General features: G+C 45.5%; 46 protein-coding genes (2 of these 46 only partly in view). 35 read left to right on the top strand and 11 right to left on the bottom strand.

Translation table 11 applies throughout. From position 1 onward, the window contains the following. Together G9U52_RS03855 and G9U52_RS03850 are read left to right on the top strand one after the other, a co-directional pair. Positions 1-314, top strand: partial view of a Gfo/Idh/MocA family protein gene (locus G9U52_RS03855; protein WP_166146348.1) — the end only. The gene continues 718 nt to the left of window position 1, outside the view; only the last 314 of its 1,032 coding nucleotides appear in the window; its start codon lies beyond the left edge, outside the window; its stop codon occupies positions 312-314. A gap of 27 nt (positions 315-341) precedes the next feature. Then, positions 342-1,376, top strand: coding sequence for a Gfo/Idh/MocA family protein (locus tag G9U52_RS03850; protein WP_166146346.1), 1,035 nt, complete (start codon positions 342-344; stop codon positions 1,374-1,376). Between the two features lie 98 nt (positions 1,377-1,474). On the opposite strand, the gene G9U52_RS03845 is transcribed toward G9U52_RS03850, so the two are convergent. Beyond that, complete coding sequence (locus G9U52_RS03845; RefSeq protein ID WP_166146344.1) at positions 1,475-2,608, bottom strand: hypothetical protein; 1,134 nt, start codon at positions 2,606-2,608, stop codon at positions 1,475-1,477. 197 nt (positions 2,609-2,805) lie between these two features. Here G9U52_RS03845 and G9U52_RS03840 point away from each other — a divergent pair, with 197 nt between their 5' ends. Further along, entirely contained in the window at positions 2,806-3,723 is a 918-nt protein-coding gene (locus G9U52_RS03840; protein ID WP_166146342.1) for a D-2-hydroxyacid dehydrogenase, read from the top strand. Between the two features lie 249 nt (positions 3,724-3,972). On the opposite strand, the gene G9U52_RS40770 is transcribed toward G9U52_RS03840, so the two are convergent. The 3 genes from G9U52_RS40770 to G9U52_RS03830 are packed head-to-tail and all read right to left on the bottom strand — an operon-like array spanning position 3,973 to position 7,496. Next, complete coding sequence (locus G9U52_RS40770) at positions 3,973-4,107, bottom strand: hypothetical protein (RefSeq protein ID WP_279538539.1); 135 nt, start codon at positions 4,105-4,107, stop codon at positions 3,973-3,975. A gap of 16 nt (positions 4,108-4,123) precedes the next feature. Then, positions 4,124-5,773, bottom strand: a complete 1,650-nt coding sequence (locus G9U52_RS03835; RefSeq protein ID WP_166146340.1) for a response regulator — start codon at positions 5,771-5,773, stop codon at positions 4,124-4,126. Next, positions 5,766-7,496, bottom strand: coding sequence for a sensor histidine kinase (locus G9U52_RS03830; protein WP_207952763.1), 1,731 nt, complete (start codon positions 7,494-7,496; stop codon positions 5,766-5,768). Before G9U52_RS03830 ends, G9U52_RS03835 begins: the two co-directional genes overlap by 8 nt. A gap of 269 nt (positions 7,497-7,765) precedes the next feature. Here G9U52_RS03830 and G9U52_RS03825 point away from each other — a divergent pair, with 269 nt between their 5' ends. The 14 genes from G9U52_RS03825 to G9U52_RS03760 all read left to right on the top strand — a co-directional run bounded on the left by G9U52_RS03825 (position 7,766) and on the right by G9U52_RS03760 (position 25,472). Next, positions 7,766-8,509 carry a helix-turn-helix transcriptional regulator gene (locus G9U52_RS03825; protein ID WP_166146336.1) on the top strand — a complete coding sequence of 248 codons (744 nt, stop codon included), beginning with the start codon at positions 7,766-7,768 and terminating at the stop codon, positions 8,507-8,509. A gap of 121 nt (positions 8,510-8,630) precedes the next feature. Beyond that, positions 8,631-9,515, top strand: coding sequence for an ABC transporter permease (locus G9U52_RS03820; protein WP_375790227.1), 885 nt, complete (start codon positions 8,631-8,633; stop codon positions 9,513-9,515). Positions 9,516-9,580: 65 nt separating this feature from the next. Beyond that, entirely contained in the window at positions 9,581-10,408 is an 828-nt protein-coding gene (locus G9U52_RS03815) for a carbohydrate ABC transporter permease (protein ID WP_166146714.1), read from the top strand. 119 nt (positions 10,409-10,527) lie between these two features. Further along, positions 10,528-12,234, top strand: a complete 1,707-nt coding sequence (locus G9U52_RS03810; protein WP_166146334.1) for an extracellular solute-binding protein — start codon at positions 10,528-10,530, stop codon at positions 12,232-12,234. A gap of 99 nt (positions 12,235-12,333) precedes the next feature. Continuing rightward, positions 12,334-13,665, top strand: coding sequence for an ABC transporter substrate-binding protein (locus G9U52_RS03805; protein ID WP_166146332.1), 1,332 nt, complete (start codon positions 12,334-12,336; stop codon positions 13,663-13,665). 16 nt (positions 13,666-13,681) lie between these two features. Next, positions 13,682-14,551, top strand: coding sequence for a carbohydrate ABC transporter permease (locus G9U52_RS03800; protein WP_166146329.1), 870 nt, complete (start codon positions 13,682-13,684; stop codon positions 14,549-14,551). A 65-nt stretch (positions 14,552-14,616) separates the two neighbouring features. Beyond that, positions 14,617-15,489 (top strand): carbohydrate ABC transporter permease, encoded by an 873-nt coding sequence (locus G9U52_RS03795; protein WP_166146326.1) that lies wholly within the window; start codon positions 14,617-14,619, stop codon positions 15,487-15,489. Between the two features lie 74 nt (positions 15,490-15,563). After that, complete coding sequence (locus G9U52_RS03790; protein WP_166146323.1) at positions 15,564-16,598, top strand: amidohydrolase family protein; 1,035 nt, start codon at positions 15,564-15,566, stop codon at positions 16,596-16,598. Next, complete coding sequence (locus tag G9U52_RS03785; RefSeq protein ID WP_166146320.1) at positions 16,580-17,449, top strand: aldo/keto reductase; 870 nt, start codon at positions 16,580-16,582, stop codon at positions 17,447-17,449. The genes G9U52_RS03790 and G9U52_RS03785 overlap by 19 nt, the downstream gene beginning before the upstream one ends. Positions 17,450-17,515: 66 nt before the next feature. After that, the gene (locus G9U52_RS03780; RefSeq protein ID WP_166146317.1) at positions 17,516-19,651 is read left to right on the top strand and encodes an alpha-amylase family protein; all 2,136 of its coding nucleotides are present in this window, start codon (positions 17,516-17,518) and stop codon (positions 19,649-19,651) included. Positions 19,652-19,858: 207 nt separating this feature from the next. Then, positions 19,859-21,667, top strand: a complete 1,809-nt coding sequence (locus G9U52_RS03775) for a PrpR N-terminal domain-containing protein (RefSeq protein WP_166146314.1) — start codon at positions 19,859-19,861, stop codon at positions 21,665-21,667. Positions 21,668-21,791: 124 nt separating this feature from the next. Further along, on the top strand, positions 21,792-23,165 hold the full coding sequence (locus G9U52_RS41275; protein WP_166146311.1) for a four-carbon acid sugar kinase family protein: 1,374 nt from the start codon (positions 21,792-21,794) through the stop codon (positions 23,163-23,165). Next, positions 23,162-24,154 (top strand): 4-hydroxythreonine-4-phosphate dehydrogenase PdxA, encoded by a 993-nt coding sequence (pdxA, locus tag G9U52_RS03765; protein ID WP_166146308.1) that lies wholly within the window; start codon positions 23,162-23,164, stop codon positions 24,152-24,154. Before G9U52_RS41275 ends, pdxA begins: the two co-directional genes overlap by 4 nt. Positions 24,155-24,203: 49 nt before the next feature. Further along, positions 24,204-25,472, top strand: a complete 1,269-nt coding sequence (locus G9U52_RS03760) for a nickel pincer cofactor-dependent isomerase, group 22 (RefSeq protein WP_166146305.1) — start codon at positions 24,204-24,206, stop codon at positions 25,470-25,472. On the opposite strand, the gene G9U52_RS03755 is transcribed toward G9U52_RS03760, so the two are convergent. Beyond that, positions 25,469-26,053, bottom strand: coding sequence for a YitT family protein (locus G9U52_RS03755; protein WP_375790226.1), 585 nt, complete (start codon positions 26,051-26,053; stop codon positions 25,469-25,471). The two genes, G9U52_RS03760 and G9U52_RS03755, sit on opposite strands and share 4 nt — an antisense overlap. A gap of 71 nt (positions 26,054-26,124) precedes the next feature. Further along, positions 26,125-26,985: a DUF421 domain-containing protein gene (locus tag G9U52_RS03750; RefSeq protein ID WP_166146299.1), complete on the bottom strand. Its 861-nt coding sequence runs from the start codon at positions 26,983-26,985 to the stop codon at positions 26,125-26,127. Between the two features lie 181 nt (positions 26,986-27,166). Here G9U52_RS03750 and G9U52_RS03745 point away from each other — a divergent pair, with 181 nt between their 5' ends. Further along, positions 27,167-28,147 carry an aldo/keto reductase gene (locus G9U52_RS03745; RefSeq protein WP_166146712.1) on the top strand — a complete coding sequence of 327 codons (981 nt, stop codon included), beginning with the start codon at positions 27,167-27,169 and terminating at the stop codon, positions 28,145-28,147. A gap of 170 nt (positions 28,148-28,317) precedes the next feature. Here G9U52_RS03745 and G9U52_RS03740 read toward each other — a convergent pair whose 3' ends face one another. Next, a complete protein-coding gene (locus G9U52_RS03740; protein ID WP_166146296.1) occupies positions 28,318-30,264 on the bottom strand; it encodes a methyl-accepting chemotaxis protein in 1,947 nt (648 codons plus the stop codon). A 246-nt stretch (positions 30,265-30,510) separates the two neighbouring features. On the opposite strand from G9U52_RS03740, the gene G9U52_RS03735 reads away from it, so the two are divergent. From G9U52_RS03735 to G9U52_RS03725, 3 genes are all read left to right on the top strand, one after another. Next, on the top strand, positions 30,511-32,994 hold the full coding sequence (locus G9U52_RS03735; protein WP_243767100.1) for a S1C family serine protease: 2,484 nt from the start codon (positions 30,511-30,513) through the stop codon (positions 32,992-32,994). 27 nt (positions 32,995-33,021) lie between these two features. Beyond that, positions 33,022-33,795, top strand: coding sequence for an SDR family NAD(P)-dependent oxidoreductase (locus tag G9U52_RS03730; protein WP_166146293.1), 774 nt, complete (start codon positions 33,022-33,024; stop codon positions 33,793-33,795). Positions 33,796-33,857: 62 nt separating this feature from the next. Continuing rightward, entirely contained in the window at positions 33,858-34,121 is a 264-nt protein-coding gene (locus tag G9U52_RS03725; protein WP_166146290.1) for a YqkE family protein, read from the top strand. Between the two features lie 148 nt (positions 34,122-34,269). Here G9U52_RS03725 and G9U52_RS03720 read toward each other — a convergent pair whose 3' ends face one another. After that, the gene (locus G9U52_RS03720; RefSeq protein WP_166146287.1) at positions 34,270-34,434 is read right to left on the bottom strand and encodes a hypothetical protein; all 165 of its coding nucleotides are present in this window, start codon (positions 34,432-34,434) and stop codon (positions 34,270-34,272) included. A 232-nt stretch (positions 34,435-34,666) separates the two neighbouring features. Between G9U52_RS03720 and G9U52_RS03715 the strand changes: the two genes are divergently transcribed. Together G9U52_RS03715 and gutB are read left to right on the top strand one after the other, a co-directional pair. After that, complete coding sequence (locus G9U52_RS03715; protein WP_166146284.1) at positions 34,667-35,503, top strand: amidohydrolase family protein; 837 nt, start codon at positions 34,667-34,669, stop codon at positions 35,501-35,503. Positions 35,504-35,537: 34 nt separating this feature from the next. Continuing rightward, on the top strand, positions 35,538-36,638 hold the full coding sequence (gene gutB, locus G9U52_RS03710; RefSeq protein WP_166146281.1) for a sorbitol/xylitol/iditol dehydrogenase GutB: 1,101 nt from the start codon (positions 35,538-35,540) through the stop codon (positions 36,636-36,638). Between the two features lie 93 nt (positions 36,639-36,731). Here the strand turns inward: gutB and arfA are convergent, their stop codons facing one another. Beyond that, the gene (gene arfA / locus G9U52_RS03705; protein WP_166146278.1) at positions 36,732-38,246 is read right to left on the bottom strand and encodes an arabinosylfuranosidase ArfA; all 1,515 of its coding nucleotides are present in this window, start codon (positions 38,244-38,246) and stop codon (positions 36,732-36,734) included. Positions 38,247-38,424: 178 nt separating this feature from the next. Between arfA and G9U52_RS03700 the strand changes: the two genes are divergently transcribed. From G9U52_RS03700 to G9U52_RS03645, 12 genes are all read left to right on the top strand, one after another. After that, positions 38,425-39,336 (top strand): ArsR/SmtB family transcription factor, encoded by a 912-nt coding sequence (locus G9U52_RS03700; RefSeq protein ID WP_166146275.1) that lies wholly within the window; start codon positions 38,425-38,427, stop codon positions 39,334-39,336. A 96-nt stretch (positions 39,337-39,432) separates the two neighbouring features. Continuing rightward, a complete protein-coding gene (locus G9U52_RS03695) occupies positions 39,433-41,685 on the top strand; it encodes a helix-turn-helix domain-containing protein (protein ID WP_166146272.1) in 2,253 nt (750 codons plus the stop codon). A 459-nt stretch (positions 41,686-42,144) separates the two neighbouring features. Continuing rightward, positions 42,145-43,200, top strand: coding sequence for an ABC transporter substrate-binding protein (locus G9U52_RS03690; protein WP_166146269.1), 1,056 nt, complete (start codon positions 42,145-42,147; stop codon positions 43,198-43,200). 24 nt (positions 43,201-43,224) lie between these two features. Then, on the top strand, positions 43,225-44,322 hold the full coding sequence (locus tag G9U52_RS03685) for an ABC transporter ATP-binding protein (RefSeq protein ID WP_166146266.1): 1,098 nt from the start codon (positions 43,225-43,227) through the stop codon (positions 44,320-44,322). After that, positions 44,319-45,974, top strand: a complete 1,656-nt coding sequence (locus tag G9U52_RS03680) for an ABC transporter permease (RefSeq protein ID WP_166146263.1) — start codon at positions 44,319-44,321, stop codon at positions 45,972-45,974. The genes G9U52_RS03685 and G9U52_RS03680 overlap by 4 nt, the downstream gene beginning before the upstream one ends. Before the next feature lie 148 nt (positions 45,975-46,122). Continuing rightward, positions 46,123-47,823, top strand: coding sequence for a sensor histidine kinase (locus G9U52_RS03675; protein ID WP_166146260.1), 1,701 nt, complete (start codon positions 46,123-46,125; stop codon positions 47,821-47,823). Further along, on the top strand, positions 47,816-48,595 hold the full coding sequence (locus tag G9U52_RS03670) for a response regulator transcription factor (protein ID WP_166146257.1): 780 nt from the start codon (positions 47,816-47,818) through the stop codon (positions 48,593-48,595). Before G9U52_RS03675 ends, G9U52_RS03670 begins: the two co-directional genes overlap by 8 nt. Positions 48,596-48,890: 295 nt before the next feature. Further along, positions 48,891-49,796: an ABC transporter permease gene (locus tag G9U52_RS03665; RefSeq protein ID WP_243767137.1), complete on the top strand. Its 906-nt coding sequence runs from the start codon at positions 48,891-48,893 to the stop codon at positions 49,794-49,796. Between the two features lie 17 nt (positions 49,797-49,813). Next, positions 49,814-50,692, top strand: coding sequence for a carbohydrate ABC transporter permease (locus tag G9U52_RS03660; RefSeq protein ID WP_166146254.1), 879 nt, complete (start codon positions 49,814-49,816; stop codon positions 50,690-50,692). 30 nt (positions 50,693-50,722) lie between these two features. Beyond that, positions 50,723-52,231 (top strand): type 2 periplasmic-binding domain-containing protein, encoded by a 1,509-nt coding sequence (locus G9U52_RS03655; RefSeq protein WP_166146251.1) that lies wholly within the window; start codon positions 50,723-50,725, stop codon positions 52,229-52,231. Beyond that, entirely contained in the window at positions 52,228-53,136 is a 909-nt protein-coding gene (locus G9U52_RS03650; protein WP_207952762.1) for a family 43 glycosylhydrolase, read from the top strand. Before G9U52_RS03655 ends, G9U52_RS03650 begins: the two co-directional genes overlap by 4 nt. Beyond that, positions 53,129-54,040, top strand: coding sequence for a glycoside hydrolase family protein (locus G9U52_RS03645; protein WP_166146245.1), 912 nt, complete (start codon positions 53,129-53,131; stop codon positions 54,038-54,040). Before G9U52_RS03650 ends, G9U52_RS03645 begins: the two co-directional genes overlap by 8 nt. Positions 54,041-54,196: 156 nt before the next feature. Here G9U52_RS03645 and G9U52_RS03640 read toward each other — a convergent pair whose 3' ends face one another. Then, positions 54,197-56,998: a helix-turn-helix domain-containing protein gene (locus G9U52_RS03640; RefSeq protein WP_243767098.1), complete on the bottom strand. Its 2,802-nt coding sequence runs from the start codon at positions 56,996-56,998 to the stop codon at positions 54,197-54,199. Positions 56,999-57,078: 80 nt separating this feature from the next. Then, a protein-coding gene (locus G9U52_RS03635) for an ABC transporter permease (RefSeq protein ID WP_375790225.1) crosses the window boundary here: on the bottom strand, positions 57,079-57,671 show its 3' portion. The gene runs 301 nt beyond the window's last position; 593 of the gene's 894 nt are visible here — the last part of the coding sequence; its start codon lies beyond the right edge, outside the window; it ends in the stop codon at positions 57,079-57,081.

Here is a 57,671-nt window from a genome sequence, read left to right as displayed (position 1 = left end):
TACTCGGTAACAAGCAAAATATTGTCGTAGATAATATTCGAAATCTCGTTTATAACCGTCCGCAGAGCCATCGGCGTGACCATTACAAGCCCTACGATTTAGTGGAAAGTGGCGATGCCCTTGTATGGAACTCAAGCTTGGGCTTATATCCACGTTTCTCCTATTACGGCTATGAGGACCAAATGGTCTATTTTATCGATAGCTTAGTGAATGGACGCAAGCCGGAGCCCAACTTTGCCGATACGGTAAAGACGATGAGGCTGCTGGATGATTTGGATGAAATGCTGGGCATACAGCCTAAATCATCGTTTTAGAATAATGATTTCAGGAGGAATGTTGGTATGGAGAAAAAACTGCGAATTGGCATTGTAGGCTGCGGAAAGCATATGTTCGAATTTATTTATACATGTTTAAGATGGGCACAGCCGGTTTCGGTAGTGGCAATCTGTGATATCGACGAGGGCAAATTAAACCGTTTCTCGAATTATTACAATATTCCTCAAACTTACACGGATTATAACGAGATGCTGGCAGCTGAATCGCTGGACGCGATTATTTGTGTCATTAATGAGCAAATGCATGTCGAGGTAGCTAAGGCAGCGTTGCTTGCGGGTGTAAATATTTTTGTGGAAAAAACACCAAGCTCCACCAGCCAGCAAGCCCGGGAATTGGTTGAAATCCAGAAGCAGACAGGCAAGACAGCGATGGTTGGCTTTAACCGCAGGTTTATGACCTCCTATGTGATGGCGAAGGAAATCTCGCAGCGCTCGGAATTCGGCGGGATTTATATGTACCAGTCACAATTTAATACGACACCTTATAAATCAGAGGCTTATTTTAAACTGAACCATGTTATTCATCATCTCGATTTGGCACGTTTTATGATGGGCGAGATTCAATTGACGCAGGTGCAGCGCGTTTTCATCGACGACAAAAGAGTCGGCTATACGATTTCCTTCAAAGCGGAAAGTGGCGGCATTGGTACGATTCAATCAGGCTCGCTGCTTGACGAGCTATACCCGATGGAGCGACTGGAATTAATCGGTGACCGGCGCAATGTAGTGGTAGATAATGTGAAGAATGTGGTCTACAACCGTCCTCCCAGTCAAAAAAAGGATCAATTCAAGCCCTATGCCTTGCTGGAAGGCGGAGATACTTTAAGCTGGAATACAAGCCATGGCTTATATCCAAAGCATTCTTATCACGGCTATGAGGATGAGCTGGTTTATTTCATCGATTGTCTAATTAACGGTCGCAAGCCGGAGCCCAACTACGAGGATTCCGTGAAGACGATGCAGCTGCTTGAGGATATGGAAGCTTTGTTGGCTGAAGGAAGCCCATCATTCGTTCGTGCATCTGGGCAATTACACGACTAATAAGAGAGCCACAACAAAAAGCCCATTCCCTTTAATAAAGCGGGAGCTGGGCTTCTTGCCTTACAAGCTATTTACATGAATCTAATGACTTCCTTCTACTAATTGATCGAGATAGCTGAAATACTTCCATTTGTTTTAAAATCTGTGGTGTAAGCTAATGTAGCTGTAGCAGTTATAGTGCCATTAGGGCCTGTAACCGTAATGGTTGGATTGGAGGAATATCCGGCTCCTGGATTTGTAATCGTTAACCCTGTAACGACACCATCCGTAACGGTTGCTGTAGCTGTAGCCAAAGTCCTTGACCAGACCTCGCCTTTGCTTTCACTGTAACGATAGTAGTTGGATACCTCATCCAAGCGTTCATTGGTGATGCCATAGGGAGCAAGAACATTCATTAGTGCTGCTTTATTACGTTGTGCCAGCTCGGAGCTTGGTCCGTCGCCTCCTGCACCTGCTGGAGTAACCCCGCTGAAGGCTTCTCTAAAAACCTCAGTCGGTACCCCTAGTGCTGCGGCAATCAATACAACCGGCCTGCCATTGTCCTGTGGATCTGTGTTAAATCCACCTGATACGACAACGGTCGTACCATTTTCAGCATTAGTAGTGGTAGTAGTTGTGCCTGTATTGGTACCTGCACCTGTACCATTTTGCCCTGGAGCATGGTCTGGACGAGGTCCTTGTTGTCCTTGTCCTTGCATGCCCTTTCCGCCTCTGATGCCCAGTGACTCCATTTTTGTATAATAATAAGCTCTCAGCTCTTGTTGAATTTCCTCTAACGTAAGCCCGTCTGTATTAATATTGGCTTCTGCAGCTGCACTTTTTAGTAGATCGGCAATGGATTCCAATTCTTTCAGGCGAATTTCTTGCTGGATGTCTTCAATTTGTCGCCCTTCGGTTACGATCCCTTTTTCTGCGGCTGCTTGCAGGGTCCGTTCTTGGCGTTCCTCTGCTGTTGGACCTTCATGTCTTGGCGCTGGAGGTGTAGTGCCCGGTTCCGGTCGATTTTCCTGACTATTCATATCCTGTTGTTGCGTATCTCCATTAGCGGAAGCTCTAGCTGGAGGAGCTTCAGGTGGTTTTCCAGGCTTCTCGGATTGTCCGGATTTTTGTACAGCAGGTGGGCGTTGTGGGGAAGATGCACCGGAATCGACAGCTGCATAAGTATTCATACCCCCAAGAATGGTTACGGACAGGGCGCTGATAAGGGCTAGGCTTAATGTTGTTTTTTTCATTTTTAATTTCTCCTCTGCTTATGTATGGGTTTGTTCCTACAACTTCAATATAAAGCGCTAATGTGTTGGGAAGATGTCGATTACTGCGAGTCATCGTGATAGAATAAGGATGGATATGCAAGCTGTTAGAAATATATATTCGAAAGGGGACCAGGCAATTGATAAAAGCCATATTAAGTTATTCAGGAGATTTCACATTGGAGAGCAGACATGAGGATAGGCTAAAGCAGCAGTTTCCGCAAATTAGCTTTGTGACGGGCAAGCGGGGCGAGCTGCCGCAAAGTGAGCTGGAGGAAGCAGTGGTGTATGTGGGCTGGCCAACGGATGACGAAATCCGGGCGATGCCGAAGCTTCAATGGATACAGCTACCAAGTGCGGGAGCAGATGGCTATGTGAGCAATCCTGCATTGCGGGAGCAGGTTGTCGTGACCAATTCGAGCGGCGTTTTCGGAGTTCCCGGAGCGGAGCATGCGATAGCGCTGATGTTGGCCTTCACCAGGCAGCTTCATGTCCATTTTCGGCAGCAAGCAGAGAAGATTTGGAAGCGCAATCCGTATTGCTTAGAGATTCAAGATTCAACCGTAACGGTAATCGGTATGGGGGATATTGGCACCGAGATTTGCCGTAAAGCCAAAGGGCTTGGTGCTTATGTAATCGCTGTCAAACGTAGCCAAGCCGCAAAGCCGGAGTTTGTCGACGAGCTGGTTGTAACAGCCGATTTGGGTGAGGTGCTGGAGAGATCAGACTTTATCGTATCTGCGCTTCCCATGACAGAGCAAACCAAAGGGCTAATTAGTGCCGAGCTAATTAAGAAAATGAAAAAAGGCGCCGTATTTATCAATGTAGGAAGAGGCGGAACCGTAGATGAAGCGGCTTTAATCGAGGCCTTGCAGAACGGCGATTTGGAAGGTGCTGGACTTGATGTGACCGAGATTGAACCATTGCCGAATACAAGCCCGCTATGGTCGATGGATAATGTAATGATTACTTCGCATGCAGTTGGGGTTACACCTAAAAAGGCAGATCGTAGAACCGCTTTGCTGGTTGCGAATTTCGAGAAATTTTTGCAAGGGGAGCCCTTGACCAATACAGTAGTTCGTGCAAGAGGTTATTAAGGGGAGTGAAAGTAGGTTGCCTGAGATCAATTGAGATTAACTGAGACTAACTGAGATTAACTGAAGCTAACTGGAAAATATCCCGCTAAAACTGCCGATATCGCAGGAAACCATATCCTTAGCGGGATTTCCTCCATGTAATTCTGCGGCAAAAGCTAAAATCATCAACAGGGTAGCGAATTATAGGAGGAAAAGGGGAGTAATTGGAAAAAAAGTAAGTATGGCATGAATTAACTGGAGGAATTCTGGTTAAAGCTTGGCGCCCCTCAGACATTTTCTCTTCTCCCATGCATAAATCTCTCCCCTCAACCCGTAGCCCCAATCGCCTCGTTTACCCAACCTCATCGCAAGCAGTCCCAAACGCTTCTTTATATCCACTCTCATTTCCCACCCCCAATCCTTATCCCATACCCGTTATATCCCTGCTGCGGTATTCGTCCGGCGTCATATTAAAATACTTTTTAAACACGCGAGAGAAATGCGATGGGTTTACGTAACCTGATTTTTTAGAAATTTCATGAATTTTCTCATTGGTTTCGCTTAGCAGATGTGATGCCTTTTCCATACGCAGCCGATAAATATAGTCGCTGACGCCCTCGCCGGTCTCCAACTTAAAAATTTTAGATAAATAAGCAGGGTGCAGATATACGTGGTCCGCCAAGGACTGCAACGATACGTCGTTATCGAGGTTAGCCTGGACGAAGTCGTGTACCTTATGAATAATGGTATGGTGGCTGCCCTTCGCCTCCTTGACTGCATGGTCGCGCAGCGTATCGATAATCCTGCTGCCCCACCGCTCCAAGCTATCGATCGAGATTAGCGTCTCGTGGTCAGTGGCCTTAAGCAGGCCGATGTCATCGAATTGCTCCAGCAGCAGCCCTTGCTTATGCAGTGTCTGCAAGGAGGCGGAGCTAAGCATTAAGGCGGTCTCCTGCATATATTCATAGGTGTAGCCTTTTTTTACCCGCAGCTCCTCGATGATCAGCATAAATTTGTCCTTGGCGGCATTCCATCGCCCAGCCTCTAATAGATGCACGAGCATCGGCGGCTCATAAAGATTACGCAGTGGCTGGAACTCGGCAGCCGGTAATTCATGCAAAGAACTAATAAAAAAGCCTTGCAGATTCTCGGGATGCTTATGGATAATCGAGATCGAGTTCTGGTAATACGGATAAATTTGCTCGGGAAAGCTACCCCAATCACTGATCAATACCGAGATGCTACCCTTTAGATATTGAATGACGCTATCCTGTAGCTGGAGGGAGAGCTTCTCCAGCATTTTTCGCGCCTGCTGCTCGCTAAGCTCATGGCTCGAAAGGAAATTAGGGTCCTTGGGGGTTATGACGAATACTAAGTAATCATAAATATCTTTGCACTGCCATAAATGAAATTTCTCGTCAAAGATTTCTTCGCTAATATTCGTAATGCCGAATTCGAGCAGAGACCGGCTGTAATCATCATAATTACTGAAGCCTTCCTCCATACGGATAAACATCATCGCAAAGGGCAGCTCCCGTTTATCCGGTAAATGATACATCGTCAGCTTTTTATCCAGCGTTAATGGAGGTATGTATTTACCTTGGATCAGTTCGTTCAAAAGCGCACTCCGCAGCTGCGGCAGGTGCTCGCTGAGTGTGTACAAAGTGCGCTGCTGCGAGATGACCTCCTGCCACTCGGCTTCAATCAGCTCGATGGCTGTACGCACCGTTTGCAGCAGCTCATCCTCTTTAACCGGCTTCAGCAAATAAGCGACAGCTCGCGACGATACCGCTTGCTGGGCATAGCTGAAATCCGAGTGCCCGGATAAAAGAATACATTTGGTTTTACTGGAAATACTGCGTATTTGATCAATGAGCTCCAGACCCGACAAACCCGGCATACGGATATCTGTAATAACGACATGGATATTATCGAATTGAATTCGCTCTAGCGCTTCATTAGCCGAATGGGCGGTATGGATCGAAGTGATCCCAAGCTCCTCCCATGGATACGTATTGGCCAAATTATCGACCACAAACTTTTCGTCATCAACGATTAATAATTCAAACATTTGCAAGCTCACCCTTCCTCATTGAAAGCACCGATTTAACGCCTCCGAGCAGCGAATGGTTTAACCTCAGCCCGGATTCCTCGCCGTACATATATATGATTCGTTGATGCACATTCCATAGCCCGCAGCCCATTTCCTCCGTTAAAGGCTGTGAGCATTTATTCCTGAGCTCCTGTAATTTCTCATCGGTCATTCCTACTCCATTATCCTCGACAATAATATCGATATGCTGTCCGTTAAATTCCATATAAATAATGATTTTCCCATCCCCGACAAGCGGCTCAAGACCATGAATGATTGCATTTTCCACCAAAGGCTGAAGCAATAAGGGGGGGATCGGGAGGTTCATCATATAGTCCGGTATACGAATCTCATAGTCAATCTGCTGCCGAAGCTGCTGGATGGTCAAATAATTATTAACAAGGCCCAGCTCCTCCTTCAAGGTCGATGTTGGTTTCTCGGCGCGGGTTGTATACCGATAATAATCACCGAGATTGGTCGCCATTGCTTCTACAGCTTTATTTTCACCAAGCCTCGACATGCTGACAATAAAAAATAGGCAGTTATAAAAAAAGTGCGGGTTGATCTGCGATTGCAATTGCTTTAATGTAGCTTCCCGTGAACGGAGCTTTTCAGCGTACACCTTTTCAATTAGCTCCTGAATTTCGGCAGCCATTTCATTAAAGCGGCTAAACAGAAAATGAAATTCATTCTTAGGCTGGTTGGACAGCCGTGCCGAATAGTCGCCTCGCTTGAGCTTCTGCACATTATTAATCAATTCCCGAATAGGAATCTGCACATTGCGGTAAAGGAAGAAGGACATCGCCGTTCCGAGCACGAGTAAAATGAGCATCACCGAGAAAAATAGATTACGGCTTTTGTACATGGGCGATAGCACCTCATCAAGCGGGACAAAATCGACCAAATGCCAGCCGAGCACCGTAGAGGGAACCGTACTTACCAAATAGGGCTTGCCAGCGATGGTCACTTGAGCTTGGCTGCCTTTATTACCGGGTGTATGGCTTTCAAAATATTGGATCAATTCGTTAATATGGTCGGCATTCCCTTTACGGTTCGTAATCGGCTCGAAGCTAGGCTTGTAGAAAAAGGGATTGCCCTTGCGGCTGCTTACAAATTCATCGAGCATGTTTTTTAAATTGTCGGTTGTAAAGCTCGTTTCCACGATCAGATTGGCAGAGGCTAGGTCATAACGTGAGCTTGGCGGAGATGTTGTGTACCAGGTAAAGCGGTCATCAGGATTCGATTGATCTTTTTTATAAAAGGTCCACTTGGTGATCAAGCTTTCCTCCAGCTGCGGCATCTTGTACTCAATAACGGGATACGTAGATAGGGCAGCACCGGATACAGGCGAAAAGATCGAGATATTGTTTTTCCAGCTACTGGAGCTGCTATATAGGAGAAGCTTATCCTCAATCGACTTTTTTGTTTTTAATATAGTAAAAAAGCTTTGCTTCGTATCGATCTGGACAATTTCACGAACACTGCTTTCATTGCTCTCATTGCTCAAGGTAATGGAATGGAGAGCGAGCTGGGCAGCGGTATTCTCGACCTGGCTTAAGAAGAAATTAAGCTGGCGGATGCTGGAGGCCTCGATTTCATTCTGGATGACCTGCACACTAGTCTGGTACGAATAGCTGTATAGAAACATAACGGGGATTAATAAGACGAGCATAAGCAGCATGATTCTTTTGAAAAAGCTCATTTTGAACGGCATAAGGCACCTTCATTCCTCATAAATACGATAATCCTAGTTTATCATGAACGATACTGTAGAAATAGACACCACTTCTTAAATGCTTAAGATTAGTACACGTTTCCAAAGAGGAGAATATATGCGATTGGCCAAAAAGGTCTTATGATAAGAAAGTAAGAAAAGTGCTGATGCTTACGAAGTGAGTATTGTTACGGAAAACTAAGTGGATGCTTACGAAGTGAGTTTTCCTACGGAAAACTTTTAGGAGGGGAAAAATATTGATCTCTGGAGCGAGCACGGCTGTTGCTGCATCACGAATTCCCGCCAAACCATCCAGTGCGCAAGATGAAGATTACAGCTTATTTCATGCGTCCTTAAGTGAATCTCTGGTATTGATTCAATTGCTAGAGGAGCGCCGTTGGGATGCAGCTGAACAAAAGCTTCGCGATTTATTTGCCCAATGGTATGCGGCTGAGGATATGACAGGTGAACTTGCGCTGGAAATGTTCTATATGCTTTGTATGGTCTATAGCTATGCGGCCAGCCGCCAAGGAAGGCAGCCTGAATCCGTATTCGGCAACGAATCGACAAAGCTGGCTATGCGTGCAGCGGGCTCATCCTTAACAGAGCTGGAGCAATGGGCTATGGGATCATTAAATAACCTGAGAGCGGATCAAGATGGAGCATTTGCAGTGGCTGTGCCCCATAGCAATGATATTATCCAGCATATCCAACAAATCGTACAGCAAAATTTGCACGAGGATGTGTCGCTGCAGCTGCTTTCGGATAAAGTGAATCTTCATCCCAAATATGTATCCTGGCTGTATAAGAATGAAACGGGTGAAGGCTTTAATGATTACGTACATCGCTTGAAAATGGAAAGAGCGGTTCATTTTTTACGTAATAGCCGAAAAAAAGTATATGAGATCGCCAGCAATCTAGGCTATCAACATACGTCTTATTTTATTCGGGTGTTCAAGGAACGCTTTCAAATGACGCCCCAGCAGTATAGAGACCAATAAGCTTGTTTATAACGCAGACAGAGGAGAGCGCAGAGCTATGGAAAACGCGCAGCAAATGAAGCAAGAAGCCCTTGAACATACAACGGCTAAGTCAAAAAAAATAAAGCCCAAATGGAACCTGATGCGCAATTGGCCTTTGCATCTAATGGTCATTCCCGCCTTTTTGGTCGTCATTATTTTCCAGTATGGTCCGTTGCCCGGACTTATTATGGCTTTTCAGGAATTTAAGCCTTGGCTCGGATTTACCGATTCCCCATTTGTTGGCTTGGAGCAGTTCAGCAAGATGTGGGAGTTTCCGCAATCCCGCCAGGTAATACTCAATACGTTAATTATCGCCAGCTTAAAGGTGGCCTTTCAACTGATTGTTCCCTTTATATTCGCGTTGCTCCTTAATGAAATTCGGGTTATCGGCTATAAGCGAACCATCCAGACGATGGTGTACCTGCCCCATTTCTTGTCATGGGTCATTCTGGGCGGCATCCTGATCGATATGCTCTCTACAGATGGAGGAATGATCAACCGAATTCTTAGCTCGGTGTTTGGGATTAAACCGATATTTTTCCTGGGCAATGGCGATTGGTTCCGGTTTACAGTCGTGGTTAGTGATGTGTGGAAGGATTTTGGCTTTGCCACGATTATATTTCTCGCTGCCCTTGCCGGTATAGATCCTAGCCTTTACGAGGCTGCGGTGATGGATGGCTGCAATCGCTTTAAGCAGGTTCTGTATATTACGATTCCCGGCTTGATTCCGATCTCTATTGTAGTAGGAACCCTCTCACTTGGAAGCATCTTGAACGCTGGCTTCGACCAGATCTTCAATCTCTATAATCCGTTAGTCTACGGCAAAGGCGATATTATTGATACGTATGTGTATCGAGTCGGGCTGCTGAGCGGTGATTACAGCTTTGGTACAGCGGTGGGGATGTTCAAATCCATCGTCAGCTTTATCCTCATTATGATTGCTTATCGGATGGCTTACGTGTTCGCCAATTATCGAATTTTTTAGGAGGATTAACATTGAATTACCCATCGATTCCTTATAAACTGTTTAGCATATTCAATTATATATGTATGGGGCTGCTTGCTTTGCTGTGTATGCTACCCCTTGTGCACATTCTTGCTGTTTCCTTTAGCTCCCCGGCTGCTGCGGGTGCCAATTTAGTAGGCGTTTGGCCGATTGGCTTCACCGTTGATGCCTATACCAAAACCTTGGAAAATGAAAATTTCCTTCGGGCATTAGTTAATGGTGTAACGCGTACAGTTGCGGGAACTGCCGTTTCCATGGCGCTTATTACGCTTACCGCTTATGCATTATCGAAGGATAACCGCGATTTTCGGGGTAGAACCTTTTATATGTGGACCTTTGTATTTACGATGCTTATGCATGCGGGCTTAGTCCCTACCTATATCCTGATCCAAAAGCTGGGTATGATGAACACGTTATGGGCATTAATTTTGCCGCATGCGGTCAATGTATTTAATATGATTTTGCTGCTTAATTTTTTTCGCTCGAGCGTTCCAAAGGCTTTGGAAGAGGCGGCCTATATGGATGGAGCGGGGCATTTCCGCACCGTATTTAGTATTTATTTACCGCTGGCATTGCCGGCAATTGCTACGGTTTCGCTGTTCACGATGGTCGGCCAGTGGAATTCGTGGTTTGACGGCCTCATTTATATCACGAAGGCACAAAATTATCCACTTGCCACTTTTTTGCAGACGATTATTGTGCAGCGGGATTTAAGTAGTATGAATGTGAGTGCCGATGATCTGGAGCAAATGAGTGAACAAACCGTTAGAGCCTCGCAAATGTTTATTGGCGTTGTTCCGATTTTGCTTGTCTACCCATTTCTGCAAAAGTATTTTGTAAAAGGTATTGTGATGGGCTCGGTTAAGGAATAGGCTGCTTTTGTCAAGGAAGGCATACTGGATAGAATGATATGGATATAGATAATTTGATATATCTATCATCAATACCTTCCGATATACTCATGTTGAAAACATATGAATGGGGGATTTTCATGACTCACCTGTCGTTAAAGAAGGCATTCGTTCCATTGCTGCTCACCTCTGCGTTACTTACGGTAACCGCTTGCAGTACAGATCCGGTAGTAGCACCCAAGGTTCCAACGGCTGATGCTACGGCACCAACAACAGGCATCCAATACACGGCACCGTTTAAAGACGGTAAATATGATCCGCCAATTACTCTTACGACGATTGCCCAAATCAGCTCAAGCACAACCTTCAAAAACGGTGAAACGATGGAAAACAATGTCCATACCAAATGGGCCAAGGATCGTCTCGGGATTCAATTGAAATATAACTGGACAGCACCACAGGCGAATAAAGCCTTTGAGACAAGAATTCGTCTTGCTTTATCTGCGAATGAAGAAATGCCGGATATCGTTGCGCTTGGAAACGTTGGGTTATTAAATGATTTAATCGATTCCGGCAAGTTTATGGAAGTCGGGAAAATGTGGGAGCAATACGCCTCACCAACCTACAAGAAGGCCGTCAATGAAGATCCGACCATGTGGTATCCGTTCATGCGCAAGGATGGAGCCTACGGTATTCCGATCCCCGAATATTCCTGGAACAATGATACCGTTATGTATTTCCGCGAGGATTGGCTGCAAAAGCTGAACCTGAAAGCACCAACAACGCTGGATGAATTGGAAAAGGTGATGGATGCCTTTGTTACCCAGGATCCTGATGGCAATGGCAAGGCAGATACGTACGGGATCGCGATGGCTTTCCGTGATTCACTTATTCAAGGCCAAGGCAGTGCGAGCTGGTTGTTTGGTGCTCATGGCACGATGGCAGAAATATGGACGGAGAAGCCTGATGGCACTTTAGCTTATGGCTCCGTACAGCCTGGAGTAAAGCCGGCGCTCGGCAAGCTGAAGGAATATATTGAAAAAGGCTATATCCATAAAGAAGCTGCGCTTCAGGATGAAACCAAAGCCGCTGCCCTGTTCACCTCAGGCCGTGCCGGCATTATTGCAGGCCCGCACTGGATGACCTTATTCCCGTTAGCCGATCTTGCGAAAAACGTTCCAGGAGCGAAGTTTAAAGCCTATCCCGTTCCGAAGGGACCTGATGGCAAGCAAGGCCGTACAGGTAACTTGAACTTCACGGGTGCTGTATTGATTAACAAAAACATGAAAAATCCAGATGCCTTTTTCGTTTATCAAAACTATTTGTTCGAGAATTTTGCCTTCCCAAGCAAAGACAGCGAATTTAAATACCAATTTGCTGAAGGCTATGATTACGCAATTGTTGATGGCAAACCAACGGCAGATACGACCAAAATTCCAGGCGGGCGTGTTATTCCGCAAAAGTATACCTTAACGATGGAAGGTGCACGCATTCCTTCCTCACAGATGGAAGCCTATGTGAATTTGGCTAAAGGCAATGGCCCAACGAATCAATTTGAAGTCAGGTCAAGCCTGATCGCCGATGAGGTAAGATTACAGGCGGCGACGGTTAACCTGTCGATGAAGGATATTTCTTATCGTGAGAAATATACAGCACCTCCAACCAAGACGATGAAATCCAGATGGGATAACCTGAAGCAGCAGGAAAAAGATATTTTCGCAAAAATTATTTATGGTGAAGCACCACTCACAGAGTTCGACAATTTCGTGAAAACATGGGAATCCTCTGGCGGCTCCACGATTACTGGTGAAGTTAATGAATGGTACACCAGCGTCAAAAAGAAATAATTGGTGTTAACAATGAAGTTGGTTAAGGGCGGTACCATTCGCTCTTAACCCTTTTTTCTCAAAGATAAATACGTATTTACATATAATGGAGGTTATAAATTGAAAAAAACTGTAGCCCATATCCTATTGATTACTATGTTTATATTAATTGCAGCCGGTTGCTCCCCAGCCGATAATGCCTCAACAGCCTCAACACCACCAGCAGGTCCTGATAAAAACAAAAAAGTTACCTTACGTTTTGCCACAAACTGGGTAGGAACCAGCCCGATGACGAAGATCGTTAGAGATCTTCTAGAACAATTCAAGAAGGATTATCCGAATGTCACGATCGAAGTGGAGGAATCCCCGGGCAATGACCATATTACCAAAATCAAATTGGATGCGGTCAGCGACAGAATCCCTGATTTTTTCAACTACTGGCGTCTGGATCCCGGCTTTGGGCTTGATGAGATTGCCAGAGCAGGCAAGGTAGCTGATTTGACGGATTGGGTGAAGACGGATCCATTCTTTAAAGATTTATTCGATGAAAGCGCTTGGAAAACAGCAACCTTGGACAACAAAACCTATGGTATCCCAGGTACGATGTTTTACACAGCTATTTATGCCAATAAAGAAGTATTTGATAAAGCCGGAGTTCCAATTCCTGCAACCTGGGATGAGTGGCTATCGGCAGTCAAAGCGTTGAAGGCCAAAGGCGTGCTGCCATTTGGGATCAGTGTTAAGGGAGATAGCCAAGGGGTTCGTACCTTTGACTATGTGTTCAGTAATATGGTGGGCAATGATCGAGTGCGCGACATGATTATGGGCAAGGAGCCATTCAGCACACCGGAAACGTTAAAGGCTGCGCAGATGGTCCATGAGCTGCTTGTTGGCAATGTACCTGAGGATGCCATTGCGATCGCCAACGATGTGGCTGTAGCGAAGTATCTTAATACAGGCAAAGCGGCCTTATTTATCGACAATTCCTCAGCGATTAATAGCATAAAGCCGGAAATTCAGGAAAAGCTGGTTGCATTGAAATTCCCGCTTATTCCGGGCGGTGCCCAAAAAACGCAAAATTTCGAAAAGGATTTGACCCAGCTGTTTTATATGGGCTCCAAAGCCTGGCTTGACAAGGATAAACGTCCATACCTGGAAGAGCTGCTTAAACGTTTTGCTTCTCGCGAACAAGCGAAAATTTATGCAGAGGTTGCCCAACAAACCGTCCCACAATTAGAAATGAACATTGACCCGGCCAAATACGGACGTTTAGCTACAGATGGCCTCAAGAATGCACAATCAGCACCGGGCAACAAATGGCTGCCATCCTATATGAGTCCTGACCAAAGAGCGAAGTTCGAGCCCTTGATTAGCTCTTACCTAGGAGGCGAAGGCACGCCAGAGAAATTCGTCGTGGAAATGGATAAAATATTTAATGTAAAAGCGAAATAAGGAGGAATGCTGCTCGATGGGACAGCTCAGGTATCGAAATGCGATTATTTATTATATGCTGCCCGCGCTTGTGCTTTATTTTACCTTTTTCATAATACCGTTCTCAAGAACCTTCTATTATAGCTTGTTTGAATGGAATGGCTTTGGTAAAACGACTTTCGTCGGTATGCAAAATTATGTATGGCTGATGCAGGATGAGCTGTTTTTGTCGGGAATCGGCAGGGTACTGCAATGGGCGGGCTTAGCTATTTTGCTAAAAGTCGGTTCAGGGCTAGTATTAGCCAATATGCTGCGTAGGCCGGTCAAAGGCTCAAAGTTTTTTTCGGCTGCCTTTTTCATGCCCGTTGTGATTTCTACAGCTGCAATTGCGTTAATGTTTACGCTAATTTATGATTTGGACGCAGGTTTATTGAATACCGTGCTGCGCCAAATGGGGCTGGGGGATTGGACACGGATCTGGTTAGGTGATAAAAACACGGCCTTTTATGCGGTTATCGCTGCACCAATCTGGCATACAATCGGGTATTTCTTCATAATATTGCTGGCAGGCATGCAAAATATTTCGGAGGAAATTTACGAATCCGCGACAATTGATGGAGCCAATGCTTGGGTGCTCTTCACACGCATAACGATCCCGCTAATATGGCCCATCCTGCAAATCTGTATGATTCTTGCGATCACGGGTGCTGTGAAAAACTTCGATTACGTGTTCATCATGACGAAGGGAGGCCCGGGAACATCAACTCAAGTACCAGCCACCTACATGTACGATACGATCTTCGTCGGGTTAAAGTATGGATATGGAACCGCAATTGCTTTTACGATCTTCCTATTCTCCTTGATTGTTACCCTGGTATTCCGCAAATTAACGACGATTAAGGACTGAAATAGGTATCAAAATGCGACCGTCATGAAGATGGCGTTAATCCGCGCAGGTGAGGAGGTGCAGAGATGGAAGGTGCAGTTGCTAAGGTTAAGAACATGCAGACCAGCCGCTCTTTAACCGATAGACTGATGACAATAACTAAGTACATAGTGCTCATTGCCCATGCTCTGTTGACACTTGTACCGTTGGTGTGGATCCTAAGCAATTCATTTCGCGATACGGACCAAATTTTGACCAGCATCCGCTTTATTCCCGAAAGCTTCGATTTCAGCAACTATATGAAGGTGCTAACCGCTTCTAATATCCCGAAAGCTTTTTATAATTCTGTCAGCATTACATTAGTAAGCTTATTACTACTCTTGGCGGTCGTGCTTCCGGCTTCGTTCGCTATTGCCAGGTTTCGCTTTAAGGCTAGTGGTTACCTGTATATGTTTTTCTCGGCGGCGATTTTTGTCCCCGGAATTACGATTCTGCCAATGGTGTATACGTTGTTTAATGATTTGCATCTGCTTGGCTACAAATATTCAATTGTGCTGATGTATGTGGTGGGTGAGCTGCCTATCGCGATGTTCCTGATGGTCATGTTCATGCGGGCGATCCCGCATGAGCTTGATGAGTCGGCGATTATCGACGGAGCTACGACTTGGACCTTATTTTCGCGGATTGCCGTACCTTTAAGCCAAAATGGGATTGTAACGGTGTTAATCTTAACATTTGTGGCGATCTGGAATGACTATTTACTGGCTTTAATCATGCTTACAAACAAGGCTTATCGTACACTATCTGTAACCTTGGCCTTTACGAAGGATGAGAACGGGATCAATTATGGCATGATGTCGGCAGCAATCGTATTTGCTATCGTACCGATGATTGCTTTTTACTTGGTCATTAAAGATCGATTAATTAGTGGGATGACGTTGGGTGCGGTTAAAGGGTAAACTTAAATAGAAAAGTATGGATAAAAAGGAGTAAAAAGTGTAGGTTAACATGAAATAACGGAGGTGTTGATTACATGCCAACGAAAATTACAGACGCATACGCCCATTTCGGGCTTCCGCGTTTCGGCTCGCTCGACCAGCTGCTACGTTATATGGATAAACATCAGATTGAACAAGCTGTTGCCGTGCTCGGTCCGAGGGTACCGGACTTCTCCATAATTATGGAGGCAGCCAGCAGCTTCCCGGATCGTGTGCGTTGTGTGGGCATCCCATTCGGGGAAACCAAGGAGCAGCGGGTTGAAGCTGTGAAGCTGCAGCTGGATGCCGGAGCGATCGGCATTCGACTTGAACCCCGTGAAGCGAACGATATGCCGGAAATCCTTGACCTGATCGGGAAGCGCGGGCGCTGGGCCTACGGAATCGGCTCCTGCCTCAGCCAGCAGCTGGCGAAGCAATATTTGGACTGGCTGGCGCAATATCCGGATGCCAGGCTGGCGGCTCCGCATTTTATGTACGCAGACTTCTCACGTAACGATCCCGAGCGGGCGGGAGGAAGCATAGAGCAGCTCATGAGGCATGAGCGATTTTATGGCATTTTGGTACGGAATTTGGGTATGGTGGGATCGCTATATCCCCACACGGCTTACAAAGCATGGATGGAGTACGTGATAGAGCTATGCGGCAGCGATCGTTTAATGTGGGGCAGCGAATACCCGGTGTTATTTTGGCGTAATGAAAATGCGGACGCTGCTGTAGCCATGTTCCGCGAATTGCTGGGGGTCTGCGATGACCGAGAGTGGAGCCAAATTGCAGGTGCCAATGCCAGCGAGCAGTTCTTCGATGGAGCCGCACCCCAAAGCACGGAGCAGGTTTTGCCTGAATGGGTCGAACAGCAGTTTGAACGTAATCGTACGGTTCCATTTTTCCCAAAAGGTCTGGAAATTCCCGTTGAGCTATATGGGCGCATTCTTGAGGGATATATACAATCTAGCTATTTTGCAGAGGGTCGAAGTATGTTGGAATATATACTTAAGCCTTGGATAGAGCAGATGGATTCCGGACATGGGGAAATAGGAGGGAGCATGGGGAAATGGAATATACGACATTAGGTAAAACAGGAGCCATAGTCAGCAGAATTGGTTATGGAGGAGCGGCAGCAGGGTTGAAAAATTATTTGCATGCTTATGATCCAACCGATAGTGATGATCGCAAACATATTTTTGAATCGATTGAAGCGGCTCTCCAGGGGGGCATTAATTATTATGATACAGCGCCAGGCTATGGGAATGGGGAAAGTGAGCAGATTTTAGGCGCCGCCTTGGAAGGTGTTGTGGAAAGCGGCTCCTATCCGCTGTTTATCGCAACCAAAGTGAACTACAAAAATCGTGGTGAGCTGAGGAAACAGGTTGAGCTAAGCCTGAAACGGCTGCGTAGAGAGCAAATCCAGCTGCTGCAAATCCATGGTGATTCCTATACAAGCGAGCAAGCTGACGATATTCTGCAAGCTGGCGGAATGGCGGAGGAAATGGCTCGTTTGAAAGAGGAGGGGCTGGTGCAATATATTGGCTTTAGCAGTGAGGATAATAATGATTCCGTGTTCCGTTTTATTCGCAGTGGCATGTTTGATATGATGCAAATTTGCTATAACTTTATATTTCAGCATCCCTATGAGCCGAGCCGTCCCTTTGGCAGCCTGCTGGAGGCAGAAAAGGCGGGAATGGGTATCGTAACGATGCGGACCCCCACCTCAGGAACGTTCCAGCGCTGGATTCAAATGGTCAATCCAGCTAATACATTCGATTACACGCCTGCACTGATCCAGTTTGTGCTTTCCAATCCGTATGTGGATGTGGCGTTGATGGGCATGAGGGATAAAGACATTGTATCCAAAAATCTTGCGCTTTGTAGCGATCAAGCAGGGCGTATCCGTTTAGATGATCTCCACGAGAGGTATGTTTAGCAAGCTGGGATGGCTAGCCGTACAGCCCTTATAGTACAAAACTAATGTAGCAGGAGGAATAACAGCATGATAATTAATAAACAGTGGTATGAGAAACAGCTTAGAATCTTGCAAACGGTGCTTCGCGAGCCGGATGTTGTTGATTACGACGCCCATTCAGTCGTTGAATATATGGAACAAATCCATTCCAATTGCATCATTATTAATGGTGGCGGGATTGTCGATTTTTTCAAGCATAATCTGGTAACAGCCAACCCCAACCCATTTATGACCAAGGAAGACCTGCTTAAAGACCTCGTAGAAGCAGCACATAAAAAAGGAATTAAGGTTGTTGTCCGTGTCGATTTCCGTGGTGTTGACAAAAAAATCTACGAGCTGCGCCCGGATTGGTTCGCTGTAAATGAGCTGGGTGAGCCCAAGGTTCGGGATAATCCGCTCCATTCAGCGATTTTCCAGCCCTGCTACCAAAGCACCTACCGCAACGAGCATGCTTACCGCTTTATCGATGTGCTGTTCGAAAAATACGACATCGACGGCATTTGGGAAAACTCGTATAGCCAAGGCGGTATTTGCTATTGCAAAAGCTGCTCCGACCGTTTTCGCAAGGAGACTGGCCATGAATTGCCGCGTGGCGGCCAATTTACGGATAGCCAATATGACGAATACCGCGACTGGAAGGCTGCTTGCGTCATGGAGCATCTTCGCGATTGCCGTGCGGTGGTAAAGAAATATGGCGACGAGAAGGCGTATGCGGCTGAAATCTTCGGCTTGTACCACGACCGTTTCAAGTCGGATGGCCATGATTTATACGCGATCAAGGACCACTTTGATTTCCTGGTTACCCCTTTATTCACCGCTAACCACGAGCCAATGAACGGGCCGTCAACGTTAATCAAGTTTCTCAAAAGCTTATCGCCGGATAAAACGCCGGTCATGCTGTTCGGCCACCTGGGCACAAATAATGACCTTCGTTACATTTCCTCTGCCAAGCAGGAAACAAGGCTATGGATGTGGGAAGCGATTAGCGCAGGCGGTTCATTCTGGAACTGCATCTTCAACGGCCAGCATCCAGGAGCAACCTATGATCGCAGAAATGCGCAGCTAAGCTCCGATATATATGGCTATATGGAGCAAAATGAAGAAGTGCTGACCGAGCAAACGACCGTTGCAGAAGTGAATGTTCTGTATTCACGTGCAACGAATGCAGTCCTTGGCAATCCCAATCGGAGCAAGGATGCATACCTGACGCATTTGATGGGTCTAGAGCAGGTGTTGAACGACCAGCATATTCAATACCGTTTGTTAACGGACGATAAGCTCAGCCTAGAAACCCTTCGCGCAGCCAAAGTGCTTGTGTTGGCCAATGCGGCATGCTTATCCGATCCAGAGATCGAAATTATTCGTACCTACGTTAGCACAGGCGGCAAGCTGATCGCGACCAACCTTACTTCCTTTTGCAAGCCAGATGGCACGCACCGTCCAGATTTTGCATTGAGTGATGTGTTCGGGTGCAGCTTTACAGGCAGTGTGAAGGACAATTCCTTATTTGGCTACCAATATGTCAAAGAACATGGCCATCCATTAACTCAGGGCTTTGAGGATACGGAGCTGCTTGCAAGCTGGAGCGACCAGTATTTAGTTCGCACGAACTCCGATGCGGCGCAGTCAATCGTTACCTACGTTCCACAAATTTTCCCGCAGCCGCCGGAGCGTTCATGGCTTAGAAGCTATGAAACCGATTATCCGACGATGGTATTACATGCATTTGGCGAAGGTGAATCCGTCTTTTTCCCTTATGGCGTTGACCGCAACGTCTGGCTGCATGGCCATAATGATTTCAGTGAGCTATTGAAAAATGCGTTTAACTATATGCTGGATGGGCAATATTTGATCCGCTCGAATGCGCCGCTCAGCGTACATTTCAGCCTTAACAAAAGCGGTGCGGCTCAAGGCGGCTATGTGCTTCATGCCGTTAATACGACGGCGGCGCCCCGCCGCCCTGTGCTTCAGACGATCGCCATTACAGATTTGGAGCTGGAAATCCAGCTGCCTGCACAAGCGACATCTGAATTCAAAGTATTGCATGGCGAACCCGGCATTCAATTGCTTCGTACCGAGCCTACACCAGATGGAGGCATCAAGCTGTTTATCCAGATCCCAAAAATCGAAGAATATGTGGGCATCTATATAAACGCCATTTGATGAAAAAGCCAGAGGTAGAGAGGGCTTGAGCTTCAATTGGGTCTGGTCTTGAATCTTTATAGGCATTTCCGACCTTGCTCTTAACAAGAGGGTCGGTTTTTTTCTGTAAATGCGGTATAATCAATGTGATGAAATTTGCAACATTAAGTGGCGTTTTTCTTAAAGGTTTATTTTAAGTGTCGCTTTTTGAATCGTGGAGGAACTATCATGTTGAAATTTTTACTGATTGCCCCTTATCGGGGAATGAAAGATCTACTTGAGGATTTGCCGCGTGCTGATGCCTATGAGGTTTATGCAGAGGTTGGCGACTTGAGGCTAGGCTTAGATGTAGCCCAAGCGGCGGAGCAGAATGGTTATGATGTTATTATAAGCCGGGGTGGAACCGCCCAGCTCATCCGTGAGCATGTGCGGCTTCCGGTGGTTGAAATTACAGTCAACGGTTACGATATATTGCGTTCATTGACCTTTGTGAAGGGGTATCGAGGGAAGATTGGAATCATTGGATTTCCTAATATTGTCGCTGGCGTTGATACGATCGCTGAATTGCTGGATATTCAGGTGACAACCTTCATTATTCATCAAGAGAAGGAAGCCGAAAACGCAGTGGATAAGGCCAAATCGCTTGGTATTGATTTGGTTATTGGCGATGTGGTAACCGTGTCGATGGCTGAAAAAGCCGGGGTGCGGGCCGTACTTATTACCTCAGGCCGTGAGGCATTATTGGAGGCGTTAGCGCAAGCGGAGCGGATAGCGAAGCAGAGCAGGATGGATAATGGGAGTACGGCATTAATGAAATCGATGCTTAATTCACTGCAGCACGGAGTCATAGGTGTTGATACGAACGGACTGGTTAGCTTTTGCAACTTCTATGCAGCTACACAGCTAGGTATTACGGCAGAGGCCGCTATGGGCTTGGCATGGACAGGGCTAAGCGCCAATACAGCGGGCGAGCTTCGGGTGCAGTTAGTGCATCATTTAAAAAATCAAAGCGGACTCGCTGCCCTATATGAGCTGTATGACGGGCCAACGATTGAGAAGCTGGACAGGCAGCATAGGAGAATAAAAGAGAACCGGCTTTCATTGCCTCAGGGGCAATTTCAGCAGTTTGTGCAGACCGATTATATCAATGAAACTTATATGGACAAGGCGAAGCGCTGGAGTAAACGGTTGGAGCCGATCCTGATTACCGGCGAGACGGGCACAGGGAAAAGAACGCTGGCGGAAGCGATCCATAATGAAAGCCCTTATCAGGAAGGGCCATATGTAAGTTTCCATGCAGGTGCTCTTGCGTCCGAGCGGCAGGAGCACCTGCTGTTTGGCGATCCGGGGCAAGAAGCTGAGGGGCTGCTGCAGCGTGCTGCTTCGGGAACGCTGCACATCCACCAGGTCGAGCTGCTGCTCCTCCCTGTTCAACGCAAGCTTGCTGCTGCGCTACAAGCTAACCATGCTGCGCTTGAAAATGAAGCCAAGCCAGCATTTCGCTTTATCGCTTCTACACCGGCTGATTTACAGCTGCAGGTAAAGCAAGGAGAATTCGACCTGCAGCTGTTAGTCATGCTGCAAATTTACACGATCCAGCTACCGCCACTTCGCCAGCTTGTCGATGATCTGGATCATTTCATCTTCTGGTATTTGGCAGAAATGAACCGTACATTAGGCAAACAGGTGCTCGGCATCAAGCCGGATGCGCTGAGCAAGCTGCGTACTTATCCATGGCCGGGTAACTTTAGTGAGCTGCAGCAGGTGCTTAAACGGGTTGTTGAAGCATGCGAGGGCTCATTTATAACGATTCAGCAGGTAAGCCCGATATTGGATGGCTTGTTGCTATTGACCGATGAACCAGCTATCCGTAGTATGGAGCAGCTTGTCGGTGCTTCAAGAACACTTGAAGAAATTGAGGATGATATTATTCGGTATGTGCTTGAGCAGGAGGGCTTCAACCAGTCAACAACAGCAAAAAGGCTGGGGATGAACCGAACTACGCTGTGGAGGCGGCTAAATCAAGAAGGGCGATGAAAAACTGATGACACATTTGAGAAAAGTGTTTCATTATGAAACATAATCAATCAGTATTGATGTTGATTATTGAAACGTGAATTTGATAAAATACATATAAATTAGTAAGTAAGGTGGACACAAAGTGGATAATATCATCATTCTTTCTGACGATTTAACCGGGGCGAACGATTCCGGTGTACAGTTTGCCAAACGCGGGATTCCCACAGTTGTTTGCATCGATGATAAGCAGACGATTGATCCAGATGTGTCAGGAATTGCTGTTGTCATTAATGTCGAAAGCCGTTCGCTTTTACCTGACGAGGCATATTCTAAATGGACCCAGCTGCTGTCAACGATTGAATTCAGTAAATTTCAAGTGATTATGAAAAAAATCGATTCTACCCTTCGCGGAAATATCGGCAAAGAGATCGAGGCTATGCTCGACTCCGGGAAATTCGATTTGGCGGTGGTAGCTCCTGCTTACCCACAGAAGGCAAGATGGACCGTGGGCGGCTACCAGCTGCTACACGATCAATTGCTGGAGGATAGTGAAATTTCACGCGATCCGAAGTTTCCCGTCACGAATTCGCAAATTTCTGCGTTAATTCATGAACAAACCTCGCTGCCCGTTGGCGAGGTGGGGATCCGCGCAGTTCGCAGCGGCAAGCTGGAGGAGCAGCTCAACCTGCTCCTCCAGCAAGGCAAACGCATAGTTGTTGCCGATAGCGCAACCGATGGCGATTTGGCGATCATCGCCGCGCTGTTCTCACAAGCACAAACGCAGATGCGAGTGCTGTGGGTTGGTTCTGCCGGACTGGCGGAAGCGCTTGCTAATCGCTATCCACTGCTCGGCTTTCTACCTACACCGCCCAGCCAACGGCCGGTGCCGGTCCAAGCCGCGCCGCAGTCCGATCGGTCGGCACCGCTGGGTCAGCCCGCTCCCGCGAAGAGCGAGCAAGCCGCCGCTCCTGTACTAGTCGCGGCTGGGAGCGTTAGCCAGACTACGCGGCTACAGGTAGAGACGCTGAAGCAGCACGGCTTTCGCACGCTTGTTATTGACCCGCTCCTTTTGCTCGGAACAAGCGCTGAGGAAATGGCAGAGCTTACGCAAGAAGCGAGGCAAATGATTGCTTCGGGCGAGGATCTTGTTCTTACGACGGACATCTCGCAAGCTGCGAAGTCGCAAGTCGCCGAATATTTGCAGAAAGCGGGCTTAAGCGTGATGCAGGGCGGCGATCAAATTGCAGATGGAATCGGCCGATTAGCGGCTGCCATCATCACAAACGAAGCGCTTGCAGGTGCCGTTTTAACGGGTGGAGATATCGCCTACTCGACCTGCACGCATTTGAATATTGCCCGCCTCAGAATTATCGGGGAAGTGGAAGAGGGCTTGCCGCTTTGTGTTGCGGAAGGAAGCTTGAGCGTTCCGCTAGTCACCAAAGCAGGCGCTTTTGGTAATCCCAATTCGCTGCTGCATGCAGCACAAGCGATCAAACTTAAAAGGAGCCAACTATGAACAGACCGATAATCGGCATTACAATGGGTGACGCGGCAGGCGTCGGACCGGAAATTATTATGAAAGCCTTAAAAGACCCTATTGTCTATGAGACTTGTAAAGCGGTAGTGATCGGCGATGCCAAATTTTTAACGAGAGCGGAGCAATTTCTCAAGACCGGCCTGCGTGTTCATACCATATCGGCGCCAGACCAACTGCTTGATGAAGCTGGTGTTGTGAATTGCCTCGATTTGGATCTGTTACCGGAAAGCTTGGCTTACGGAAAAGTTTCCGCTGAAGCAGGTAACGCAGCCTTCCGCTTTTTGGAGAAATCGATTGAGCTTGCGAAGCAAGACCTGATCGATGCGATATGTACGGCTCCACTGAACAAAGAGGCGCTGCAAAAGGGAGGCCATCATTATCCGGGCCATACCGAAATTCTTGCTACGCTAACAGGAACGGATGATTACGCGATGATGCTAAGCTCGCCCAAGCTTAAGGTTATTCATGTGACCACTCATCTGGGGTTGATAGATGCCGTGAAATCGATAACCGCTGAGCGTGTTTATTCCGTTATTAAGATGGCGCATGAAACCTTGCTCAAGGCAGGCAATCCACAGCCGCGAATTTGTGTGTGTGGTATTAATCCCCACGCTGGCGAGAATGGGCTATTCGGCTACGGGGAGGAGGACGCAGTTATCGTCCCTGCTGTCGAACGCGCGAAGTCGGAAGGCATTGATGTTGTTGGGCCGCTGCCTGCCGACACACTTTTTTTCCTCGCGGTACGTGGTGATTATGATATTGTGGTAGCGATGTACCACGACCAAGGGCATGGCCCGATTAAAGTGCTTGGGCTGGATGCCGGCGTCAATATCACGGTAGGCCTTCCTATTATAAGAACAAGTGTAGATCATGGTACCGCTTTTGATATTGCTGGAACAGGGATAGCTGATGAGAATAGTCTATTGGAGGCTATTCGTCAGGGCATTGAATTGGCACCACAACGATAATCGTTTACGAAGTAAGTTTTCTACGAAAACTATTAGGAGGAAACCACCCATGCAACTACCTAGGTTCGTTAAGGTGAAGCAGCATTTCGAGGGTCCGAGGATCGATGATATCGAAGCTGAAATCAGCCAGCAGATGGAAGCCATTCGGTTAGCTGACCAGGTCAAGCCGGGCATGACCGTAGCGATTACGGCAGGCAGCCGGGGAATTAACAATATTGCTTTGATTATTAAAAATTTGGTTAGAGAATTGAGAAAGCTTGGAGCAGAGCCGCGCATTATTCCGACAATGGGCAGCCATGGAGGAGCGACCGCCGAAGGGCAGGTTGAGGTGCTGCATAGCTTGGGAGTTACTGAGGAATACTGTGGAGCGCCGATCTTATCCTCAATGGAGGTTACCCAGATCGGTGAAACCGCCGAAGGTCTTGCCGTTTATGCGGATAACAACGTATTGGCCAGTGATGGAGTCATTGTAGTTGCAAGGATTAAGGTCCATACCGATTTCAAATCCTCGCAATGGATTGAGAGCGGCTTAATGAAAATGGCAGCAATCGGCATTGGCAAGCATAAGCAGGCATTGCTGCTGCATTCTTACGGCATTCATGGAATTCGTGATAAAATGCCGGATGTTGCTCAAGTCACATTGGATAAACTAAATGTGCTATTCGGATTAGGCATCGTGGAAAATGCATTTGACCAAACGGCAATTATCGAAGCGATTGAGCCCAAACGGATTGCAGAACGTGAACGTGAGCTATTAAAAATATCAAAAAGCCTTATGCCCAAGCTGCCTGTTGATGAGATTGATGTATTGTTTGTGGATGAAATCGGCAAAAATTATAGTGGCACCGGCTTTGATACCAATATTATTGGGCGCATGCGGATATTGGGAGAGGCTGAATTAACGAGCCCCATCATCAAATATATCATTGCCAGTGATTTAAGTGAGCCTTCACATGGCAATGCTTTAGGCATAGGGCTAGCTGATCTTACAACACGCCGACTGTTCGATAAAATCGATCTCAAAACGATGAATGAAAACGTGATTACCAGCTCTTTTATTATGCGCGGCATGATTCCGCTAGTTATTGATAATGACCGGGAAGCATTGCAAGTAGCCTTGCGCTGCACCTGGGGAGTAGAGGCAGCTAAAGCGCGAATCGTGCGTATCCCTAACACATTACATCTAAAGTATGCGTATGTTTCGGAGATACTAGTCCCTGAAATTATGCAGCAGGCTAATATTGAGATCATTAGCGAGCCTGAATATCTGCAATTTGACGAATTGGGCTATCTGCCACAAATGGCGGAAGTTCATTAAACTTTTTTGAGGTTACAAAGGCCGGTCGCGACACCTCCCGCAATAATGGTCAGCACGGATAGCATTAATGTATCGCCGGAGAGCAATAAGACACCAACTCCAATAATGAGTGCATCCATCACGAACAAAATAATTCCCACATTAACGGAAATATATTTGGAAAGAAATTGTGCCAATAGATCAATCCCACCCGTACTTGTTTCATATCTTAGCATGACTCCAAATCCAGTTCCGGCGATCATGCCGCCAATAATAGCACTGGATATGGAGGTCAGCTCCACATAATATAGAAAATAGTATTGGAATGGTGCTAAAAAATCGATGATCAGGGATGATATAATCATACCCGCCAGGCTGTCGTAAAAGATGGGGCGATTATGGAACCAAGCTACGATAAATATGGGGATGCTGCAGGCGATAATGACAAGCCCGATTTTCGCATCAAATAAATAATTAATAATTAACGAAATGCCAATGACGCCACCATCGAGCACTCTATGCGGAACCAGAAAAAAATTAATACCGATAGCAATAAGGATACTCCCCACTACAATAGCAGTGAATTTGGGTAAGGTCAGCACATCAAACAGCTCCCAACAAATAAGGCATGTCTGATTATATGCGTGATTATCCATTTATTGCTATCTGATTTCTATCTGCATAAAATTGGTTTCATATCTTTGATCAATTGCTCCATTTGGTTTGATGTTTTTTCGTACATGGTCTTCGCTTTTTGATTTTCTGTAGTAAGCCCGAACAGCGTTAGGTCGGCTTGACATTTTTTTAACGTTGCGAATAAAAGCTGCCTTTCTTGCGGCAGTGCTACGATCAGCTTATCATCAAACAAATCGACATACAGCTTTCCATAGGAATCGACTTGGCCGAGAAAAACATTTTCAACCGGTATCCCTAATTTTTCCAGCTCGGTATTTAACCATTGTCTGCTTAATCCGATGGTTGCCAAGGGCTCATTCAATATTTTTCCATCCATAATGACGGCTTGGGGCTCCTGCTCGGGAGCAACTTTAATACCAAGATGCTTGGGCGTCAGCGGTTGATTTTCCCGGGTTAATAACACATTAATTTCACCGCTAGGCTCAATAAGCGCAAATTCAACATCGGCTACGCTAAATGCCTGTTTAGCTCGTAATTGCTCCATCAGTTCGTCGGTCGTAATTCTTTCCTTTTTTAAATTATCATCCATGACCTTGCCGTCTTTAATGAGTATCGTGGCTTTGCCGTCAACAAAGTCTCGCATCGTTTTGCTTTTTAGCTGTAACCATTCAATGCCTAATGAAAATGCAACCCATACCACAATGGATATCAAGCCTAAATGCCACATGGCATCCAGCTCCAAGGAAACGTAAGCGGCTAGACTGCCAATCGTAATACCAGTAATGTACTCAAATAAAGATAACTGGGATACCTGCCTTTTCCCTAACAGCTTGGTTAAGAAAAACAAGGCAACAACGGACAATAACGTACGCAAAATAATTTCCAATTCATCTGGCATATCAGGAGCCTCCTAACTTTTTTAAGCTTATATAGATTATTTACCTGAACGCTGCTACTTAACTCTAGGTAAGCTATAGCAGAAAAGGTTATTAGATGAAAAAAAGGTCAGTTCTTTCATTATTAGTGGATATTGGTTATGCTTAATGAGTAACTCAAATAGGTAGAGGAGCTGAGTAATGATGGAATATACATTCTTAGGAAGAACCGGATTGCAGGTAAGCCGTCTTTGTTTGGGTACGATGAATTTTGGCCCTGCAACTGAGGAAAAGGAAGCGTTCCGCATTATGGACGCAGCTTTGGATGCAGGCGTTAACTTTTTTGATACAGCTAACGTATATGGTGGCGAAGCGCATCGCGGCTGGACAGAGGAAATTATTGGACGCTGGTTTGCCCAAGGTGGCAACCGTCGGGAGAAGGTTGTGCTGGCAACCAAGGTATATGGTGGTATGGAAGAGGCTAATGATGGACCCAACCATGGTCGTGGGTTATCCCTTTATAAAATTCGCCGCCATCTGGAGGCTTCACTAAAGCGTTTACAAACGGATCATATCGAGCTCTATCAAATGCACCATATTGAACGCAATGCTACATGGGACGAGCTATGGGATGCCTTTCAAGCTTTGGTTCAGCAAGGTACTGTCGATTATATCGGCTCTAGCAACTTTGCGGGCTGGCACTTAACCTTGGCACAAGCGAAAGCGAAGGAACGCCATTTTCTTGGGCTTGTTACGGAGCAGCACAAATATAGCCTGTTCTGCCGCGAGCCTGAGCTGGAGGTGCTGCCGGCAGCCGAATACCACGGTATTGGCGTTATTGCCTGGAGCCCTTTGGCAGGCGGTTTGCTTGGAGGCAACGCATTAAATGCAGATGCCAATTCAAGGACAGGCAAGCAGGCGCAAGCGATTGAAAAACACCGTCCACAGCTGGAGCAGTTCTCCTCCCTGTGCAAGGAGCTTGGAGAAGGCGAAGCCAATGTCGCATTGGCGTGGGTCTTGTCCCACCCAGCGATGACAGCGCCGATTATCGGACCAAGAACCTTAAAGCAATTTGAGGATACGCTGCGAGCTGTCGAAATTAAATTGGATGCCGATACGTTAGCCAAATTAAACGAGATCTTTCCAGGTCCAGGCAAGCCAGCACCGGAAGCTTACGCTTGGTAAAAAAGAGGGAATCGTCAGTTAAAGCATTTCTTGCCCCTTTGAGCTCACCGTAAAGCGGCTGGCTTTATTGGAAGCTAAAATAATTGTATAGCTTTTTAGAGTTTGGGGTAACCGTAAGGTTACCCCTTTTTGCGCAACGAGCAGTGGCGTCGTTGATAGTGGACTTTGTTCTAAACCTTAAAATTGCTAATCACCGATTGGAGCTCATCCGCCATACTTGATAGCAGAGTCGCCGAGGAGGTGATCTCCTCCATTGTGGCCAGCTGTTCCTCAGTAGCGGCCGATACATTTTGTGTGCCAGATGCCGTCATATCCGAAACCTGCATAATCGTTTCAAAGGCTTTTACAACCCGCCCGGCGTTTACTGACATTTGTTGGGATGAGATCGATACCTCTTCAATCTGGGTGGTAACTTGCTTGATGGAATGCTGAATTTCATTAAAAGCATCTCCAGCAGTTTGGACGGCCTTTAAACTGCCATCCACCTCGCGGATTCCAGCATCCATCGATATAACGGCATTAGCCGATTTTTCTTGAATAATCTCAATAAGATCCGTAATGCTTTGTGCCGATTTGGAGGATTGGTCAGCGAGCTTTCTGACTTCTCCTGCGACAACAGCGAAGCCCTTGCCTTGCTCTCCAGCACGTGCAGCTTCGATGGCCGCATTTAAGGCAAGTAAATTGGTCTGGTAGGCAATGCTTGTAATGGCTCCAACAATTTGCCCGATTTCCTGGGAGCGGACGCCAAGCTCTTTTATAACTATGGCCAGTCCGTTGACATTGCTATGCATGGACTCCATCTGCTGGATCGCGGTACCGATGGCCAAATTACCTTGCTCTGTTTTATTTGAAGCCTGTAAAGCCGTTGTGGAGACACTTTGTGCGTTGGTAGCAATCATTTGAATACCTTCGGAAATGTCTTGGATTGACTCGGCACTTTCCTGCAAGGACTTCACCTGCTTCTCCGTTCCCATGGCGACTTCCTCGGTTATAAAAGCAACTTGCTCAGTCGCTTGGCTTGTTTGGGTGGCGCTTGCAGTTAATTGCTCAGCCGACGCGGCTAAATTCTCGGAATTTGTCCCGACTTGCTGGATTAGAATCCTTAAGTTTTGAATCATTTCGTTAAAGCTTGCCGCTAGCTGGCCAATTTCGTGTTTATCTTTAACGTTTACCTGCTTTGTTAGATCTCCGCCAGCAGCCAATTTAGCTAACGCAGTTAATTGGAGGATCGGTTTAGTAATACTAGTAGAAAAATAATAGCCAGCGGCAGCGGCAACGATCAGAACAATAATGAGCAAGGTTATACTTTGCGTTATGATTTTATTATTTTGCGCCATAACAGCATCATAGGATTGTTCATTAATGATAAGCCAGCCGGTTTGTTTATCAAAAATATACGAAACCATCCATTTTCCGGCATCGTCGGTATAAACGGAGGTTCCATTCTGGCCCTGTAGTCCTTGCTTTACAAATTCAGTTTGGCTGACATCCTTGTCCAAGAAAGTAGGATCACTATGACCCAGGATTTTGCCGGTTCGCTCTACTATGTAGGGAGTGTTTCCTTTTTTAGAGAAGTTGCTCAATACATTGCTAAGAACAGCAAGATCGATATTGTTGGTGATTACACCTGTTACTTTATTGGCTTCATTCATCACAGGCACGGCAAGAATAACAATTTTAGATCCGGTAGTTTTACTTACCAATATATTAGAAACAGCAGGCTGAGCCGTTTGCATAACTTGTGTAAAATAGTCGCGGTCTGCGACGTTAGTCAGTGGCTGGCTGTCGCTTCGGATCTTTTGCTGTCCCGTTACATCTGCGTAAGTGAGGATGGCTTCTGGGTGGACTTTGACGGAGTTAGTTAAACTAAGCTTAGCAGTATCCAGCCTTAGTTGGCTCTCTTGAAAAGAGCTATTTAATGACAAAACCTTGATCAAATCGAAATTTTGGATCATTAGCTGGTTAACCTCATACTGTACAGCTTTAGCGTTTACCAAGCTTAGGTCATTGGCATTTTGTTGTAGCTCCTTACTGTTGGAATAAAGGCTAAATACAGAAAAAATCAGCAAGGGCAGCGACGCAAATAATACTAAAATTAAAATGAGTTTTCTTTTCAACTTATGACCCCCTAGGATGTAACAAACATGAGCCTTACATAAACTCCATACTTTCTACATACTACTTCAAAAGCCTTTAAATTAATAGAGAAATAGTTTGTTTTAGGACTAATATACTGTGTTAGTGAAAATGACTAAGGGTACTAAAAAGCAAAGCTTTTGATTTATTGGAATTTGCTTCAGTTTCTGATAGAGTAGCTATATGGAAAAAGAAACCAATAGATCATAGACGGGGAGCTAAGTAAATTGATTAGAGGAACTTGTGTTGGAAAACGTTTGATGAGGGTGGCGATCGCTGTTATTCTCTGTGTGACCATGGTGGGAACCACGGATTATGCGGATGCTGCAACAGATCAGGAAGCTGTACCAGCCGTTATTGCCAAAACAACGACCTCCGTTGTGGCGATCATCGGTAAACCCACTGATAGCAAGCAGGCTGTAGACAATAATAGGTACGACCTTGCTCATGGCACCGGTGTTATTATTAAAAGCGAAGGCTACATCCTGACGAATGCCCATGTTGTAAAAAATATGCGAAATATCGTAGTTGTTACTTCAGAGGGGAAGTCCTACCCTGGGAAAACGACGCATTTTGATGAAGAAAGCGATTTGGCTTTAGTAAAAATCGATGCCACAGGATTAACTCCTGCTGTGTTTGCTAAACCAGCGGATGTAAAAGTAGGCGAAGCGGTAATGGCGATTGGCACTCCGTTATCGTTTGCGTTGCGTAATTCGGTCACCTATGGCATTGTCAGTGGTATGGATCGCTCAGTACTGTCCACCTACCAGCTGATCCAAACGGATGCAGCAATTAATCCCGGGAACAGCGGGGGTGCGCTGGTCAATATGAGAGGTCAGGTTATCGGTATCAATACATTGAAATATGTCCAGTATGGGGTAGATGGCTTGGGCTTTGCCATTCCCGTTTCAACGGTGCAGCATGTGTTAGAGCACTTTTTCAAATATGGTAAAGTAAAACGTCCATCCTTAGGTTTGGAGCTTGGCGAAAGCTGGGAGGCAGTTGTAGGTCTGCCATCGAGCAATGGCTTAGAGGTTACATACGTAGAGCCAGACTCTGCAGGAGCCAAGGCAGGCATCAAGCAGGCTGATGTCCTGCTCTCAATTAACGGAATCATTACACGTAATCTAGTTGAATATAATGAAGCTTTGAAAAACTATTTGCCAGAGGAAAAAGTGAAGCTGGTGCTTCAATCGGAGGGCAAGACCAAAGAGGTCGAGCTTGTTCTGGGAGAAGGGAAATCAGATGCAGCCGCAGTCATCCAAGATGTCGACGGGTCATACATCGATGCAGACCAAGGCAAGACACAGATTGGCGACAGCCATTTCGGCTGGTCTATGAAATACCCGGCAGGGCTTATTAACCAGGACCAGCGCTCGGGGGAAGAAAATAATGTATACTTAAGCGATGCTAAAGGTGAGTTTGGTATTAATATTGTTGTCGAAGAGAGACAAAGCGAGGATTTGTCCAAGCTGGGCCTAATGAAAAAGCTTGCAGGGGATTCGGGAGGAACCTTGTTAGAGAAGCGTTATGTCGAAAAAAAGCCGGATTCCTATGTATTAGTAGTAGGGAAAGAAGAAACGGGCGAATATTACCAGCTGCGTGCCTTTTTGAAGGGTGACAAAATCTATTATCTCATGTTGTTTGTTGATAAAGAGGAGAATTATACGAATGCGCTGAAACGCAATAGCTATAACGACCTTCTCGATACCTTTGTACTAACATTTGATGCCAATAATCCATCGATCAAGGATATTTCCGGGTTTAATAACACGGATACCATCTCTACAGAATACGGCCTGAGCTTTGACGTGCCTGCGGAATGGACGAAGAAGGACTGGGGAAGCGGTCTTTATTACGCCAATAAGGACAGTGAACAAACCTTATCAGTTGAGGTAAGCTCAGCTTCATCGGGAGATACGCTTAAGGATTGGGCTGCCAGACAGCTACAAACGGTTGCAGGCAGTTATGTGGATAGCTACAAAGAGATCAATGAAGCCAAAGATACAACCATAGGCGGAGTGGCGGCGATAGAAAGCCGGTATGCCACAACGATGGGAGACAAATGGCGGCAATATCGCGTATACTATATATTTAAGGACAAATACAAATACGAGTTGAAATTCGCTTATCCGAAAACAGATGAGGGCGAAGAGCTTAATGCCTTGGTGGATACTTTTACAGAATCTGTGGATTTTGCCAAGGAAGGTACGAATCGCTCTTTAGGCTTCATTCAGGATGAGGAAGAATTAGTGGATAAGGCCAAGACGATCACCTTTACCAATAAAAAGTACAAATATGCACTTCACCTTCCTGAAAACTGGCAGGGTATTTTCCAAAGAGAGCTGGATATAGCGACGAACACTTTTTCTTTTAATGGAGGCAGCTTATCCATTATTGCTGATGATCGCACAAGCTTTGAAGAAATGTCAAAACGGTTGGAGCAGGATCATAAGAAAAATGCCGAAACCGATGAAAATTACAAATATACGATTAGCGATGAAAGCCAGCTAGGTCCAGAAAGCCTTGGAAAAAAATTCGCTGTCACCTATAAAAGCAGGAATATACCCTATACGATCGTGGATTACGTATTTGAAAATCAGGGAATCGTGTACATACTCCGCCAACGGATCAATGATGCAGTTAAAACAGAGGAGCAATGGCAGCGCCTTGAGAAAGCGGCACAATCGTTCCAACTGCTGGACAAATAATACATTGGACGGAAGGGGCTTGTATCTATGAGAGGCCTGGATAAAAAGGTTGCTTTAATTGCTGGAGGCGGACGAGGAATTGGTAAAGAAATTGCCAAGACCTTTGCCGATTACGGCACCAGTGTTATTGTGGGAAGCCGCACGGAAGACCAGTACCTGGGGACAGCGGATGAAATCCGCAGTATGGGTGGAGATGCCCATGGGCTAGCGCTTGATGTACGGGAGCAGGCTAGCGTCCGGGAATTTGTGGAGCAAGCGAATAGCTTATACGGGCACATCGACATCTTTGTATATTGTGCCGGAACGAATAAACGGATGCCTGCTGAGCAATATACACAGGAAGCATGGGAAGAGATCATCGGGATCAACCTGACAGGGGCTTTTCTCACCTGCCAGGAGGTGGGGAAGCGGATGATCGAGCAGCGCAGCGGCTCAATCGTGACGATCACATCGATGCTTTCGCATATTGCAACGCCTAACCAAAGCGCGTACACCGCATCGAAGGGAGGGCTGCTGCAATACAGCAAGCTGCTCGCTGTGGAGTGGGCCCAATACGGGATTCGAGTTAACTCGGTTAGTCCCGGCTATATTGAAACCGATCTGAATTCAGCGAATTTCCAGCGGCAGTCCTTTCGGGATGGTGTGTTAGGCAAAACACCCATGGAGCGTTTTGGTCTGTCGAGCGAAGTCGCACAAGCCGTATGCTTCCTGGCCTCTCCGGAAGCCTCCTACATTACAGGAACAAGCATCCCTGTGGATGGCGGATTTTTGGCAGGACACCAAAATATCGTGATGCTGTAGGGCAGGCGTAGCAAGCTAATGTATCGCAAGTGATCTTATTCATCTAGGAGGTAAAACAAATCATGTCTAAACGAAATAGACCAACAACAACAGTGCGGCCCAAATCGGCTGCTGAAGACAAGCCGGCTACTTTGAAGGATTTATTGAATCCGGAGATTGTGCAGAAGCTGAAGGCACAATCCGATGAAATGAAGGCAGCTGAAAATAAGCAGCGTGAGGATGTATTAAAGCAGGCAGCCGACGCCCGCAAGGCTGAGCAGAAGCGGCTTGAAAATGATTTTGAATACCTGCTGAACAACAGCACGCTGAAAATGAGAAAAGACTGACGTTAAATAAAATGGGCTGCTAAAACGATATCTACATCGTATAGCGGCCTTTTTACAAAGGTAATGGAAAAACTAATGGGCTAACTCTCCAATGGCTACAGCTACTAGAGAGATCACCCATTAGTTTTTTTAATTCAGTTCGCTTTTATTATTGAGGGTCAGCCTTTCCTTCAGCTTCAGTCTCACATTCTTGTTCGGCAGCAGCAAGGAATTCGTCCTCATTCTGGGATGCTAGCTTATCTCCGAATTGATCCAGTTGACTGGGGCTGCTGGCTGGTCCGTCATTATCTGGTTTATTGTTTCTTCCTGTCATTTTGTCACCTCCTGCAAATAGGATTTCCCCAAAATACGGAAACATACCCATTTGGTCGCTCTTGTTTTATGGATCAAAAACATCTACCTGGTGGCAGAAATCTTTTTTAGGTATTCCCGAAAATAATAAGAAATGCTATGCTTACAAGGCAAGCTTCAGCATAGACTTTTACCTGCTGATGATTTAGGCCGTCTAACAATAATTTGCTTCGCAAACTCATGGGAGGATCAACATGCGGATCGACGCTCATCAACATTATTGGAAAACCTCGCGTACCGACTATGGCTGGTTAAAGCCTAGCTTAGGGCGGATTTACGCGGACTATATGCCGGAGCATTTAAGACCCTTGTTAGAGACGTTTGAATTGGAAAAAACGATTGTTGTCCAAGCAGCCCCAACGATTGAGGAAGCCGAGTTTCTGCTGGAAATAGCAGAGCAGGAAGAAACGATTGCTGGTGTAGTAGGCTGGCTGGACTTGGAATCGGAGCATTTTGAGCAGGATTGGAATCGCTTTCGCGAAAACCCCAAGTTTATAGGAATCAGGCCAATGATTCAGGATTTGGCTTCGGATTGGATTCTAGGTGACAGGATAGTTTATCATTTAAAGCTGCTGGCCAAGGAGCAATTTCCTGTTGACTTGCAAGCAAACCCTCGCCATCTGCCTTATATTATGGAATTACTCGAAAAGGTGCCTGATTTAAGAGCAGTAGTTGACCATTTGGCCAAGCCGCCGATTGTAGAAGGCATTATGGAGCCTTGGAAGTCACAGATGGAACAGATTGCCTCCTATCCGAATGTAATGTGTAAGCTGTCGGGGATGGTACCGGAGAAGCTGGATGCCCCTTGGACTCCAGAAAGTATTAGGCCTTATGCAGCGGCTGTAATGGAGGCATTCGGCAAAAATCGCGTCATGTTCGGAAGTGATTGGCCGGTATGCTTATTTAGTGCAACCTACCACCAGGTTGTCGAATTGTTGGAATTTTGCCTAGGCTCGGAATGGTCGGAGGAAGAACGTGCTGCTTTGTATGGTGGCAATGCCAGCCGATTTTATCATTTGGACAACAAGTAAGCAAACAACAAACAACAAGGAGGCATTAACTAAAATGGAAATTACCCAAGAAACTAAACAAACAGATCTTTTGATTGAAATTCCCCAAACGATGAAAGCTGCCCTAATGACCGAACCCTTCCACATCTCGATTGTGGAGCTTCCAGTTCCTTCGATTAAGCCCGATGAAGTACTGGTTCAAGTAATGGCGGTGGGCGTCTGCGGATCAGATATCCATTACTATGAGCATGGACGTATCGGCTCCTATATCGTGGAGAAGCCGATCATTCTCGGCCATGAATGTGCAGGCATCGTCGCAGCTTGCGGCGACCAAGTCACCCGATTTAAGCCGGGTGACCGTGTAGCCATTGAGCCGGGGGTAACCTGCGGCAAATGTGAGGCTTGCAAGGAGGGCAGATATAACCTCTGTCCGGATGTGCAATTTTTGGCGACGCCACCCTACGATGGAGCGTTCTGCCAGTATATCGCCCATCGCGAGGATTTCCTATTCCCGATTCCTGATTCGTTAACCTTCGAGGAAGCGGCTTTGAATGAGCCGTTTTCCGTAGGTATCCATGCCTTGAACCGTGCTGGCTTTCAGCCAGGCTGGGACGTGGCGATTATCGGCATGGGACCAGTAGGCTTAACAGCTGTAGCTGCCGCCAAAGCATTCGGCGCGAAGCGAATTATTGTCAGCGACCTGGAAATTAACCGTTTGGAAGCGGCGCGCAAGCTGGGTGCTACGGATCTTGTTTATCCCGATGTTGCCGATGCGGCGGCTGAGGTAAAAAGGCTAACAGGTGGGGTAGGCGTGCATGTCGCGATCGAGACGGCAGGACATCCCCGTGCCTTGCAAACAGCCATGAAGTCGATCAGGCGCGGTGGCAAGCTATCGATCGTTGGCTTGCCGCCGGTGGATGAGGTAGGCTTCAATGTGCCATTTATATGCGATAATGAAATTGATATTTACGGTATCTTTCGTTATGTAAATACCTATCCGCGTGGCATCACTTTCTTGTCATCAGGCCTTGTCGATATGAAAAGCTTGATCACGGATCGCTATCCGCTGGAGCAAGCGCAAGCTGCGATGGAGCGGGCGAGAACGAATAAAGCCGGCAGCCTCAAAGTCATCGTTTATCCAAATTCACTTTCGTAGCAACAAGCGTCAAAGATAAAAAAACCGTCCGCTGCATGATGCAGTTGACGGTTTTTCTCTGCTAAGAAGCCGTTGCTAATTTTTGCTCAAGCCTTAAGCTTGCACACGAATCCGTATGACATTCCACGAAGCTTTGCCTAAGCGTGCAGTCAAGCCAGAGCCGCTAACCTCAGCGTTACCTTTGTTATGAGGTGTGACACGCGAAGAATCCGTGGCGGTGTTGCGAGCTTTTAAATCATCATTTTCCAGAACCAGATGCTCAATTAATTGGCTATTGGCTCCAAAGCTGCGCAAATCCACCTCTAACGGCAACGCATTTTCCAAATCGCGATTGACGGCAAATACCGTAACCTCTTGAACTTCCTCATTGTAAACAGCAACTGCCTCAAGGAAAGGCACATCGGTAATTTCTTTGGTATCATATTTCGGCGAATGGATCAGGGGCACTAACGCTTTACCTCTGCCATACACGGAAGTATGCAGGTAAGGGAAGAAGATCGTTTGCATCCATGCTTTGCCGCCAGTTTCGGTCATGATCGGTGCGATAACATTAACTAGCTGTGCCAAGCAAGCCATTTTTACACGGTCTGAATGCTTTAGCAAGCTGATCAGCATGCAGCCAACGAGCAAGGCGTCCTCCATTGTGTAAATATCCTCAAGCTGCGGAGGAGCGATTTCCCAAGGGTCGCGTTGCTTGTCGGCATCACGGGAATGGTACCAAACATTCCATTCGTCGAAGGAGAGAAACATCGTTTTTTTGCTGCGTTTTTTGGACTTAATATAATCACTTGTAGCAATAAGCGTTTTAATAAAATCATCCATTTCCAAGGAGCGGGCAAGAAATGTTGGTGTATCGTTAGCGGCATTGCTATAGTAAGTATGCATCGATAAATATTCAACATGGTCATAAGTATGGTCTAATACCGTAGCTTCCCACTCCGGGAACGTTGGCATATTACGGCTTGAGCTGCCGCATGCCACTAATTCAATTGTAGGATCCACCCATTTCATAACCTTGGCGGACTCTTTAGCAACACGGCCGTATTCAGTTGCAGTTTTTTGCCCGATTTGCCAAGGGCCGTCCATTTCATTGCCGAGGCACCAGGTTTTAATTTGATGCGGCTGCTCATAGCCATGGCTTCTGCGCAAATCGCTCCAATATGTACCGGAAGCATGGTTGCAATACTCGACAATATTGCGTGCTTCATCTACTCCGTGCGTACCCAAATTAATGGCCCACATCACATCAGTTTTGGCTTTAGCCGCCCAATCGACGAAATCATTCAAGCCAAATTGGTTGGTTTCAATCGTTCTCCAAGCTAGCTCTAATCTGCGTTTACGTGATTCCTTGGGGCCAATCCCGTCTGTCCAGTCATAACCAGATACGAAGTTGCCGCCAGGATAACGCACGATAGGTACTTGAAGCTGCTGAATAAGGGAAAGAACATCCTCGCGAAAGCCTTGCTCATCGGCTTCAGGGTGCCCGGGCTCATAAATACCGCCATATACCGCACGTCCAAGATGCTCAATGAAAGAGCCGTAAAGGCGATTGTCAATGTCTCCAATAATAAAATCCTTGTCAATAATCATAGTAGCTTTCTGTTGCATGTCTTGTAACACATCCTTTTGAATTAATGAAATTATTAATCGTAAAGCGCTTTCATTCTCTATTACAATCTATCACATTGGTAGGTTTAATATCAATGTTTATTTTGCTCCTGCTATTGATTTTATTGAATTTACATATATATTAATTAATAGGAGATAATTAAAGGGGATGCTTACGATGCTAAGAACCAATACAGATAAACAATGGCTTCCGCTTTATGAAGCTTTGGCAAGTGAGGTACGATTGCGGATATTGGATTTGTTGGCGGAACAACCGATGAACGTGAAAGATTTAGCGGCGAGCTTGGGCTTAAGCAGCGCTATCGTCACGATGCATATTAAGAAATTGGAAAAGGCCACATTGATTGCTACACGAATGATTCGCAAGGAAGGAGGTACCCACAAAATATGCTCGCTTGCCACGCGTTCTATTGAAATTATGCTTCCGAATGGTGCAACCGTGGAAAGAGCCCACCATGAAACGAAAATCCCGATCGGCCATTATACGGCATTTAACGTCTACCCAACCTGCGGTCTGGCTACCAAGGAGCAAATTATAGGGCAATATGATGATCCCCGCTATTTTTTGGATCCAGATCGGATGCATGCCCGGATTTTATGGTTTAGCAAAGGCTTTGTGGAATATACGATTCCTAACTATTCGTTACATAGCCAGCAATTGGAGGAGATCCAAATTTCGATGGAGCTATCCTCAGAAGCCCCAGGAATTAACGAGCAATGGCCATCGGACATCCGTTTTTATATGAACGGCATTTGCTTAGGAGAGTGGACAAGTCCCGGAGATTACGGGCATACGCGAGGGAGGCTAACCCCTTCATGGTGGCTTAATAATGTCAACCAATATGGGCTGCTTAAGGTCATTCGTATTGACCAAACCGGCACTTATATGGATGGAAAGCAAATATCGGACGTGACGATTGATGCTCTAAGCCTGCACAAAAAGTTTTGGACGCTACGATTCGCAGTTGAGGAGGATTCACGGCATGTCGGGGGCTTGAGCTTATTTGGCGAGGGCTTTGGCAATTACAACCAAGATATTGAGCTTAAGGCTTATTACAGTGAGGCTTAAGCTCATTTCAAGTATTTTGTTAATAGCTTTAGGCTATTTGAATACCCCATTTGATTTCTATATAATGAATGGAGCCTGTCTTCGAGAGGAAATGCGATGCTTAAGTCTAAATATTTGCGTAGAATCATTATATATAGCATGATCCTTGTGACCATCCCTGTTTTATCATTAGGGATATTGTCCTATTTTAAAGCCAAAGGGATCATCCAGGAAAAAGTAAACATGGGCAATATGCAGGTTCTTACTCAAACGGAGCTTAAAGTGGAGCAAGTGCTGCAAACGATCGATAATGCCATCATACAATTTATCAATACGCCAATTGTTGGCGAATCTATACGCATGAGCTTTGAGCCCAAGGATTTCTTGATGGTACAGCAGCTATCAGGGGGATTGTATAAGCTGCAAACCTATGATTTGGGTATTTCCAATGTATGGATGTCGAGTTTTATCCATAAATGGTACTTGGATAATAGCGGGTTCTCACATTCTTTGTCTGATGAATTTATGAAATCGCTCACAGCGATGATGCAATATCCCGAAATATCAAAATGGGTGACAAATGACGGATCCTCGAATATTTTGCTGGTAAAAAAATTGCCGATTCATACATTCAAAGATTTCGAGGGCATCATTGTCGCCACGGTTCCCAATTATAAGCTGCAAAAACTGATCCCGGAGTTTAACGGAGATTCAGACACGATTGTATTCGATGCTGATTATCGGATGTTAACGAAGGTATCGAATCCTGATTTTACCCAGGACAAAATAGAGCAAGTAATTGAGCATCTACAATCGTCAGGCGAGGATAGTGGAAGCAGTGAAATTCGCCTGAATGATGGATCGATTGGTGTGACGTACAAAAAGTCCGCGTTTAATGGCTGGGTATATGTTTCCTTGGTCTCTATTGAACAGATTACGAAGGAATCTACTGCAATTGGCTGGTACACCGTCTACATTTGCTCAGCTGTATTCGTCATTCTGCTAGCATTATCGTGGGTAGGCTCGAACAAAATTTATCTGCCTATCCGGCAAATATTTGAATCGGCTGTTGGGGATAACCGCACAGATGGCGAGGATGAGCTACAAGTTATCGGTAAGCATATTCATACACTTCGGACATCCCAGTCCAAGCTTTTGGATCAAATTCAGGGACAGACCAAACAGCTAGAGGAGTTTTTTATTAGAAAGCTGCTGCTGGGTGAGCTCGGTGCTAAGGAAATTCAAGAGAAAACGGAACAATTCCATTATGATTTGAGCTTGGAATCTTTTTGTGTGCTGACGGTTCAAATCGATACGTTGAATGGAACACGTTTTCAAGAGAATGACCATGACTTACTGATGTTTGCAGTCAATAATATCGTCTCTGAGCTCATCATTCCAGGCTCCCGACTAGAGCCTGTAGTAGTTGGTGGGAACCAAGTAACGATTGTACGCAATAAAGCAGCAACACCGGAAGCCGGAAAAAATGATGTGTATAGCTTATCCGAACTGGTCCAGACAACGGTTAAAGAGATTTTAGAGCTGCGAATTAGTATCGGAATTAGCCGGTTTTATACGAATTTAACAATGGGTGCCCAAGCCTACCAGGAATGCCTAGAAGCATTGAAATATCGGATCCGTTTTGGTGAAGAAGCGATTCTGCATGTAGAGGATGTATTGCCTGATCGCCGCATCCATACGATATTTCCGGAGTGGATTGAGAAGCAGCTAATTGATGCCTTGAAAACACCGGATTTGGAGAAAGCAGGGCAATTGCTGCATGAATTTCTTAGTGTAACCTTGCGCGATAATATTCGGCACCAGGAATACCAAATGATATTATTTCGTCTGCTGTCGGATTTGATTCGCGAAATTCAACATGCTGGAGAGAATCAGTTGGCCTCCTCCCAAGAGGATCATCAGCTATTCGAGCAATTATTTAAGTTACGGACGATCGCTGAAACTGAGGAATGGTTTATGAAAATGGTCATGGAGCCGATGGTCGTGCTCTTGAACAAGAGATGGGAAACACAGAACCGGAATATTTCTGAGCTTATGATGGAGATCATCCATGATGAATATGAGACGGATTTGACACTGGATCTATGCGCAGCAAGGCTGAATTACCATCCTAACTATTTGAAAACCGTATTTCGCAAAGAAACAGGGGTAAATTTCAGTGATTACTTATCCCAATATCGCTTGAATAAGGCAAAAAAATGGCTAATGGAAACCGATATGAAGGTATCCGAAATAGCTGAAAAGCTGAGATACCAAAATTCGCAGAATTTTATCCGTTATTTCCGTAAGATGGAGGACATGACTCCCGGTGATTACCGGAAAAAATATTTAAATGGCTCTATAAGATGAGCTTCAACTTCCGACTTCGGGTGGATTAAGGCTAGGAAAGTCTACTAAGAATTTATATGTTTTTGGGTTTGGGGTTAGCCGAAGGGTTAGCCCTTACCCGGGTGCGTACAAAGGTGTGCCGGGTAACGAAATACCGGCTTTGAGGCCGGTTAGGAAGTAAAGAAGCGGCGCCCAGCAGGGAGTAGAACAGGAAGGGAATGGGTATGATTATGGTATGGGGTGGAGTGGAGGAGCGAAAGTGTTCGCCTTTGAAGCTCGTACAAACGTATGGATTTGCACATCAAGGGACCGTCCGATGACCTTCGGACGGTTATTCTTATTGCGATTAGCTATTAAGCATTTTCGATATATTTTGCGTTAGTTTAGTTGCCGATTTTGGATGATGTTGATGTATTTTAGGATTTAAAAGAAATTTGGTTCTGATAGAATGAACCTATATTCAATTAGGGGGCGAACGTATTGAGAAAATTAATCAGTTTAGGATTAGCGTTAGTTTTATTTATGAGCTTATTGGCCGCATGTGGGCAAGCAGCTACAACAGAAAAGGGTGCAGCAAGTACTCCGGAAGCTCCTAAGGGTTCAACGAAGCTGGTTGTTTATACACCAAACAGCGAGGATATTATTAATACGTTGATTCCTATGTTTGAGAAGCAAACAGGAATAACAGTTGAATTGGTTTCAGCAGGAACAGGTGAATTAATAAAGCGCTTACAGTCAGAAAAGGCGAATCCCTATGCAGATGTAATGTTTGGAGGCTCTAAGGCTGTACTATTGGGGAATAAGGATTTGTTCGCCGATTATGTTTCTCCTAATGATAAGGATCTTTTGGAAGGGCACAGGAATGATTCCGGATTTTTGACTCCTTTTGTTTCGGATGGCAGCGTTCTGTTGGTGAATAAGAACCTTGTCGGAGATATCAAAATTGAGAGCTATGAGGATTTATTAAATCCCAAACTAAAAGGTAAAATTGCTACAGCAGACCCTGCAAGCTCCAGTTCTGCTTTTGCCCAATTAACGAATATATTGTTGGCTAAGGGTGGCGATTATACGTCTGATAAAGGCTGGAATTTCATGGGTGAGCTTATTAAAAATTTGAATGGTAAAATCGCCAGCGGCTCTGGAGCTGTCCATAAAAGCGTCGCAGATGGTGAATATATAGTTGCCTTGACCTATGAAGATCCATCAGCAAGCTACGTGAAAAGTGGTGGCCCTGTCAAAATTGTGTATCCCACTGAAGGAGCCGTATTCCTGGATGCCGTTTCTGGAATTGTAAAAGGCAGCAAGAATGAAGAAAATGCCAAGAAATTTATGGATTTCATTATTTCGCAGCCAGCGCAGGATGCATTCGGTACCCAACTGACTAACCGGCCTTTACGTGCGAATGCTAAGCTTGGAACGTATATGAAGCCGATGTCTGAAATTAAATTACTTCAGGAAGATAACAAGTATGTTCAAGAGCATAAGAAAGAAATTATTAGCCGCTACACAGATAAGTTTACGGAGCTGCAAAAATAAACATAACGAAATTAGGTGGTAAATATGAGTGTTGCCATATCATTTAAAGATGTTGTAAAGAAGTATGGGGAAACCGTGGTCATCCCTGAGCTGACACTTAACATTAAGCAGGGTGAGTTTTTCACCTTGCTTGGCCCCTCGGGTTGTGGGAAAACGACGCTACTCCGCATGGTTGCTGGCTTTAACTCCATAGAGGGTGGAGCCATTAGTTTTAATGACCGTGTTATTAATCAAGTAGCCCCTGGAAAGCGAAATATAGGCATGGTGTTCCAAAACTATGCAATCTTTCCTCATTTAACTGTCAAGGGTAATGTAGCCTTCGGCTTGCAAAATCGCAAAATATCGAAGGAAGAAACCAACAAGAAAGTGGATGAGGTTCTTAAAACCGTCCAAATCGATGCGTATAAAGATAGGCTGCCCCAAAATTTATCTGGAGGACAGCAGCAGCGGGTAGCTTTAGCGAGAGCTATCGTTATTCGTCCGGATGTACTTCTAATGGATGAGCCATTATCCAATTTGGATGCCAAGCTGCGTATTGAAATGCGTAATGCGATCAAAGAAATCCAAAATAGTGTGGGTATTACGACGGTCTATGTGACCCATGACCAAGAAGAAGCGATGGCCGTCTCAGATCGGATTGCGGTAATGAAATCAGGCATTATCCAGCATGTAGGAACCCCACAAGAAATTTACCAAAGGCCTGCCAATATTTTTGTGGCAACCTTTATCGGGCATACGAACATTATGGAAGGTTCGCTGTCATTAGATCAGGGCGAGTACCGTGTTCGTTTCAGCCCCAGCTATGAAGAGCGCGTAACGAATATTCAGATGCCTGTGGCAAGTGGGGGGTTACCCGTCAAAATATCCGTCCGACCTGAAGAATTTATGATTTCGGAAGATGGTACAGGAATCCATGCCAAAATCGTAAACAGTATTTTTCTTGGGCAAAACACGCATTATTTCGTTGATTTGGAAACGGGCTTGCGTGTGCAAATTACGCAGGAATCGACGGCAGGCAACCTGTTAAAGCCAGGAACGAAGATTCAATTGAAGGCAAATATGAACAAAGTGAATGTTTATGATGAGCAGGGTGAGGTCAATTATACGGGGGCCATCCTATGAATCAACGAGCCAGACGATTTGATATATGGATGCTCATTACGATTCTTATATTTATAGTCTATATAGTATTCCTTGCCTTCCCTTTGTTTACATTGCTTATTAAAAGTTTTTTTGACGGGACGACAGGCGACTTTTCACTTGGTTATTTCGAAAAGTTTTTTAGCAAGCAATATTATTTGAATGCTTTGTTTAATAGCATCAAGGTAACCGTATCCGTTACCGTCTTATCTGTACTGATCGCAGCACCGCTAGCCTACATCATGTCCACGATTAAGATTAAAGGCAGCGGCACGATTCAAATCCTAATTCTGATCTCATCGATGTCTGCGCCTTTTATTGGCGCTTACTCATGGATTTTACTGCTTGGTAGAAACGGTGTCATCACGAACTTTGTGAAAACCGTACTCGGGGTTCCGATGCCTGATGTTTACGGATTTACAGGCATCGTGCTGGTGCTGACGCTCCAGCTGTCGCCGCTCGTATTCATGTATGTGTCGGGAGCCTTGAAAAATGTAGACAATTCTTTGATGGAAGCTGCCGAGAGCATGGATTGTACGGGAATACGCAAGATGTGGAAGGTGCTGATTCCACTAATTACACCTACACTGCTTGCAGGCGGAATGCTTGTATTTATGCGGGCTTTAGCCGATTTCGGTACGCCGATGCTAATTGGTGAAGGCTATAAAACGATTCCCGTGCTCATATTTACCGAGTTTATTAGCGAGAATGGCGGGGATGATGGTTTTGCCGCAGCAATTAGCGTACTCGTGGTCATTTTTGCGACCTCGATTTTCTTGTTGCAAAAGTATATTTCCAATCGTAAATCGTTTACGATGAGTGCCCTTAACCCGATACAGCCGAAAGCGAATAAAGGCTTGGGAAATATCGTGGTACACGGTATTGTGTACTTGTATACCGCAATCGCCTTGATGCCGCAGCTATATGTCATGTACACCTCCTTTTTAAATACATCGGGACGGATTTTTGTTGATGGTTATTCATTGAATAGCTACCGTTCTGCTTTTTCTAAAATTGGAGATTCGATTACGAATACATTTGTGTTAGCAATAATCTCCATCGTTATTATTGTGCTGATGGCGATTCTTATCGCTTATGTGACGGTCAAACGAAGAGGCGCTGTATCCAATGTATTAGACGTGTTTACGATGTTCCCATACATTGTTCCAGGTTCAATTCTTGGTATCGCGTTACTGGTTACCTTCAACCACAAGCCACTCGTGTTGAGCGGAACAGCGATTATACTGATTGCGGCGTTCGTAATCCGGCGACTTCCCTATACGATTCGTTCAAGCGCAGCCGTCCTGCATCAGGTTAATGATAGCATAGAGGAAGCCGCGATTAGTCTTGGAGCCTCGACAATGAAGACGTTTTTTAAAATTACATTGCCGATGATGATTTCAGGGGTTATAGCCGGAGCGATATTAAGCTGGATTAGCATCATTACGGAGCTAAGCACTTCGATCATCCTGTACACAGGTTCAACCAAAACAATGACAGTCGCGATCTATACGGAAGTTATCCGTGGCAACTATGGCGTAGCGGCGGCCTTATCTACCATGCTTACACTCATTACTGTTTTATCACTGCTCTTATTTTTCAAAATTTCCGGCAAAAAAGACATCACGATGTAAGCTGTTTCACCCTAGTCTTTTTCGGTTGGCTCCTGCAGCAAGCTCAAGCAGGAGCCAGCCTTTGTTTTATATAGGATGAACACCCTGGCCCGCAGGGCTACTTGTTTAATTTCCTAAAAGTAAGGTATGATATTGCGGGAGGTGGAGTATGAAGGCAAACAAAAACAACTTCAAAGAATCCACTCGCCGCTTGTTTTTGCTGTATACCTTTATGCCGATCATCACATTATTTATTTTATTTCTTATTTTTACGCTTATTAATAATAAGTTCATTTTAGCGCATGAAACGAATGAAGCGAACGAAACGATCAACCTAGGGATGTCCAAGGTTTATAACGAATATTATAATGAAATTAACCGCATGGCCACGCTGCCGCTAGTTATCGATTATGCCACTTCGCGATCCAATGGACAGGAAGTTTATGAACAATTTTATGAGTTTAATAATCACCAAAAGGTAAAAAGTGTGTTCCATATCATCGACACGAAAGGCATTTTTGTTGCTTCTTCCGCCCCTTCTAACGCATTGATTCAGGAGATGATTTTCAAGGAGATTGTGCCTCGAATCTCCCCTTTACCGACCTCTACCCTAACGGAGACGAACCGTATCCCCTATTCACATGACCGTTACACCTTGTACACATTTGGGAAAGCTATTTTTCAAAAAAATGCTATTGTTGGCTATATTGTTTATGAATTATATGAAGAGGACGTCCAAAAGCTTATTTTTGTGAAAAATAATGAAATATCGGTCATTACTGACCAGCACAATACGATTATTGCTACGACCAACAATATTACTAAAGGTTTAATGAACAAGTTTAATCCTATTTATGATGCCCAAGGCTATATTCAGTTAAATAATGGGAAATATTATGTGAGCCGATCGGAGCTTTCTTCAGCTCAAATGAACATATATACGCTTAATTCGCTCCAGCTTGAGAAATATGCTTATTTATCATTAACGCTATTTATTATTGTGACCAGCTTGCTGCTATGGTTCCTGCTGCTGTTTTTAGCGCGGAAAATGTCCTCGCGTAACACACAATCCATTGATAAATTACTGTACGCTGTCAACGAGCTTCAGCAAGGGCGTTTGGATGCCTATGTGGAGATCAAAACCGGCGATGAATTCGAAACTTTAGCTAATCAATTCAATATTATGTTAAACCGACTGAATGATTTATTACACAAAAACGAAGAATTGTCGAATCTTCGACGGCTTATTGAGGTCAAGCAGCTCCAATCCCAATTCCACCCGCATTTTATTTTTAATGTGCTGGAAATATTGCGATATGCGATAGTTGTGGATAGTAAGCAGGCGCAAGAGATCGTGATGATCCTCTCAAGGCTGCTGCGATATAGTATAAGTAATGACGGACAAACGGTATTGATGAAGGTGGACTTGAACCATGTGATCGACTATTTGAAGCTTCAGCAAATTCGCTTTAAAGATCGATTAGCTTATACGATTGATGTGTCCAATGAGGGGCTAAGCGCCTTGGTACCAAGACTACTCCTACAGGCCATTATCGAAAATTCGATTAAATATGGTTATAAGCACCAAGACTCTTTAGTTATTTCGATTAGCGGTTATGTGATGGACGGGGATCTGGTGCTGGAGGTGGTCGATAATGGTGATGGTATGGATGAGGAGAGGCTTACGGAGATTCGGCAACTTCTAAGCAACCCGGATAACCAGACTAAGCATATTGGGCTTAATAATATTCATCGACGTTTAGTGCTTCTGTATGGAGAACAGTATGGTATTCAAATTCAAAGCTCGCCAGCTGCAGGAACTCGTGTAACAGTCCTAATTCCTTACGAAAAAGGTGATGAAGATGTTTAAAGTATTGATCGTAGAGGATGAAGAAATGATCCGCAGAGGTTTGCGGTATACGTTTGATTGGCTGGGTTCGGATTGCATCGTGGTCGACGAAGCGGCGAATGGGGTGGAGGGGCTTGCCAAGATTACCGAGCTGCAGCCGGATATTGTAATTGCCGATGTGAATATGCCGTTAATGGATGGCATAACGATGATTGAGCGTAGTGTGGATGTGGCTACATGCAGCTTTATTATCGTTTCCGGCTATGATGAATTCCACCTTGCGCAGAAAGCTGTCCATCTGGGTGTAAGTGAATATTTGCTTAAACCGCTGGAGCAGGAGCAATTGATGGCTGCCTTGGAGCGGGCGAAGGGGCAAATTGAGCTTAAGAAGAAATACCAGTTTATCAAAAATAACCCGAATCAGCTAGATGAGGTTTTAAGTGCTACACTAATGAGCGTTCCAACGAAAGCATCTAAATATGTAGGCCAAATGATTGCTTACATTCAACAAAATTATGCGGATAAAATTAGCATCCAGGATCTGGTCAAGCTGCTGGGGATTAGCTCCACGTATTTAAATCAGAAATTCAAAACGGAAACAAGCTATACATTTAATGAATTTCTTAACCGATACCGGATTCAAAAAGCGATGGATCAGCTAAAGACAGGTGAAGGCAAAGTATACACGATTGCAAGTGACGTCGGATTTAAGGATTACAAATATTTTATTAGCATTTTCAAGAAGTATGTGAATTTGACGCCTAGCCAATTCCAGGATAAGTTTAATCCTTAGCCTTACTTTAACCTACATTTCATATCAAAGAAATCGGCGCTCCTTCTCCTCGGGGCGTTTTTGTCATCTCTAAGGATTATCCCAATCTGCCATTATGATTATAAAAGGGTGAAAAGGCTATAGTAACGGCTTTATTAGCGCTATACCTGCAATCATCTGCTGTTGTGATTGTAGACTGTAACTTATCGAGCCTATAAAGTATGGAGTATCAAGTAGGCGAACAACGACGGACATTGGGAGTGAAAATAAGATGCAAGTTGTATCGGATACCAAATCATCCATTTCAGATTCAAAAATGAGTATTTTTAAAAGAAGGCTTAGACGGCAAAAATGGTTTTTCATCATGCTGCTGCCAGGGCTGCTGTACTTCCTTATTTATAAATACGTGCCGATGTGGGGCATACTGATTGCCTTCCAGGATTATCAGCCTTTCCTTGGTTTCTCGGGAAGCAAGTGGGTGGGGCTTCAACATTTTCGAACCTTCTTCGGGGAAGAGACCTTCTGGCTGCTGTTTCGAAACACCTTCATATTAGCCGTTTATAACATCGTTTTCTTCTTTCCATTACCGATCGTGATTGCGTTAATGCTCAATGAGGTGCGCAAGGATCTATTCAAGCGTTGGATTCAAACACTGATTTATGTACCACATTTTGTATCCTGGGTAGTGGTTGTTGGTATCAGCTTCATCTTTTTCTCCACCGAGGGTGGGATTGTCAATAATGCGCTGGCGACTATGGGTCAAGAGCCCGTCAAGTTTCTGCTTAGCAAGGACTGGTTCCGGACGATCATTACTTCACAGGTGATGTGGAAAGAAACCGGTTGGGGCACGATTATTTTTCTAGCCGCACTTGCTGGGGTTGATCCTGGACTATATGAAGCAGCACGGATCGATGGGGCTAACCGCTGGAGACAAATGTGGCATATTACCTTGCCGGCCATTCGCAGCACAATTATTATTTTGCTTATTTTACGGATTGGTACCTTCCTGGACTCCGGCTTCGAACAAATCTTCCTAATGGTTAATCCATTGAACCGCGAGGTTGGGGAAGTATTCGATACGTATGTGTATACAACTGGGATTTCGCAAGGGAAGTTTAGCTACAGTACAGCAGTTGGTGTATTTAAATCCATCATTGGATTGATTCTGGTTACGAGTGCAAACCGCTTAGCGAAGAAATTCGGTGAAGAGGGAATTTACTAAAGGAAGGAGATATGGACATGGTAGACAAACATTTATCAAGCCGAATACTGGATGGCCTCAATATTTTGATCCTGCTGGTCATTGCTGCTGCTTGTATCCTACCGTTTATTTATATTATTGCGGCGTCATTTACCGCTCCAGAGGAGCTAATTAGTAAAGGCTTTATCCTATTTCCCACTAAATTCTCCCTTATCGGTTACCAATATATTTTATCGACCGATATTATCCTTTCCAGCTTAGGCGTTTCGATTTTTATAACCGTCATCGGTACGCTGGCCAACCTGTTTTTCACGGCATTAATGGCTTATCCGCTTGCCCAAAGAGATTTGATGGGCGTTAAGCTGTTCATGAAGCTGGTCGTGTTCTCGATGCTGTTCAGCGGCGGGATGATCCCTACGTATTTGGTTGTTAAGGAAACAGGGCTGCTCGATAATGTCGGGTCGCTTATTATTCCGGGCTTGATCAGTGCGTTTAATCTGATTATTATGCGCAGCTTTTTTCAGAATCTTCCCGATGGTCTTGAGGAAGCAGCAAGGATTGATGGTTGCAGTGATGTAGGGATTTTGTTCCGGATTGTACTTCCCTTGTCAGCGCCTGTGCTTGCTTCGCTCGCTTTATTTTATGCGGTAGGGCATTGGAACTCTTACTTCAGTGCCGTTTTATATATTAACGATAACACCTTATGGCCGATTCAAGTATGGCTGAGACAAATCGTTATTTTATCGCAAGGCGGAATTGGCGATTCAGCGAACTTTGGAGATGATTTTGTACCTCCGCCAGCAGAAACCGTCAAGATGGCCGTTATCGTGCTCTCGACTTTACCGATTTTGATCGTTTATCCATTTTTACAGAAGCATTTTGCAAAAGGGGCATTATTGGGGTCCGTAAAGGGTTAAAAACTACAAATTGAAGAGGAGATTTTACCTATGAAAAAGAACACATCTCGTAAATTCGCAAAAATGATGGCTACTGTCTGCCTTACCTGCATGGCTACATCGATGCTTGCAGCTTGCTCCAGCAAGTCTCAAACTCCAGCAGCGGAAGCACCAGGAGCGGCTGCCAAGCCACTAGAGCTGCAAATTATGATGATTCAGCAGCTTGCTGAGCCACCGAAGAAGGATAGCCCGATCATCAAGAAAATCGAAGAATATACGAATACGAAGCTGGACATTATCTGGGTGCCAGGAGCAGGCACAGCCTATGATGATAAAGTAAGCGCGACCAACGCATCCGGTAAATTGCCTGACATGATGCTGATCCGCAAAACGAAGGAATCGGCTATGCTGAATGCACAGCTGTCAGGTCTTTATTGGGACATAACGCCCTTCATTAAAGACACGAAAAACTTGAGCAAAATGAGCCCCGTCGCTGTTAAAAATGCAAGTGTGAGCGGCAAGCTGTACGGGATTCCCCGGGAGCGTGTGCTGGCGCGTTACGGGATGATTTTCCGCAAGGATTGGTTGGATAACCTGGGTCTGCAAACACCAAAAACAGCGGATGAGCTGTACAATGTGGCCAAAGCCTTTACTTTAAATGATCCTGATAAAGATGGTAAAGCCAACACTAATGGTATCCAAGAGGATGCAACGATGGAATTGCTGAAGCAATTGACCATAATTGATGGAGGAGCAAACGGCTGGGGTTTGAAGGACGGTAAGGTGACTCCTGACTTCTTATATCCAGAATTCAAGAAATCGTTGGATCTATACAAAAAAATGGTGACTGAAAAAATCATCAGCCCGGATTTCCCGATTGCCAAGAAATACGATTATTTCAATCAAGGCAAAGCGGGCATGTACTTCTCCGTTATCGATGATGCCACTACACGCCACTTGGATATGATGAAGCAGGATCCTAAAACGGTGGTGGATGTAGCACAAAACTTTGAAGGTCCAACAGGCCAAAAGATAAGAGGGACATTGGGTTACGATTCATTGATCGTTATTCCTAAATCAAGCGTAACTACAGAAGGAAAAATGAAACAGGTACTTACGTTTATTGACAAATTAGGCGATGCGGATATGTTAACGCTATTAAACAATGGATTAGAAGGTACTGATTATAAGGTGGAAAATGGTAAAGCGGTCAAGGTTGCCGGAGCAAAAGGATCGGGCGACACGAATAATTTGAGATGGGGCGACCAAAATGCAGGTATTCCTATTACCAAGACACCACTTGAAATCAAGGTTGATAAAATGTTTGTGGACAACAAAGATAAAGCGGTCGTAGACCTTAGCGCTTCCTTATTATCCGAAACCAATACTCAAAAAGGTGTTGACTTGAAAAAAGCGATTACCGATGCGCAAACGAAATTTGTACTAGGCGAGCTGGATGATAAGGGCTGGGCTGATGCGGTGGAAAAATGGGTGAAAAGCGGCGGCGACAAAATTATGGCAGAATTTACAGCCGACTATAACCAAACGAACGCCAAATGATGAAGAGCCTGAATGATAGGAAATTACCGCTGGAGTTTGCACCGTTGTTCGATTATCCGCTTCGCGACACCTCGATCTGCTTGGGAGTGGACGGTATATATTACCTGACCGGTACAACCGGCTCTCCCGATTGGTGGGCGGTGACCGGAGATATCCAGATCTGGAAGTCGCCTGATCTGGTAGATTGGACGCCGCTCCTTACAGAGCCGCGGCGGCGTTCGATCGTATGGAACGTCGATCGAGAGGGCACCTGGCAGAAGCCGATCCAACTGCGCGATGGTGCACCATTCCGGCCCTTATGGGCGCCGGAGCTCCATTATCTCAAAGGCACCTACTGGCTTACCTACAGTATCCCAAGGCTGGGCAACGGGCTGCTGCGAAGCATAAGCGGTCTTCCCGAAGGGCCTTATGCAGACAACATCTCTGTAGATTCGCCGCTTAGCCCCTACATCGATGCATCGCTCTTTCAGGATGAGGATGGACAAGTCTACTTTCTATGTGACAATGGCAAGATTGCTCGTATGAACGAAGATATGACGGCATTGGTGGAGGAGCTTCAGCTCCTTAAGCCAGCCAATGCCGAGCATGTCGGCTTTGAGGGTACGTTTTTGTTCAAGGCCAACGGTCTTTACCATCTGGCTGGTGCCGATTTCGTGGATGGCGACTACCACTGCTTTGTGGCAAGCTCGGAGCACATATATGGTCCCTATGGTGACCGTTATCTAGCAATTCCGCATGGCGGCCACAATACCTTTTTCCAGGATAAGTCAGGGCAATGGTGGAGCACCTTTTTTGGCAACAATGATAGTGCGCCTTTTAAGGAGCGTCCGGCGGCGCTGCGGATCGAGTTCGATTCAGACTTGCGGATTAAGCCCATGGGAAATGGGGGCGACAAATATGGCTGAGTTAAGCCTGCATAACCTGACTTCACCTATGCTGCTGCAAGGCAACAGCCATACCGCTTATCGCGACCCCGCAGCTATCTACCATGAAGGCGTATTCCGGCTCTACTATACATTGACGGAGACTGAGCTCGATGGCAGCATCTACATGTACACTGCAATGAGCGAAAGTGCAGACCTGGTGGCATGGAGCGATCCTATGAAATTAACACCAAGAGATCAAAGTCTTAATTTTTCAAGCCCGGGCAATATTATTCGTTTCAACGACCGCTTTGTGATGTGCCTGCAAACCTACTCACGACCAAACGGCGAGAAATATGGCAATTCCAGCTCGCGAATCTGGACAATGGAGAGTAAGGACCTGGTGCATTGGACAATGCCGGAGCTGCTGCTGCTGAAGGGGACGGAGGTTGAAGCCGAGCAAATGGGGCGGATGATTGACCCCTATCTGATCGAAAGCAAGGATGATCCCGGTAAATGGTGGTGTTTCTATAAGCAAAATGGCGTCAGTCTTTCCTACTCTTATGATCTGGTTCATTGGACTTATTATGGACATGAAAGTGCGGGGGAAAATGTTTGTATTCTCCATGTTAAGGATCAAGCTGAGGAGCCATATGTGATGTTCCATTCACCCGAGAATGGGATCGGCATCATGAGATCAGATGACCTGAAGACATGGACACACCAGCAGCCTTTGCTTACATTGGGACAACAGCAATGGGATTGGGCGCGAGGAAGAATAACGGCAGGTTTTGTTTTGGATTGCCGTGAAGTGGAAGGCATTAAGAAATTTCTTATGTTTTTCCATGGAAGCGGACCGGAGGATGAGCAGGTGATCTTCGATACTCATGCCTGCATTGGCATAGCATGGAGCGATGATCTCGCAGATTGGCATTGGCCGGAGTAACGGGATGTAAGTAACTGAATATAAATAACTTAATGTAAGTAACTTGATATAAGTAACTGAAAGGTAATGTAAGGTTAATCCCAACCCGAAGCAGGGGTTGGGACTTTTTTTGGATACTGCTGCTCTTTTGATGAGGATTACACCTGTCTCCACGCCTTAACCACCATACTTGCTACGGTATTGGCCGGGCGTCATCTCCTCCTGCTTGCGGAAGGAGCGTATAAAGTTTTGCGGGTTGTTGTATTGTAGTCGCTGGGCAATGTCCTTGATTGGCATGTCCGTTTCAGTCAGCCATTTGCGTGCCATTTGGAAGCGGTAGGTCAATAAATAGTCACTGAACGTCATGTCGGTTTCCTTTTTAAAGACACTGCTTAAATAAAAAGCGTTATAGTGGAGCCTCAGGGCACAGGCGTCGAGTGTCAGGTCGGTATCATATTCGCTGTGGATCATACTGATCATTTGCTCCGATATATTATGGTACTGGGAGTCTCCGCGATCATGGAACACCTGAAGCATCGGCTGCAAAATTCGGCTACGGAACCATAATTCAATTTCCCCGCTTATATAAAGCTGCAAAAGCTCTTCATGCATCGAACGTCCCTCGGTCTGAACCTGCACCAGAGCAATGCCTGACTCCTGTGAAACGATCAATAAATCATTTAAGAGCCGGATCAACGAGATTTGGTAAAGCTGGGGCGTTTGGTCTTTGCCAAGCACCTGCCCTAGCCACTGCTTGAGCAGCACATACGATTTATCCTCATCAGCCAGCTTGATTGACTCAATCAGCTCGTTCTCTAATTGCTTAGGATACGTATAAATCAAAGTATGCTTGCCTGCGTTGAGGTTCTCGTAGGGGACAACGATGCCTTGGCCTAGCTTGAGCCTTTGCATCAAAGCCTCGAGCCCTTCGCGGTAGGCGCGAGCACTTTTATTCGCTTGATCGAAGGGCAGGCTCAAACCGATGCTAATCGATAATCCGAGATAGGTGCGAATATTACGCTGGATGGATTCGGTAAATTGGTAAATACGATCGCGAAACGAATCGCTTTCTGATCGGTCGCTTAAATTCGAATTCTTAAAGCCAATCAAGGTAACTTGGGTTTGGTCGAAAATAACAGGAGTCAGCCGATTGGCGGAGGGAACGATCTCCTCAACAATATTATTGACCGCAAACATCAGCAAATCAAGGTCACTGCCGGAATATCGGGTTTCCTCCAAAGAATCGATTTGCAAGGTCAAAACAATCATCCGATCCCAAGTGTCGATAAGCTCGCCGTAGCCATAAGCACGAAGACGCTCCTCGATCTCGGTCTTTTTCACATTATCCTGGTACATATTAATAAGGAAAAAGCTGCGAACCTGCAAAGAATGGCGGCTGATCTCCAGCTTCAAATTGGAGTTGGAGGCAAATAAATGCTGAATATGCTCCTGAATAACTTGAAATTCATTATGCTTCGTAGCTTTCCAGTCCGGCAATCCCGAAATAGCTGTAAGGATGCCGCGCAATGGATTGTACATTTTACGGCTGCCAAACCAGACGAAAACCACGCTTACTAGAAGGATAAGCAGGCAAGCATATAAAGTAAACCAGCCAATGGCTCTGGATTCTTGTGTAAACTGGCTCATCTCTGTGAATGAGATATAGATCCAATTATTCAAATCGGAATACACATACGTAACTGAATAGTTGCCTATCGCAGTTTCAGTTTCGAATTGTCCGCCGTCTTTGCTCAGATGGGCAAGCTCTTGGTTATCGATGTATCCTGTCTCGGTTACAGCACGGCCGATTAACGACGGATCAGGATGAACCATAATTGTATGGTTTTGGTCCAGGATCATAAAATGGCGCGCCTTGGAGTCGGGCTCCATCATTTGCACCAGGCTGCATACCGGAATGGGAGCAAAGATCATCCCGCGCTTTTCCGATAAAAGCAGGGGGAGCTTTTTGACCAGCACAATGTTCTGGTCGCAGGCATAGCTTTGTGTATCTGGCGAGCCTAGATTTTTACTGTCATGCAGAATCCAACTCGAATTATTTGGCAAATTCATAAAGCTCATCAGGTGGTCTTTTTCTTTGAAGTTGTCCAGGTTGTACAAGCCATTATTGTTAATTATCCAATTCTCGACCGCGTTCAATAGAAGTACATCCGTTACCTTCATATCAAAGGATTGAATATGGCCGAATTCGCGGCGCAGGTTGTTATAGAGCTGGAAGTCATTATAATTCATTGGACGGAACAAAGCATCCTGCATCAAAGTCGAATCTGCCATGTGGTTGAGCGTATAATCAAGCGTTTTCAAAACTTGTTCGATATTGCCTTTCATTTGCTTCATAATGAGTGTATTACTTTGATTTACCTGCTGCTGAATAGATGTAGATGACTCCATATAGGAAAGCAGCCCAAGCGAAAGCACGGGCACAATACATAGCATACAACCGGCGGATTCCTCCAAGCCGTCTGGCAGATTTTGAAAAAAGTTTCGCATAATAATGAGGTTAAACGCATTAATCGCCGTTGGAATAATCAGAGACCAGTAGGAATCGATTAAACCCATTTCTTTGACAATAATAAACGTAGGGATCATCCCGCCGTGAAAAAGCATCGTAAACACGACCATAAACATAATAACTTTGCGCCCATCAAGATCACGCCTTGTCAGCCCGTAAGCCATTAGCGCAGTCAGCAGCATGCTGAACAAGGTACCCACAACGGTGATGCCCACAGAAACCCCTAATGAACGAAAAATCGTATTGGTCGAAAAGATATAGCGGTAAGCGTCAAGTGAAAATACAGTGGGAATCAGCACAAAGTGCTTGGCTGCCAGCTCCTGTGTGGTCGTGAACGAGCCGGCCACTACATGGACAAAAGGCAGGATCATGACAAGTCCGATTAACGCCAGGATTAAATAGTTCCCGGTATCGAATAACCGGCCAGCCCATGATTTATCTTGTATCATGTGTTCAGCTCCTTTTGTGATTGTTCCTCTGATTGCTATTGTTCAAGGATTTTTTGATTTAACGCTGTACGGCAGTCGAACTAATAAATCCCTTCCTCGCCGATTTTCTTGGCTAAGCGGTTGGCACCCATGACCAGTACCAGACCGATGATGGATTTAAAAAATCCGACGGCTGTGCTAAAGCTGTATTGTCCCTGCTTTAAGCCGGCGGTGTACACATATGTGTCAAAAATTTCGGCCACCTGGCGATTTGCTGAGTTGAGCAATAGGTAAACCTGCTCGAATCCGAGCTCAAGCACAGAGCCGATTTTTAGAATAAGCAGGATGACGATTACACTTCGTACCGATGGTAGGGTGATGTGCCACACCTGGCGAAACCGCCCAGCCCCGTCCATCCTTGCTGCTTCATATAGCTGTGGATCGATGGCTGCCATGGCTGCCAAATAAATAATCGTGCCCCAGCCGGCTTCCCGCCAAATAATTTGCAAAATATAGGTGGGGCGAAACCACGCCTCGCTTAGTAAAAAATTAATTTTCGTATAACCACCCGCCACCAACAGCTCATTAATGATACCCCTGTCCATCGACAGCATAACAAAAGTGATGGATACGATAATGACCCATGACATAAAATGCGGAATATACACCAAGGTCTGAATCGTTCGTTTGAACA

The sequence above is a fragment of the Paenibacillus agricola genome (assembly GCF_011440305.1).
GTDB classification, from domain to species: domain Bacteria; phylum Bacillota; class Bacilli; order Paenibacillales; family NBRC-103111; genus Paenibacillus_S; species Paenibacillus_S agricola.
Note: the sequence above shows the minus strand (reverse complement) of the source record. Positions and strands in the feature narration are given on the sequence as shown.

Excerpts from the sequence above, each read along its gene's own strand:
- G9U52_RS03850 (WP_166146346.1), top strand. The coding sequence starts at position 342 with ATGGAGAAAAAACTGCGAATTGGCATTGTAGGCTGCGGAAAGCATATG.
- G9U52_RS03845 (WP_166146344.1), bottom strand. The coding sequence starts at position 2,608 with ATGAAAAAAACAACATTAAGCCTAGCCCTTATCAGCGCCCTGTCCGTA.
- G9U52_RS40770 (WP_279538539.1), bottom strand. The coding sequence starts at position 4,107 with ATGAGAGTGGATATAAAGAAGCGTTTGGGACTGCTTGCGATGAGGTTG.
- G9U52_RS03835 (WP_166146340.1), bottom strand. The coding sequence starts at position 5,773 with ATGTTTGAATTATTAATCGTTGATGACGAAAAGTTTGTGGTCGATAAT.
- G9U52_RS03830 (WP_207952763.1), bottom strand. The coding sequence starts at position 7,496 with ATGAGCTTTTTCAAAAGAATCATGCTGCTTATGCTCGTCTTATTAATC.
- G9U52_RS03820 (WP_375790227.1), top strand. The coding sequence starts at position 8,631 with ATGCGCAATTGGCCTTTGCATCTAATGGTCATTCCCGCCTTTTTGGTC.
- G9U52_RS03815 (WP_166146714.1), top strand. The coding sequence starts at position 9,581 with ATGGGGCTGCTTGCTTTGCTGTGTATGCTACCCCTTGTGCACATTCTT.
- G9U52_RS03810 (WP_166146334.1), top strand. The coding sequence starts at position 10,528 with ATGACTCACCTGTCGTTAAAGAAGGCATTCGTTCCATTGCTGCTCACC.
- G9U52_RS03800 (WP_166146329.1), top strand. The coding sequence starts at position 13,682 with ATGGGACAGCTCAGGTATCGAAATGCGATTATTTATTATATGCTGCCC.
- G9U52_RS03795 (WP_166146326.1), top strand. The coding sequence starts at position 14,617 with ATGGAAGGTGCAGTTGCTAAGGTTAAGAACATGCAGACCAGCCGCTCT.
- G9U52_RS03790 (WP_166146323.1), top strand. The coding sequence starts at position 15,564 with ATGCCAACGAAAATTACAGACGCATACGCCCATTTCGGGCTTCCGCGT.
- G9U52_RS03785 (WP_166146320.1), top strand. The coding sequence starts at position 16,580 with ATGGAATATACGACATTAGGTAAAACAGGAGCCATAGTCAGCAGAATT.
- G9U52_RS03780 (WP_166146317.1), top strand. The coding sequence starts at position 17,516 with ATGATAATTAATAAACAGTGGTATGAGAAACAGCTTAGAATCTTGCAA.
- G9U52_RS03775 (WP_166146314.1), top strand. The coding sequence starts at position 19,859 with ATGTTGAAATTTTTACTGATTGCCCCTTATCGGGGAATGAAAGATCTA.
- pdxA (WP_166146308.1), top strand. The coding sequence starts at position 23,162 with ATGAACAGACCGATAATCGGCATTACAATGGGTGACGCGGCAGGCGTC.
- G9U52_RS03760 (WP_166146305.1), top strand. The coding sequence starts at position 24,204 with ATGCAACTACCTAGGTTCGTTAAGGTGAAGCAGCATTTCGAGGGTCCG.
- G9U52_RS03750 (WP_166146299.1), bottom strand. The coding sequence starts at position 26,985 with ATGCCAGATGAATTGGAAATTATTTTGCGTACGTTATTGTCCGTTGTT.
- G9U52_RS03745 (WP_166146712.1), top strand. The coding sequence starts at position 27,167 with ATGGAATATACATTCTTAGGAAGAACCGGATTGCAGGTAAGCCGTCTT.
- G9U52_RS03730 (WP_166146293.1), top strand. The coding sequence starts at position 33,022 with ATGAGAGGCCTGGATAAAAAGGTTGCTTTAATTGCTGGAGGCGGACGA.
- G9U52_RS03725 (WP_166146290.1), top strand. The coding sequence starts at position 33,858 with ATGTCTAAACGAAATAGACCAACAACAACAGTGCGGCCCAAATCGGCT.
- G9U52_RS03720 (WP_166146287.1), bottom strand. The coding sequence starts at position 34,434 with ATGACAGGAAGAAACAATAAACCAGATAATGACGGACCAGCCAGCAGC.
- G9U52_RS03715 (WP_166146284.1), top strand. The coding sequence starts at position 34,667 with ATGCGGATCGACGCTCATCAACATTATTGGAAAACCTCGCGTACCGAC.
- gutB (WP_166146281.1), top strand. The coding sequence starts at position 35,538 with ATGGAAATTACCCAAGAAACTAAACAAACAGATCTTTTGATTGAAATT.
- arfA (WP_166146278.1), bottom strand. The coding sequence starts at position 38,246 with ATGCAACAGAAAGCTACTATGATTATTGACAAGGATTTTATTATTGGA.
- G9U52_RS03700 (WP_166146275.1), top strand. The coding sequence starts at position 38,425 with ATGCTAAGAACCAATACAGATAAACAATGGCTTCCGCTTTATGAAGCT.
- G9U52_RS03695 (WP_166146272.1), top strand. The coding sequence starts at position 39,433 with ATGCTTAAGTCTAAATATTTGCGTAGAATCATTATATATAGCATGATC.
- G9U52_RS03685 (WP_166146266.1), top strand. The coding sequence starts at position 43,225 with ATGAGTGTTGCCATATCATTTAAAGATGTTGTAAAGAAGTATGGGGAA.
- G9U52_RS03680 (WP_166146263.1), top strand. The coding sequence starts at position 44,319 with ATGAATCAACGAGCCAGACGATTTGATATATGGATGCTCATTACGATT.
- G9U52_RS03675 (WP_166146260.1), top strand. The coding sequence starts at position 46,123 with ATGAAGGCAAACAAAAACAACTTCAAAGAATCCACTCGCCGCTTGTTT.
- G9U52_RS03670 (WP_166146257.1), top strand. The coding sequence starts at position 47,816 with ATGTTTAAAGTATTGATCGTAGAGGATGAAGAAATGATCCGCAGAGGT.
- G9U52_RS03665 (WP_243767137.1), top strand. The coding sequence starts at position 48,891 with ATGAGTATTTTTAAAAGAAGGCTTAGACGGCAAAAATGGTTTTTCATC.
- G9U52_RS03660 (WP_166146254.1), top strand. The coding sequence starts at position 49,814 with ATGGTAGACAAACATTTATCAAGCCGAATACTGGATGGCCTCAATATT.
- G9U52_RS03655 (WP_166146251.1), top strand. The coding sequence starts at position 50,723 with ATGAAAAAGAACACATCTCGTAAATTCGCAAAAATGATGGCTACTGTC.
- G9U52_RS03650 (WP_207952762.1), top strand. The coding sequence starts at position 52,228 with ATGATGAAGAGCCTGAATGATAGGAAATTACCGCTGGAGTTTGCACCG.
- G9U52_RS03645 (WP_166146245.1), top strand. The coding sequence starts at position 53,129 with ATGGCTGAGTTAAGCCTGCATAACCTGACTTCACCTATGCTGCTGCAA.
- G9U52_RS03640 (WP_243767098.1), bottom strand. The coding sequence starts at position 56,998 with ATGATACAAGATAAATCATGGGCTGGCCGGTTATTCGATACCGGGAAC.